Raw genomic sequence first — 57671 nt, 5'->3', positions numbered from 1 at the left:
TCTGGTCAAGGTTGACCGCCACCAGGGAGAAATTCACCGGGGCACTTTGCTGAAGGTTACGCAGGATCTCCAGCATGGTGTAGCTGTCTTTACCGCCTGACAGGCAAACCATGATGCGGTCGCCTTCTTCAATCATGTTGAAGTCTGCAATGGCTTCGCCGACGTTACGGCGCAGTCGCTTTTGCAATTTATTCAGGTTGTATTGTTCTTTTTTGTTAATTTCTTGATTCTGTTGCATTGAGTACTACCTTCGGAGCCAGCAGGGGCAATATTTGTCTGCCGCGTATGGTACGGATTCCGGCGACGAATACCAGCATGTTTTACAGCGGCGGTGAATCCGGCGTTTGGACTGATAAGCGTAGTCCTCTTTTGTGACCAGCGAAAGCAGCGCAAAGATTCTGGTTTAAAAGAAAATTTCTGCTGTCAGGCATGGTAATTATGACGTTATCAACCATGCTTAAGACGATGACAATTCAAACACTTCAGGATCGCTGAAGGAACAACATACCCATAATCGAGAACTTACAATGCGCCGTGCACCTATTCCCTTAGCTGCAGCCACGACAATTTTTATCCTGGGCGTTTTTATTATCAATTTACAGGTCTGGTATTCTGCACGCGCTGACAGCCTTGCCGGGGCCAATTATGTCGTCAGGAATGTAAATGTCATTCTTAAAGAGGCGCATCATGCCAGCCAGATGGCGATGCAGCTTGCCGACAATGAGTGTGATGTGGAAGGGCAGTACCGGCTAGGGACTGAGGCAGCGTTACAGCCCCATCTCAGAACGATTATGATTTTGAAAAAGGATGCGGTCTGGTGCTCCTCGCTGCCAGGAAACCGTGTTCTGCTGGTCAACAGCTCCGCGCTACCCGAAACAACGTTGCTACTGGTTCCTTCGGGCAGTACCGTCAACGGCCTGCCTGTTCTCGTCTATCAAACACACCATGCCGGAAGCCGTGTGATGGTGAGCATCAGCGACAGCCATATTCGGGATGCCCTGGACATGCCATTAAATGGTGTGAAATATTCATTACGCGTCGGCAATCGTCTTTTAGGTTTGTCAGGGGATGTGGCGACAGCAGCGCCGTCAAATAACGAGATTTTAGCGGTAAAAGCATCTGATTATCCTTTCTCAATTGAATTTAACTCTCCGCCATTTTTTAGCCTGACGAGATTATTCAGTCGGGCGGGCGGGGTGCTGTTATTCCTGCTGCTTATTTCCGCTTTTTCTGCGTATGTTCTTCAGCGATATCTTTCTAAGGACGTTTCTCCGGCAGAGTCGCTGCGCACCGCCATAGACAGAGATGAAATCATTCCCTATTACCAGCCTGTGGTGAGCGGTAAAGAGGGATCGTTGCGCGGGGTAGAAGTACTGGCCAGATGGAAGCATCCACAGTCAGGGTTTATCTCTCCCGCTTCATTTATTCCTCTTGCGGAGAAATCTGGCTTAATCATTCCCTTAACCCAGAGCTTAATGCGCCAGGTTGCCGCGCATATGAATTCAATCTCAACGTTGCTGCCCGAAGGGTTTCATGTCGGTATTAACTTCAGTGCGCCTCACATCGTCTCCTCCACTTTTTTTGACGAGTGTCTGCATTACAAACGCAGCTTTGTTCGACAGGATCTTAACCTTGTCGTTGAGGTGACCGAGCGTGAACCGCTTCATGTTGATGAACATCTCGTGAAGACCCTGAATGCGCTGCATGAGATAGGGTTTGCCATTGCCCTGGATGATTTTGGAACGGGATATTCAGGTTTGTCCTACCTGCAGGATCTGCACATTGATTACATCAAAATCGACCAAAGCTTTGTGGCGAGGGTGAATGCCAGTGAGGACTCAACCGTGATACTGGATTCGGTACTGGAGCTGGCAAAAAAACTGTCAATCAGTATTGTGGCGGAAGGGGTTGAAACACAAGAGCAACTTGATTATCTCACCCGAAATCACATTAAGTTTTTACAGGGTTTTTACTTCTACAAACCCACGCCGTTTAAGGAACTGGTAAAAGTCCTGTTGTCGAAGCCGAAAGTAAAGGTAATGGTGGAATAAGGTTTGTCACATCGTAAAAATGGGGGGACATCACCCCCCTAAAGGTATGCAGACATTATTCTTTTAACTACGGTGATATTTTGTTATTCCTTGACCATCTGGTCAAATTAATTGTGTGCAACAGTAATTTTAAACGCTGGGCATTACGCGACACGCCTGAAAATTCACTGCCTGTTTTTTAAATTGATCTTCATCAATATTCCCGTTCCCTCTGTTTAAACAATCGGTGCATTCGTTTTTATCTTGTTAAAGGGATGCGCGGGCAATGTCTTTTTAGGGTGAGACGATTCAGGATAATTTTTTAAGAAAAAAATGTTCACTTCCCGATTATAATGAAAGGAGGCTTCACTGATTAATGCTGTTTAAATGTTAATCAGGCAACATCAGGCATTCAGTCTGTTTTACAGAATTAAACTTCCTCATTTTTGGGTATACTGTGTCGTCGAAAACATTTAACAGCTTCTGGTTTGATCAATGACTCTCAATCGCTTTTGCTATCTACTCCTGATTTTCACTGCCATCGGCAGTCTGTTGACCCCGAATCCATTGGTTAGCTGGTTTCTACTGATCAATGTGCTGACGATGGCCATGTATGGCGCGGATAAAATGGCAGCGCGTAAAGGGATGCGCAGGGTCCCGGAAGCCACGTTGCTGATCTTCGGCGTGACGGGCGGCTGGCCAGGCGCCATTGTAGGCCAACAACTCTTTCGCCATAAAACCCAAAAGCAGCCTTTTAAAACCTGTTTTTTTATCAGCGTGGTTATCAGCATCGCGGTGATGGCGGCTGCTTACCATTTCTTCCCTTTTTCTCCTGTTTAAGCGCAGTGCAGGTCGCTAATTAACCCTCCGTCACTGCCAATAGTGGTAGGGTTATTTTTGAGGGGTTGCTGTTTTTTGCACAATCTGAATAATACGTGCAACAACACGGACGACATCATCCCATGAAAATAGCCTCTATTACACTGGCAGTACTGGTGGCCTTTTCTGCACCTTGCTGGTCTGCTTTTCAGGAGCGGGAATATAATACCTGGTATCTGAAGAATGCGGTGCTTTATGACATGACGCAAACCTCAGAGGGTTTCCCCGTCATGGTCAGCATATCCCAACCCGAGCGGCGTTCTGCCAATTTGCTGGTGTCCTATATCACTGAAGGGCAATGCAGCGAGAATAAACCACTGCTCAACGTTAACGGTAAAGTGCTGCCGGCAAAATATTTTTGTGTTCAGGTCGGGCGAAACAAAATTGAGCATTTTTCTGTGATCGATGCACAGAGCGTCAATGAGATGGTGACGCATCTGAAATCTGATTTCACTATCCTCCTGCAAAACGATATCAAAATTTGGGCCGCCAATATTAAAACGCCCAAATACGGGCTGACGCCGCGTTTTTAAAAATCCTGCTAAGCTTGTGGATTGTACCAGGAGCATGCGCATGATGAATAACGATGAACAAACAGGGCTAGTGGGGCTGGCGATTGGGGCCGCGGTTATTGGGCTGGTTTCAGCACAAACACCGATCCATCGCGATAGCATTGTTGATGAACTCGTCAGGCTCGGCAGGCAAAAAGGCGATGGTGTTGAAGATGAGGTTTTCCTTAAAGCTGCCGAACTGGTAAGAAAAGGGGTATAGCCAATGGCTGAAAAACGTCATGCAAAGTGCCATTGCGGTGCGGTGGCATTCACCGTTGAGCTCTCTGATGGCCTGAACACCGCACGGCGCTGCAGCTGTTCCTTCTGTCGAATGCGGGGCGCGGTCGTTGTCTCCGCGCCGCTGTCGGGGATTACGGTTACGAAAGGTCAGGATAAGCTCACCGAGTACCGTTTTAATACGGGAACGGCGCGACACTTCTTCTGCTCGGTGTGCGGGATTTACACGTTTCATCAGCGGCGCTCCAATCCCAATGAATACGGCGTGAATGTCGCCTGTTTAGAAAACGTTTCTCCCTTTGATTTCCCGGAGGTCACGGTGATGGACGGTGTTAACCATCCCATGGATGGGGAAAGCGGGGTGTTTGGCTATCTCTCTTTTCGTGAGAAAGGGACGGGTCAGGCGTAATTGCCGCCTGGCCACTCTTTAAAGAGCCTGGCTATAGTGGAGAGTGGTTAACTGAAACAGGAGACATTATGCTCTGTGTTGAAAAAGACGATCCGCGTGAGGCCCCGGAATCAGGGGATAAAAAGCCACAACCCGTGAAAAAATAACGCAACAGCTGCGTTTATCCGCCACCGGCACTGCTGGTGGCTTTTTATTTGCCAGGCAGTACGGCTAGCTGCCATCCAGGTGATTTAACAGCGCGCCAAGATGCCCGACAATATCAGCAAAATCAAAAATTAATGCCATCCATAGCAGCGCTAAAAGGGCAAGGACGGTAAGGGATACTCGATTAAACAACGCTATTATCCTTAGCGGGTAAAGGCTTTCAGCTTAGTTTAATCACGTTTATCTCAACCTACAGTCAACCACGGCATTCAGGAATGCTTTTTTGCGACGCACGTCAAAAACTGGCGAGCCCGCACCGTGATGCGGGCTCTGGCAATCAGAACTGGTAGACCAGACCTAACGCGACGACATCATCCGTGCCGATGCCGTTGTTTTTGTAGAAGCTGTCATCTTCATCCAGCAGGTTGATTTTGTAATCAACGTAGGTGGACATGTTTTTGTTGAAGTAGTAAGTCGCGCCGATGTCAGCATATTTAACCAGATCCTGGTCACCCTGGCCGTTGCCCAGGTCTTTACCTTTAGACTGTAGGTAGGAAAGGGTCGGACGCAGGCCGAAATCGAACTGGTACTGCGCGGTCACTTCGAAGTTCTGGGTTTTATTCGCCACGGCGTCGGTGTTATCACCATACGGCGTCATATTGCGGGTTTCAGAGTACATTGCCGCCAGATAGATGTTATTGGCGTCATATTTCAGACCCGCAGTCCATGCATCCGCTTTGTCGCCACCGGCGGTCGTGTTCATCACCTGCTCGTTGGTACGGTCAGAAGAGGTGTAGGCTGCGCCCGCGGTTATGCCCATGCCAAAGTCATAGGTGGTGGAGATACCGAAACCGTCGCCGTTCTCGTGACGCGTGTCGCGACCGTTGTTGGTTCCTTCCTGATTGTTGCTGGCGTCTTCATTTTTGCCCTGATACTGCAGCGCAAAGTTCAGGCCCTGTACCAGACCATAGAAGTCGGTATTACGGTAAGTTGCAACACCGTTGGCACGGCCAGTCATGAAGTTGTCGGCTTTGGTGTAGGAATCGCCACCAAACTCCGGCAGCATATCGGTCCAGCCTTCCACGTCATACAGAACACCGTAGTTACGACCGTAATCGAAGGAGCCATAATCACCCACTTTTACGCCGGCAAAGGCCAGACGCGTCCAGGACTGATTATCTGAACCTTCTGTGTTGTTGGCCTGAATGTTGTATTCCCACTGTGCATAACCGGTCATCATGTCGTTGATCTGGGTTTCACCTTTGAAGCCCAGACGCATGTAGGTTTGATCCCCGTCAGCGCCTTTATCGTCGGAGAAGTAGTGCAGACCATCTACTTTTCCGTACAGATCTAATTTATTGCCGTCTTTATTATAAATCTCTGCTGCATGCGTTGCGCCAGCCATTAACAGAGCCGGAATCATCAGGGCCAGTACTTTTCTTTGCATTATGATATTCCTTTGCGGTTGTTTTTATTTAATAACCTGTTGAACTTCCCGAATCAGAAAGTTGTCTCATGCTAAATCACTCCTGAGTAAGAGTAATAAATTATAATTGTTACTAATTAAGTAAAATCTAAACCGAATAAATCAGCAGTAATGATCATTGGTTTGATGAATGTTTTAAGATTAAGTATATTAAATTAAAATTATTAAACTGAACTAAATTACGTTAATCTTAGCGGCGTTATATGCCTTTAAGATTATTTATCCATAATTCCCATGAATGTTATTCAGGAAACTAAATAGATATTCATTGATTATCTGGATGCGCCCGGTGTGAAAATACCGGGCTTTTTTATGGCAAAAAAATGCCCGGACAAGCCGGGCAGAGAAACTAGTCGCTGGTCGATTTTTCGGCTTTACCCGCCATTTGCGCGAGGAAATCATACCGTTTTTGCAGGTCGGCAGCGGCATCTTTCCAGAGCTGTTCAGCCACCTCCGGCTGCTGAGCGTTAAGGCGACGGAAGCGTTGTTCCTGCATTAACGTCTCGGCCAGGGCGTCTGACGGCGGACGCGAATCAAGCGCCAGTGGTAATTTCCCTTCCTCCGCACGGCGTGGGTCGAACCGGTAGAGCGGCCAGAAACCGGTCGCCGTCAGCTGTCGCATCTGATCGTGACTAAGCGCCAGGTCATATCCATGCTCTTCGCAAGGGCTGTAGGCAATGATCAGCGACGGGCCAGGGTACGCTTCCGCTTCCTGAATCGCTTTTACCGTCTGGTTAAGCTGCGCACCCAGCGAGATTTGCGCGACGTAAACGTGACCATACATCATCATGCTCACACCAAGATCTTTTCGTGCTTTGCGTTTACCGTGTTCACCAAATTTCGTGACCGCGCCTAACGGCGTGGCTTTTGATGCCTGGCCGCCGGTATTGGAATAACACTGCGTATCCAGCACCAGGATGTTGACGTTTTCGGTCAGGCTCAGCACGTGATCCAACCCGCCGAAGCCGATGTCGTAGGCCCAGCCGTCGCCGCCAATCAGCCAGATCGATTTTTCAACCAGGGCGTCGGCGTCAGTCAGCAGCTGCTGTGCACCGTCTACGTCCTTCAGGGCATTGCGAAGTGCTGCGACCTGCTCGCGACGAACCTCCGGTGTGGCTTCAGCGTGCAGCGCCGCGTTCAGCTCAGCAGGGATGTTATCGGCAAACTGGTCCAGCAGGCGCATCACGCGGGCACGGTGCTGATCGACGGTTAAGCGGAAGCCCAGACCAAACTCGGCGTTATCCTCAAACAGTGAGTTCGCCCAGGCCGGTCCGCGACCGTTGGCGTCGGTGGTGTACGGCGTGGAGGGCAGGTTACCGCCATAGATAGATGAACAGCCGGTCGCGTTGGCAATCAGCATCCGGTCACCGTACAGTTGGGTGAGCAGCTTGATATACGGCGTTTCCCCACAGCCGGAGCAGGCGCCGGAGTACTCGAACAGCGGGGTAATCAGCTGTGAAGTCCGGATATCAATACGTTCCAGTTTGCTGCGATCGATTTCCGGCAGACTCAGGAAGAAGTCATAATTCACTTTCTCTTCTTCGACGTGTTCCAGACGCGACATCATATTGATGGCTTTGATGTCCGGGTTCTGCCGATCCTTCGCCGGGCAGACCTCAACGCACAGGTTACAGCCGGTGCAATCTTCCGGTGCGACCTGCAGTACGTATTTCTGTCCACGCATATCGCGGGATTTCACGTCCAGCGAGTGGAGGCTGGCCGGGGCGGACTCCATCTCTTCCGGTGAAACCACTTTGGCGCGAATGGCAGAGTGCGGGCAGGCCGCCACGCAGTGGTTGCATTGCGTACACAGCTCTTCTTTCCAGACAGGGATCGCTTCGGCGATGTTGCGTTTTTCCCAGCGGGTGGTGCCCATCGGCCAGGTGCCATCCGGCGGTAGCGCCGAGACGGGCAGGGCGTCGCCCAGCCCGGCCAGCATCGCTGCCGTTACGGTCTTAACAAAATCAGGCGCCGCATCGGACACTACCGGAGGACGGTTCGGGCTTGCGGCATTGACCGGCTGTAGCGGGACCTCAAAAAGTGACTCGCGGGCCAGCGCCAGCGCCTGCCAGTTGCGTTCTACCAGCTCCTGACCTTTACTGCTGTAGCTTTTGGCAATCGCCCCCTGCAGTTCCATTAACGCGCTGTCACCCGGCAGAATGTTGGTCAGATGGAAGAAGGCCATTTGCATAACGGTATTGATACGCGCGGCCAGGCCACATTCGCGGGCAATTTTCGCCGCGTTAACCACGTAGAAGCGGGCTTTTTTCTGATTAAGCACCGCCTGAACCTCCTGCGGCAGGCGCGCCCAGACCTCCTCTGCGCTGTATGGGGTATTCAGGAGAAAAATTCCGCCGGGTTTCAGGCGCTCTGCCATCTGGTATTTATCGATAAACTGCAGCTGGTGGCAGCCAACAAAGTCAGCCTGAGAAATAAGATAGGCAGAACGGATAGGCTGTTCACTCACCCGCAGGTGGGAAACGGTCAGACCACCGGCTTTTTTGGAGTCATAGACAAAGTACCCCTGGGCATACCATGGCGTCGAATTACCGATGATTTTGATGTTGTTTTTGGTCGCGGAGACGCTCCCGTCGCTGCCGAGACCGTAGAACAGCGCCTCAAGTTTGGCCGTCGAGGGCAGGGTGTTTTCCGGTAAGCTCAGGGACAGATTCGTCACATCGTCATAGATGCCGACGGTAAAGCGCGGCCTCGGCTTCGCTTCGCTGAGTTCGTTGAACACCGCCAGCACGCAGTCTGGTCCGAACTCTTTGGAGGACAAACCATAGCGACCCCCGATCACGCGCGGTAGCGTTTCTCGCTCGCCCTGATTAAAGGCTTCTGCCAGGGCCGTCATCACATCCAGATACAGCGGTTCCGCCTGCGCGCCCGGCTCTTTGGTGCGATCGAGCACCGCAATGGCACGCGCACTTTCCGGCAGCGCAGAGAGCAGATGTTTCGCCGAGAACGGGCGATAGAGACGCACTTTCAGCACGCCAACTTTTTCACCGCGCGTCAGCAGTTCATCCACGACTTCCTCGCAGGTACCAATCGCTGAACCCATCAGCACAATAACGCGATCTGCCTGCGGATGGCCGTAGTACTCAAACGGCTTATATTCCCGGCCGGTGGCAGCGGCAAAGTCATTCATCGCCTGTTCAACATGGTCGTACACCGCGTTGTACCACGGGTTAGTGGCCTCACGAGACTGGAAATAAGTATCCGGGTTTGCCGATGTCCCGCGAATAACAGGGTGTTCCGGGTTAAGGGCACGGGCGCGATGGGCGTCGATCTCCGCCTGCGGCAGCAGATTCAGGATAGTATCGTCAGCCAGCGGAACGATTTTGTTGATTTCATGCGAGGTGCGGAACCCATCAAAGAAATGAATAAACGGAACCCGGCTTTTGAGTGTGGCGATATGCGAAATGAGGGCAAAGTCCTGAGCTTCCTGAACGCTGCTGGCGCACAGCATGGCGCAACCGGTCTGGCGCACGGCCATCACGTCAGAGTGATCGCCAAAAATAGAGAGCGCGTGGGTGGCAACGGTACGTGCAGCAACATGCAGAACGAAGGGGGTCAGTTGACCCGCAAGTTTGTACAGCGTCGGGATCATTAACAACAATCCCTGAGAAGAGGTAAAGGACGTGGAAAGTGCGCCGGTCTGCAGTGCGCCATGTACCGTCGCAATCGCACCGGCTTCGGACTGCATTTCAACCACTCTTGGGACATCGCCCCAGACGTTTTTTAACCCGTTACCAGCCCAGGCATCTGCCTGCTCAGCCATGGTGGAGCTTGGCGTAATCGGGTAGATGGCGATAACTTCACTGGTGCGAAACGCGACTGAGGCAACTGCACCATTACCGTCAATAGTTTGCATAGGACAACACCCTTACATTGCGCAAAAAATAGGGGTCTGTATTACGGCAACAAACCCTGAATATTATCTGTGTATTCTAGCAAACAGGGGATTTTTCGATTTTCGCTTTTGTGTCCTCGTTATTCTTGCCATCAATGAGTAGATCAAACTTTTGGCAGAAAAATTGCGAGAATTTGTTTCAGATGCGCATAAATACGCACTTCCGATCTCGACGACACGGGATGGGATGCCTATTATGCATAGGTTTCGCATTATTCATGGGGGAGAGAGCATGCGCTCAGCGTTTTTGGTAGGGTGTGCCGCATTATTGTTGTCGGCATGCAGCAGTGAACCTGTCCAGCAGGCAACGGCCGCCCACGTGGCGCCGGGAATGAAAGCCGCGATGTCCAGCTCCGGTCAGGCTAACTGCGCGATGATTGGCGGTTCGCTGTCGGTGGCCCGCCAGCTCGATGGTTCGGCTATTGGGATGTGCGCCTTGCCAAATGGCAAACGCTGTAGTGAACAGTCGCTTGCCGTTGGTACCTGCGGTAATTACTGATTAGTCTGCACGCTTAAACATCAGCGTTTTATCGGCTGTCGCCAGCGTTAACTGGTCTTCAGTCAGGTCGACCTGCGCCCCTTTGCGCAGCATGTCGCCGATGGCCTGATCCAGTTCGTTAAGCTGTGGTTCAGTACAGAGCTTGCGCGTCATGGCCAGCGTTTTCACCTTCAGCTCGCCTTCGGACAATTTCCCCTGTCCGCTGAAGCGGTTACACATTGCGCCTGAAACGCTGATGTTATTAACCAGGCTGATATCTGACAGTGCGTTAAAACTGATCTCAGGTGGCGTCGTCGTGTTCTTCACGGCCTTACCGTTCACATTTTCCAGCACAAAGCGGTGGCTGGTGAGCTGTTCCGGCTGAACGGAAGCTTTACCCGGATTAACGCAGCCGGTGAGGACAAGACTGATAACACTTAACGCCATGAGCTTTTTCATTTTTCTTCTCAAACTATAAATACCGTGAATCTGTTTCCAGTGTAACGATACGCCAGCGTGGGTTAATGGGGTTTATCTGAAAGTGCGGGGGAGATGTCGGGCAACGCGACGGCTGCCCGGAATAACGTTAGTGCGATTTAAACCCTGCCGCTGTCATCAACATGCGAAAGAGCATACTGACAGCAGCCAGTGCGAGTACGCTGCCGCCCCAGATAATGGCCAGCCACAGTAATCTTTTCCAGACCGGTTGTTGCATCAGTGATAACCCTCCCCATGCTGAACTTTGCCGCGAAATACGTAGTAACTCCAGAAGGTGTAGACCAGGATAACGGGAATGATCAACAGCGCGCCCACCAGCATAAAGCCCTGGCTTTGCGTCGGCGCGGCGGCCTGCCACAGGGTGATTGACGGCGGAATGATGTGTGGCCAGATGCTGATCCCCAGCCCGCTAAAGCCGAGGAATATCAGCCCCAGCGTCAGGACGAACGGACGATTATGGCTGTCGGGATTACTCAGACAGCGCCATTGATACAGGCTCAACATCACTACCAGCGCCGGGACGGGCAGCAGATAAAACAGATTCGGCAGCGTAAACCAGCGCGCGGCGATGGCCGGCTGCGCCAGTGGCGTCCAGAGGCTGATCGCCGCAATAAACGCCAGCAGCACGAGTAACAGCATTTTCGACACCTCACGCATCCGCTGTTGCAGGGGATTTTCGCTTTTCATCACCAGCCAGGTCGCGCCTAACAGCGCATACGCGACGACCAGCCCCGCACCGCAGAACAGATTAAACGCGGTAAACCAGTCAAATGGCCCGCCGGTATAGGCCCGGCCGGTGACGGTAAAGCCGTTAATGACCGCGCCGACCGTTACACCCTGGGTAAACGTCGCCAGAATGGAACCGCCAATAAACGCCTTGTCCCAGAACGGACGGTGCGCTGGCGTGGCTTTAAAACGAAACTCAAACGCTACGCCACGAAAAATAAGACCGATCAGCATTAATGTCAGCGGAATGGTGAGGGCATCAATAATCACGGCGTAGGCTAGCGGAAACGCGCCGAACAGGGCGGCCCCGCCAAGGACCAGCCAGGTTTCATTCCCGTCCCAGACCGGCGCGACGCTGTTGACCATCACATCGCGATCGTCGGCGTTTTGCGTGGCCGGGAATAAAATACCAATCCCCAGATCAAAGCCGTCCATGACGATATACATCAGCGTGGCGAAGACAATGATGACAAACCAGATAATGGAAAGATCGATACCCATTATGGCTGCTCCTTATGTTCAGTTGTGACGGCAGAAAGCGGGCGCGCCGGACGTCCATCGGACTCAGTGGCGAAAGATTCATGCGGCTGCGGGCCTTTGCGGATGAGACGCACCATATAGCTGTAACCCACGCCAAACACCGAGGTGTAAACGATGAAGAAAGCCAGCAAACTCACGCTCATATGCAGATCGCCATGGGCGGAGACCGCGTCCTTCGTGCGCTGAAGGCCGTAGACCACCCACGGCTGGCGGCCCACTTCGGTGGTTACCCATCCCGCCAGAATAGCCATCAACCCGGATGGCCCCATCAGCAGGGCAAACCACAGGAAAGGACGGGAAGAATAAACGCGCTTTTTGTAGCGCAGCCAGAGTGCCGTCACGCCAAGCAGCAGCATCAGCATGCCCAGGCCCGCCATGATGCGGAATGACCAGAAGACAATGGTGGAGTTAGGCCTGTCTTCCCTGGGAAACTCTTTGAGTGCCGGAACCTGTTTATCCAGGCTGTGCGTCAGGATAAGGCTGCCGAGTGCGGGGATCTCCAGCCCAAAGCGGGTGCGCTCCTGTTCCATATCCGGCCAGCCGAACAGCAGCAGCGGGGTAGGTTCACCGGGTGGGTTTTCCCAGTGGCCTTCAATGGCGGCAATTTTCGCCGGCTGGTGCTTTAAGGTGTTCAGCCCGTGCATATCGCCAACCATGGCCTGGATGGGGGCGACAATCAGCGTCATCCACAGCGCCATCGAAAACATCGCGCGAATAGCGGGGGTATTATTCCCGCGCAGCAGATGCCATGCCGCGGATGCGCCAACAAACAGGGCGCTACTCAGAAACGCCGCTATCGACATATGCAGCAGGCGATAAGGGAAGGAGGGGTTAAATACCACGGCGAACCAGTTCACCGGTACCACCTGACCGTTGACGATCTCATAGCCCTGCGGGGTCTGCATCCAGCTGTTTGAGGAGAGGATCCAGAAGGTGGAGATGATGGTCCCCAGCGCCACCATACAGGTGGAGAAAAAGTGCAGCCCCGGCCCGACTTTGTTCCAGCCGAACAGCATCACCCCGAGGAACCCGGCTTCGAGGAAGAAGGCGGTGAGCACTTCATAGGTCAGCAGCGGACCGGTAATGCTGCCCGCAAACTGTGAAAACCCGCTCCAGTTGGTACCAAACTGGTAGGCCATCACCAGCCCGGAGACCACGCCCATGCCAAAGTTAACCGCAAAAATCTTCGACCAGAAATGGTACAGCGAGCGCCAGACCGGATTTTTTGTTTTTAACCACAGGCCTTCGAGCACGGCAAGATAGCTGGCGAGACCGATGGTGATTGCCGGGAAAATAATGTGAAAGGATACGGTAAAGGCAAACTGTATCCGTGCAAGGTGAAAAGCATCTAAACCAAACATGCAAAACTCCGCGATGTATTTATGTCGATGCCATTCTAAGCCGCGTCTGCTCTGGGTTGCAGAGACAGACCCGGCCTATTTTGCTATAACAGTTTCCAGTGTATTGTATACATTCCCTCATGAATTGAATATCAATGAACCACTATTGCCATCAGTAGGGGGAGGCATCCAGAAGAATATTGGCGAGTTTAGACGTATTATGGAAAGAGTATACGTCCCCACGAACATGCAGATATACACCGTCGTCTTTAACATCGATTTTCACTTCAGGATCGTTAGTCACCATGAATGGCGTGGTCTGGTCAATCTGCGATAAAAATTCTGCCTCTTTTGTTTTTGCATCCAGTAAATAGTAGTGATAGGTGTATGATGTCATGGCTCCGGCATTAGCTTGAGTGACATACAATACAGCCCAGTTATTGACTTTCACTTTTGAACGTAGCTCTTGTTCGACAGGGAAGTTCATAAAACAGAAAACCCATCCGGCGTAGGCAAGTGCAAATAATACAGGTATGAGAATATAGCGTTTTTTAAAAACCCGTTCTTGTTGCATAGTCTATTCCGCATTTTATCCAGTGTTGATCAGTCGGATCATCCCCAAAAGGGGGGGAACCATACCAGTGTCCATCTATTGACTGGCCATTCCCTGACTTTGACTGCGCCCAGCCTGCAGCGCGTAACAGAACTGGGGCAGAAATTCCAGCCGCAGTACCCACCGCACCATAATGAAAATTACCAAAATTCTCGTATTGGCGGCCTATTCTTGTTTTATAATCCCATGGGCCATGTAACCTGACCTGTTGATAAAACCACTCATATGTTAGCGCTGATGGTCCCCGGTGAAATCTTGCTAGCATCATATTATTTAAGATGTTAACGCCTGGGGGAGAGAAAGAGGAAATATCATAAGGTGGGTGAGGGGAGACCGCTAAAGTTGGGTACCTCATGCTTGCGGTCTCTCATTCCAGTTATCGGTAAACATGATGTTACCATCACAGTGCTTCCAGGTGATTTTTTCATATCGAAATTCTACACATTCGAGATGATTGTGTTTTTCCTTTGTTGGATCTTTTGTGTCATGCATCATTGGCGAAATGCCGACGATTTTCACACCTTCTAATAACATGTTAAAGTATTCTACTTCTTGCCCGGCATCATTAATCTTGTACCATCTAAACTCAGCCGATTTAAGGGTTTGACCGGTTGCAACAGCCTTATAAAGATAGGGGGACGATGAATCAAAGTCTTTTTGTATGATTATTGATGAATGTTTGCGAGTACCGGTGATTTTTCCTGTAAGTCCATCGGTTGGCAGACTGAGGTTGTGGGAAAAGCCATTAACTTCTATGCTCCCTTCGCGATGCTGAACATCAACAGCTCCCTTAATATCTGCACCACCGTCGTCTTTTATCCATAAATATGCTGGAATTGCCATGTAATACTCCTTTTTGATTAAGTCAATGGTATTTTGGCGTAACTTAATACGCCATAACAGACAAGCTAATTAGGCAAAAAATGTTATTAAAATTTTATATATTTCAATTGGTTATGTTTTTTATTGCAGTTATTGATTTAATCAATATCCGACAGTAATACGAGCAACGCTTTTTTAATCAGTATTTTTATGAATTTTCCGCATAAAACCGCTTGCTTTGTCGTCAGCATCGTGCGTTAATGATCTTCTGGTTTTGAGTCCAAATAAATATCTGACGTAGTTTTATAAAGCAGTTCTCATCACGTTGTGCCTCTCCGCAGCCTCTCTTGGGTCTTTATCTACATTCCGATTAGTTTTGTTTCAAACCACTATCGCCTGATCGGCTCATGAGTAATTTTACGTTTTTACGTTTACAGGAGAATCCTATGACTTCTTATATCCATTTTCGCTGCCCTTGCTGTCATGGCTCGCAGTACCGTACCTCAGCCTTTGATGTGTCTGAGAAAAACCCTTACGGCGCGAAATGCATCTTTTGCAAATCGCCAATGATTACGCTGGACCATCTGGCCGCGGCGCGTCAGGCGCAGAACCACGTTACCGGTTATCGTAAGTAATTCATTTAGCAAACTATAACAGTTACCTAAAACTTCTCTTTTTCTCCTGCTGATATACACTGTCGGTCATAAGGAGAATCTGATGAAAAAATACCAGCGTCTGGCGCAACAAATTATCTCGCAGATCGAACTTGGCGTTTGGCTGCCGGGCGATAAGCTGCCTTCCCTGCGAGAGCAGGTGGCGAGCAGCGGCATGAGTTTTATGACCGTTGGCCACGCGTATCAGATGCTGGAAAGCCAGGGGCGCATTGTCGCCAGACCGCAGTCGGGCTATTACGTTGCCTCGCGCCCGACCGCGCAACAGCCTGCGCCACCCGCTCAGGTCATGCGTGACGAAGCGGTGGATATCAACACCTACATCTTTGAGGTCTTACAGGCCAGCCGTGACCCCTCCGTTGTGCCTTTTGCTTCCGCGTTTCCCGACCCCCGGCTTTTCCCGCTTCAGCAGCTTAACCGCTCGCTGGCGAACGTCAGCAAAACGGCGACGGCGATGAGCGTGATTGAGAATCTGCCGCCGGGTAACGTCGATCTCCGCCACGCCATTGCCCGCCGCTACGCGCAGCAGGGGATGAACATCTCCCCGGAAGAGATCGTGATCACCGCAGGCGCGCTTGAAGCGCTTAATCTCAGCCTGCAGGCGGTCACCGAGCCCGGCGACTGGGTGATTGTAGAAAACCCCTGTTTCTACGGTGCGCTGCAGGCGCTGGAACGCCTTAAACTGAAAGCCCTGGCGATTGCGACGGACGTCCGCGAGGGGATCGATCTCAATGCGCTTGAGCAGGCGCTGAATGATTACCCGGTCAAAGCCTGCTGGATCATGACCAACAGCCAGAATCCGCTCGGCTTCACCCTGAGCGCGGAGAAAAAAGCTCAGCTTGTCGCGCTGCTGACCCGTCATAACGTGCCGCTGATTGAAGATGACGTCTACAGCGAGCTCTATTTTGGGCGTGAAAAGCCGCTTCCGGCGAAAGCCTGGGATCGCCAGGACATGACGCTGCACTGCTCGTCATTTTCGAAATGTCTGGTGGCCGGCTTTCGCATTGGCTGGGTGGCGGCAGGAAAGCACGCGCGGCGCATTCAGCAGCTCCAGCTGATGAGCACGCTGTCCACCAGCTCTCCGATGCAGCTGGCGCTGGTGGATTACCTGGCGACCAAACGTTACGACGCCCATCTGCGCCGCCTGCGGCGCACGCTGGCCGAGCGAAAACAGCAGGCCTGGCAGTCGCTGTTGCGTCATATGCCTGCCGGGGTCAAAATTCACCATAACGACAGCGGCTACTTTTTATGGCTCGAACTTCCGGCCCAGCTGGATGCCGGGCTGTTGAGCGAACAGGCGTTGAGTCATCACATCAGCATTGCTCCGGGAAAGATGTTTTCCACCTCTGACGCGTGGACTCCGTTCTTCCGTTTTAATACCTCCTGGGCCTGGGGGGAACGGGAAGAGCAGGCGGTGATACAGTTAGGGAAATTAATTAGCAGTATGCTGAAATAAATATTCCCGCCTTTTACTCAATAATCATTCCTTATCTTTTTACCGGCGTGGCGACTATTTCGCCGCGCTGCGTCATACAAAATGTGCATACTGCCTCTCACGGCTAACCCCTTGTCTATAATCCAGTTAACGGGGAATGCGCCCCCGGTCACACCTTGATGAAATTTCCTTAAGCCGCACGGTGCGGCGCATTTGCGCGGTCTACGTTTATTAAGGGAGATATTTTTACGGCACGGCTGCCGCTAAATTTCATTGCGACAGGAGTAACTCTTATGAGCAAAAAATTTGCCCGCAGCAGCCTGTGTGCGCTCGGCATGACGATCATGACCGCGCAAGCCGCAGAACCGCCAAAAGCCATTGGCGACGGGGAAGGCCGGCTGGATATTATTGCCTGGCCGGGATACATCGAACGGGGGCAGACGGATAAAAATTATGACTGGGTCACCCAGTTTGAAAAAGAGACCGGCTGTGCGGTAAACGTCAAAACCGCGGCAACCTCGGATGAAATGGTCAGCCTGATGGCGAAAGGGGGATACGATCTGGTCACCGCGTCGGGCGATGCATCGCTCCGCCTGATCATGGGCAAACGCGTTCAGCCGATTAACCCCGATCTTATTCCCAACTGGAAAACCCTCGACGCACGGATAGTAAAAGGGGAATGGTTTAACGTCGGCGGGAAAGTCTACGGCACGCCCTATCAGTGGGGGCCCAACCTGCTGATGTACAACACCAAAACCTTCCCGACGCCACCGGACAGCTGGAGCGTGGTCTTTACCAGACAGGATCTGCCAGACGGTAAAACCAATCAGGGACGCGTTCAGGCCTACGACGGTCCGATTTACATCGCCGATGCGGCGCTGTTTGTCAAAGCCACGCAGCCGCAGTTGGGCATCAAAGACCCGTACCAGCTCACGGAGGAACAATATGCCGCCGTGCTTAAGGTGCTTCGCGACCAGCATGCGCTGATCCACCGCTACTGGCACGACACCACCGTCCAGATGAGCGATTTTAAAAATGAAGGCGTCGTGGCCTCCAGCGCCTGGCCGTATCAGGCGAACGCCCTGAAGGCCGAGAACCAGCCCATCGCCACCGTCTTCCCGAAAGAGGGGGTGACCGGCTGGGCAGATACCACCATGCTGCACGCACAGGCAAAACACCCGATGTGCGCCTATAAATGGATGAACTGGTCGCTCACGCCGAAAGTGCAGGGCGATCTGGCCGCCTGGTTTGGCTCGCTTCCCGTCGTCCCGCAAGGGTGTAAGGCCAGCACGCTGCTGGGCGAAAAGGGCTGTGAAACAAACGGGTATAACGAGTTCGACAAAATCATGTTCTGGAAAACGCCGGTCGCAGAAGGCGGCAAATATGTGCCTTACAGCCGCTGGACGCAGGATTACATCGCCATCATGGGTGGCCGTTAATCGCCCGGGAGCAGAACATGACGTACGCGGTAGAGTTTAACGATGTTTCCCGCCTGTACGGCGACGTGCGGGCGGTGGATGGGGTGACCATTGCAATCCGTGACGGAGAGTTTTTCTCCATGCTGGGGCCTTCGGGCTCCGGCAAAACCACCTGCCTGCGGCTGATCGCCGGTTTTGAGCAGCTGTCAGGCGGCACGATTTCTATCTTTGGCAAAGAGGCGAGCGAGCTGCCGCCCTGGGAGCGGGACGTGAACACCGTGTTCCAGGACTATGCGCTGTTCCCGCATATGTCGATCCTCGATAATGTCGCCTACGGGTTGATGGTAAAAGGCGTCGATAAGAAAAAACGCCATGCGCAGGCTCGTGAAGCGCTGGAAAAAGTGGGGCTGAGCTTTGCCGTTGCCCGCAAACCTTCACAACTTTCCGGTGGCCAGCGTCAGCGTGTCGCCATCGCCCGGGCGCTGGTCAATGAACCGCGCGTGTTACTGCTGGACGAGCCGTTAGGTGCACTCGATCTCAAACTGCGTGAACAGATGCAGTTCGAGCTGAAGAAACTTCAGCAGGAACTCGGCATCACCTTTATTTTCGTCACCCACGATCAGGGCGAAGCGCTGTCCATGTCAGACCGGGTGGCGGTATTCAATAATGGACGCATTGAGCAGGTGGATACCCCACGCGATCTCTACATGCGTCCGCGTACGCCGTTTGTTGCCGGTTTTGTTGGCACGTCCAACGTCTTCGATACGGTCCTTGCGCAGAAGATATGCGGTATGGAAGGCGCTTATTCACTGCGTCCGGAACATATTCGCCTTAACCAGAGCGGTGACGTTCAGGTTCAGGGATGCGTGCAGGCCGTTCAGTACCAGGGGGCCGCCACGCGTCTGGAACTGAAACTGGATAATGGCGCAAAACTGCTGGTGAGCCAGGCCAACGTCAGTGACGTCTCGTCGCTGAACGGCGTTGCGCCGGGGCAGGTCGTGATGGCGTCGTGGTCACGCGAGGCGATGATCCGCCTTCACGAGGAGAGGTGAAATGGAGATGAGCGTTGCGCATCCTGGTCCCTCTCGTAGCCGCATGAGCCGCATAACCGCACTGTTCTGGCGTAAGCCGTCGCTTGGGCTGTTCCTGCTGCTGCTTGCGCCGCTGATGTGGTTTGGCATTGTCTATTTAGGGTCGTTGCTGACCCTGCTGTGGCAAGGGTTTTACACCTTTGATGACTTCACCATGGCCGTCACGCCGGATCTGACTCTGGCGAACATCCTGGCGCTCTTCAACCCGGCAAACTACGACATTATCCTGCGTACGTTAACCATGGCGGTTGCGGTGACCATTGCCAGCGCTATTCTGGCATTTCCGATGGCGTGGTATATGGCGCGATACACTCATGGCAAGTGGAAGGCGTTTTTCTACATTGCGGTGATGCTGCCGATGTGGGCAAGCTACATCGTCAAAGCCTATGCCTGGACGTTGCTGCTGGCGAAAGATGGTGTGGCGCAGTGGTTTCTCAGCCATCTGGGTCTGGAGCCGATCCTGACCTCACTCCTGACGCTTCCGGGCATTGGCGGCAACACGCTTTCCACCTCCGGGTTGGGACGGTTTCTGGTCTTCGTCTATATCTGGCTGCCATTTATGATCCTGCCGGTCCAGGCGGCGCTGGAACGCCTGCCTGCGTCTTTATTGCAGGCCTCGGCCGATCTCGGGGCGCGACCCCGCCAGACCTTTCGCTACGTCGTTCTGCCGCTGGCCATTCCGGGTATTGCGGCGGGTTCGATATTTACCTTTTCCCTGACGCTGGGGGATTTCATTGTTCCCCAACTGGTGGGGCCGCCGGGCTATTTCATCGGCAATATGGTCTATTCCCAGCAGGGCGCCATTGGCAATATGCCGATGGCCGCCGCGTTCACGCTGGTGCCCATCGTGCTGATTTCGCTTTATCTGGCGTTAGTGAAACGCCTGGGAGCATTCGATGCACTCTGAACGCGCACCACTGTTCCTGAAAGTGGCAGCCTGGGGAGGCGTTATCTTCCTGCACTTCCCACTGCTGATCATCGCCACCTACGCCTTTAACACCGAAGACGCCGCCTTCAGCTTTCCGCCGCAGGGGCTGACGCTGAAGTGGTTTAGCGTGGCAGCGGGGCGCGGAGACATTATTGAGTCCGTGACGTTGTCACTTCAGATTGCGGCGTTATCCACCGCGATTGCCCTTGTCCTTGGCACGCTTGCTGCAGCGGCCCTGTGGCGAAGTGCGTTTTTTGGCAAGAATGCGATCTCCCTGTTGCTGCTATTGCCGATTGCGTTACCGGGGATCATCACCGGACTGGCGCTGCTGACCGCGTTCAAAACCGTCAACCTTGAGCCGGGCTTTTTCACTATCGTGGTGGGACACGCCACCTTTTGCGTGGTGGTGGTGTTTAACAACGTGATTGCCCGGTTCCGACGCACCTCCTGGAGCCTGGTGGAAGCGTCGATGGATCTTGGGGCCGACGGCTGGCAAACCTTCCGCTATGTTGTGCTGCCCAATCTGGGTTCAGCGCTGCTGGCCGGGGGAATGCTGGCGTTTGCCCTGTCGTTTGACGAGATAATCGTCACAACCTTTACGGCGGGACACGAGCGCACGTTACCGCTGTGGTTGCTTAACCAGCTCGGGCGTCCCCGCGACGTACCGGTCACCAACGTGGTTGCACTGCTGGTGATGCTGGTTACAACCGTCCCCATTCTGGGAGCCTGGTGGCTAACCCGCGACGGCGAGAATATTGCCGGTAGCGGGAAATAACATTCATTTCAACAGGACAATGCTATGCAAACACATCTGCTGATTAAGGGTGAACTGGTTGCCGGAGAAGGAGAGGTGCAGCCGGTTTATAATCCGGCCACCGGAGAGGTACTGCTGGACATTGCTGAAGCGTCACCGGCGCAGGTCAATGCAGCGGTAGAGGCCGCGGATCGGGCGTTCATCGACTGGGGGCAGACCACGCCAAAAGCGCGTGCGGAGTGCCTGCTGAAACTGGCTGACGCCATCGAGGCGAATGGTGAAGAATTTGCCCGGCTCGAATCTCTCAACTGTGGCAAGCCGCTGCACTGCGTTCTGGGGGATGAGATCCCGGCGGTGGTCGATGTTTTCCGTTTCTTTGCCGGGGCGGCCCGCTGCCTGAATGGCCTCGCCGCCGGAGAGTATCTTGATGGCCACACGTCGATGATCCGCCGCGATCCGGTAGGCGTGGTGGCCTCTATCGCGCCGTGGAACTATCCGCTGATGATGGCGGCCTGGAAGCTCGCGCCCGCGCTCGCCGCCGGTAACTGCGTGGTGATCAAACCCTCTGAAATTACGCCGCTGACGGCACTGAAGCTGGCGGAGCTGGCAAAGGACATCTTCCCGGCGGGAGTCCTGAACGTGCTGTTTGGCCGCGGTAAGACGGTCGGCGATCCGCTGACCGGGCATGAAAAAGTCCGCATGGTCTCGCTGACCGGTTCGATTGCGACCGGGGAACATATCATCGGCCATACGGCTTCCTCCATTAAGCGCACCCACATGGAACTGGGCGGCAAAGCGCCGGTTATTGTGTTTGATGACGCCGACCTGGATGCGGTAGTCGAAGGGGTACGGACGTTTGGTTTCTACAATGCCGGGCAGGACTGTACGGCCGCCTGCCGTATTTATGCCCAGAAAGGGATTTATGCTGCGCTCGTGGAAAAACTGGGCGCCGCGGTAGCCAGCCTCAAAATGGGCGCCCCGGAAGATGGAGATACCGAACTGGGCCCCCTCAGTTCTGCCGCCCATCTTTCACGCGTCTGTCAGGCTGTCGATGAGGCGAAAGCGCTCGGTCATATCCGCGTGGTTACGGGCGGGAGCAAAAAAGAGGGGGCGGGCTACTACTTCCAGCCAACCCTGCTGGCGGGGGCAAAACAGGACGACGCCATCGTCCAGCGCGAGGTGTTTGGCCCGGTGGTGAGCGTCACCGAGTTTGATGACGAGGCGCAGGTGCTGGCCTGGGCGAACGATTCCCAGTACGGCCTGGCGTCATCGGTCTGGACCAAAGACGTGGGCCGCGCGCATCGCCTGAGCGCGCGCCTGCAGTATGGCTGCACCTGGGTGAATACGCATTTTATGCTGGTGAGCGAAATGCCGCATGGCGGCATGAAATTATCCGGCTACGGCAAGGATATGTCGGTCTACGGACTGGAGGATTATACGGTCGTCCGGCACGTCATGATTAAGCACTAAGTCTACGCGCCTGGCCGCTTGCGCGGTCGGGCGTTCACTTTGTCCGCGATGAGTGTTAAGCAAGATACTCAATTGTTATTAGCCGTAATTTTTAAGTGGTTATTCTGTAACGAAAAAACTTGATCTGTGTCAACATATGACGCATATTGCGTGCGGTTATTTTTTCGGCTCTGGTATACAGAATGACGTTGTATCAAAAGATGTTGGTTTTTTACGCAATCATGGCTTCCATCTGCGCATTAATCACCTGGTTCCTCTCTAAAGACCGCAAACGTATCCGACTGCTCAGTGCTTTTCTGGTGGGGTCAACCTGGCCAATGAGCTTTCCCGTTGCACTGCTGGTCTCGCTTTTCTGAAGCACGCTTCCATTTTTAATAGTTGAATATGGCATTCCAGATACGGTAACTGTATAAATACACAGTGCATCGTAAAAGGAGTGCTTATGAACAGTTTTTACTCGCAACAGGCCGGTTGCACCGTGCGCTGGCATGATTTGCCCGGCACTGGCGATCCCGTGGTGTTCATTCACGGGTTGGGCTGTGCCGCTTCCTATGAATATCCCCGTGTCGTGCATGACCTTCAGTTCGGGGCGCGCCGGGCCATTCTCGTCGATCTGCCGGGTAGCGGCTACAGCGATAAACCTGCGCACTACCGCTACCGAACCACCGATCAGGCTCGTGTCGTCGTGGAGCTGATTAACCATCTCAAACTGGACACCTTCTGGCTGTACGGTCACAGCATGGGCGGCAGTATTGCTATCGAAACGGCGGGGATGCTGCCCGCGCGCGTAAAAGGGCTGATGGTGTCGGAACCCAATTTTCATGCGGGTGGGGGCATGTTCAGCCGGTCTATCGCAGCACAAACCGAGCAACAGTTTCTGGAACAGGGCTATGACGCCATGCTGCGCGCCGAAACCACGGCGTGGGCAGGGTGCCTGCAGAGCAATGCCCCTTACGCCGTCTGGCGCGGTGCCGCGAGTCTGGTGGCGGGCGTTGAGCCAGAATGGGAGGTGCAGTTCCTGTCACTCCCGTGCCCGGTAACGCTGATTTTCGGCGAGCGGTCGCTGCCTGATGACGATGTGGATAATCTGAAGCAGAAGGGCGTTGCGGTAAAAATCATCCCTGCGGCGGGCCACTCAATGTCCTGGGAAAACCCCTCCGCGCTGGCGCAGACGCTAGCCGGGTGTATGACGGAGTGATCGACCGGCGGTGACGGATCTGCAGCGGTGAAGAATCCAGGCCGGGTAAGCGCAGCGCCACCCGGCAAGAAAGGCGGCTACAGTGTTAATCCGCCCTCAGCGTAATAACGCCTGCAGAGCCTTGCGCGCCCCCGGCTGAACATCATGCGGGTGCTGGTAATCAATGTTCTCTATTGCGCGGCTATAGAGCGCAACCAGCCAGTCGTAAACGTACGCAGTGGCCGCATGCACAGGCTGTTCCCCCAGGCGCGTCAGGCGGGGACCGGCGCTGCTGACGACCGGCGTGACGAAGATAGCCTGACCCTTGCGGATGCGGCTGGCCGGACGTGTCGCCACGGGCGTCTGGTCATAACCCAGCCAGCCAATGAAATTGCCCATCACGGCATGCAGTTGCGCCGCGCTACTCTTATCCGCTTCGACAATACGCTGTAGCTGCTGAGGCAGATCCAGCCGGTAGCTGGTGACCACCAGCACATCCGCGATTTGCTGCAACACGGCGGGGTCCAGCCCCAGACGGGCGGCGGTGGCTTCATTGCGGCTCCACTGACGCAGATGGTTTATCCAGACCCGGTGCGCAAGACGCGCTTTGTCTTTTGTCTGGTACTGCGCGGTATTCTCCTGGGCGCTGTCGGCAAACAGGTCAATGGTGTCCGTGAACAGCCCGTTAACCTGCTCCTCACGCGGTTGCTGAACGGCCAGCAGCGTTTCAAAGGCTTTGAGCGGCGGCAGCAGACCATCCAGCAGCTCACCGTGGCGGGCGGCGCTGCTTTGCAGCGTGCGTACCATGTTTTCCGCCTGAGCACGTCGGGTGCCCGGCTCTTCAACCAGCGGTACCAGATAACTTTGCATCAGCGATGAAAGCGCCTGGCGCAACCCATTTTTCAGGGTGCTGAGACGCTTGTGTCGCAGCGCAGGCAGCGTGGCCTGAGACAGCCACTCGATGACGCGCTGCATGCTGTGGCTGTCCAGCGCCTGCAGCGTACCCCAGCGCAAACCCGGCTTGCCGAGCAGGTGTTGAACGGCTTCATCAAGATTCTGCCGGGTAGTGAAGCGGGCGTCATGTGGCGTAATTGCCCAGACCAGGCCCGGCAGAGCAGAGTCTTCAGCGGGCTGCGTCTCCTTGACCCAGTTCATTAACACTTTTGCTTTTTTGGCTGTCTGCTCGTGCTGCGCCGTGGCGTTGCAAATGACCAGCACATCCGGCTCGAGCTGTTGACGGTAATGCTCCAGCAACCACTGGGATTTCGCCTGACGCAGCGGGTCAGCACCGGTATCTTCAACAAGCGGGATATCAATGATATCGACGTTATCCAGGGCCGCGTTCTCAACCGGCAACACCAGCTCGCGGGTCAGGAAGGCAAGTACGTCGACGGGGATGCTGATCGCGTTAAGCATTTCACCGTCATTCAGCGGATGAAGCAGGGTCTCCTGGGCGTCCTGCAGGGCTGGCGTACCGTCGTGCGTCAGGAACCCTTCACCCGGCAGCCCAAAGCTATCCACCAGCAGGCTCAGCGGGGCGGCGAGGGCGCTGGCATGGCTGGTCTGATGCAGCACATGGGCCAGGTTTAACCACTGCTGGGTCAGCTCCTGCTGCTCGCCCCACAGCAACGACCAGACGCTGGCGCGCGTGCTGAGATCCAGCGACGGTACCAGTTGGGCAAACTCATGCCACAGGGCGTCATCAATTTGCTGTTTAGCGGCGGGCACCGTGCTCTGCCAGAAGCGGGCAATCGCCCCCACTTCCTGCGCCGTGATGCCGGGCACGCCCTGCGGCTGGCGCAGGCCGCGCCATTTCTTCAGGCGTGTCTCAATAACCGCCTTATCCACCGCGCGTATCTGCGGATGCAGCGTCGTGCGGGTAATGAAAAGCTGTACCAGCTCGGCCTCGGTCACCAGACTCAGACGCAGCGGGAATGCCTCATCCACCACGTCAGGTGTTTCGCGGGTGAAGCGAACGGCCATGTTGGTCAGGGCATGTCCCGGGTTGATATGCGAAAAATAGTCAAAGCTGCGCTGGCCCGGCGTCACGTTCAGGCGGCCATTCCCGCTGCCGCACAGGGACAACAGCAGGTGTGCTTTCGCGCTCTGGGAATGACCGTAAAGCCCGATGCTGCTCTGGCGGGTCATGGCGCGTTCAATGGCCTGCTCACGCGCCTGCACCGCGTTGATGCGGGCAAGCAGGGCGTCGGCATCGTTATCCAGTACAGGGGCGTTCAGGCGCGTCTCATTAATCCACCCGATTAAGGCCTGAGTGGTGGTGGTCGTCGCTGTCATTTCAGGTATACGCTCCCGCTGTCGATCCAGTAATGGCTGCCGCTGTGTCGGCGATCGGCCAGAGTATTCAGTTTGAAGGTTAATGCGTCAGGTGCCACCGGCGTGCCGTCCTGCAGCCAGGCATCGCTTAGCTCAAAGGCCTCCGGGCCCTCCTGCTTGCTGCCGCCGCAGAGTTTGAGCCGCACGTTCAGCACGCCGTCGCCGGCAATCGCTTTTGCCAGTTCAGGTGAGTTAATGCTGAGCGTGTAGAGCGGCGTGGCGGGCCAGCGCGCGTTCGCCAGCTGACGGAAGCCGAGGGTGACGTTACCGCGCAGCGGGAAGTGCAGGCGCGCGTCGAGCTTCGCACCGGGTTTATCGAGGTCGATGTCCTGGTACCAGACGTTTTCCTCGCGCAGGGTATTCACGGTGTTATCCAGCACGCCGAGATAACGCACGGTGGAATACGCCCCAATGTCCGCAGCTTTAAAGTTGAAGCGCGGCAGGCGCAGATCAAGGGCCAGGCTGCAGAGCATGGCCCCCACGGCAGCCGTCGATTTCGGGTTGCCAATCCGCCCCTGCTGGCTGAACGGATACCATTCGTGCACCTGGTATTTATCCAGCCAGACGATGCGGTTAACCGGCACCGGCTGCAGATGGCGAATCAGCGCCTGAACGCCGGGCAGGCAGCCTGGACGCCCGGTGATGAGCAGAATATCGCAGCTGTAATGTGAAATCGCCTCACACACCGCGTGCAGCGGTGAGGCCAGCGTAAACTGTCCGCCCAGCATCGCGTCCTGCATTTCGCGGAAATTGACGTGCAGCGGCACGGCGAACAGATCAAAAGCGTCGGAACCGGCCGGCAGGGCATGATCGATGGCCTGCTGCAGATAATTCATCACGTTGCGGGTCGGTTTCTGCGGCAGAAGATCGCCAAAGGTGGCATGCAGTCCGGCCAGCGGATCGTCAACGTCGCTGGATTCCCACGCGGCAAGAATGGCATGGCCAATCGGCATAAAGAGCTGAAGGGCCGTTTGCTGGCGAAGTACGGCCTGGGTATCAATGCGCCCGGAGTCGCCGAACAGTGACGCCATCAACAAAGAAGCATCCGCAATGCCCGATTTCTGCAGCTGCGTTTGCAGGGCGGGCAGTACGTAGCGCTGAATCACGTCCAGTAACGTATCGTCGCCCGCCACCTTAAACCCTTCGCGGAACAGGAGCTGCGGAGTGATTTTGACGTTATTGCCGGAGCCGTCATCCAGCTGGTAATGGGTGATTGCCATATCCGTGGTGCCCCCGCCAATGTCGATGGAGGCGACACGCAACGCCCGGCCCGGCTGCGAACCGGGCTCAGGCTCACGGTCCGGACGAGCAAGGGAGGCGAAGAAGGCTTCCGTCTGACCGCCAAAGCGCGAGATCGCTTCGTTATACAGCCAGACCAGTTGACCGCAGCTGGCTTCGTCCCACTCCATCTGGATTTCCGGGACCGGCACCACGCTTTTTTCCTGCTGTTTGCGGGTGACAAAATCCTCATCCTGCGGGTGCCATCCCATCGCTTTCCAGACAATGGCGATGGCTTCGAACATGCGGCGACGGAAAATTTCGCGCTCCTGCTTTGGCATGGCCGAGGGCAGCGTCAGGATCAGGGTACGCAGCTGGCGCGGCGACGCCGGGAAGCCCAGACGCAGGCGCGTGGCGACGCTGTTGATCTGCCCCAGCGCCTGCGCCAGCAGTTCGCACAGCATGTGCGTCATCAGCGTGCTGCGGCTGTACTGCGGCGAGAAGACCGGCAGTCGCTCATCATGCGGCAGCGTGAAGAGCGGCTCGCCGTCATCGTTCATCAGGTTCATCAGCGGGAACGCGGTGGCAAGCGGTTCACGCTGGGTTTTGCTGTTCATCTGACTAAAGCGCCAGTCCTGTACTACCGGTGTTTCATCCCACAGGTAGCGACGCGGGCTGGAGATGCCGCTGTTACCTTCGGTTCCGAGACGCTGCATCGCCAGCTTGCGGGCCTCATCACCGACGCGGACAATCGACGGCCAGACAAAGGCATCTTCGCGACCGCTTTCAACCGAGAAGTGCTGCTTGCCAAAACGTGCCTCCGAAAACTCAAGACGGCTGGTAAACAGCGGCTCATTGAGGAACTGCGGCTCGCTTAATGAGCGCACCTGCAGTTCGGCGGTCTGGCGTAGACCATCGTTCGCATCGCCGTGGTCTTCAATAATCACGCCGCAGGTGTGGGTATTCCCCACGTCGAGGATCAGGTCGACCGGAATGGCCGGGGTGCTGAGCGTATGGGTAACAAATTTGACTTCCGGCACGGTGAGCTGTTCACCGAGCATGGTCAACAGGTTAAGCCAGTGCGCCTGATATTCAAAACTGCGCATCGCCTGCTGCAGGTCGCGCTCGGAACGGTTTTCTACGCCATCGGCATACTGGGTAAACGCCTCGCGCAGCCAGCCGTCAATCCAGGTTTGATCGAGGAAATTTTCAACTTCTGCATCGCGCCATGCCAGGGCAAAGCGGGTCCCGTTCAGGATATCGTTCTCAACCGGGGAGAGGGCGGACGTGGCATGTCCGGCAATCTGGCTGTCAAGCGCCAGGGTCACACGGTGGGTATTGCCTGCCGTGTCGGGGGTGACAAGCTTGCGCACCTGTACGCGGGCCCAGTTATCCGGCCCTTCCACAAAAGTCCGCGGCGGGTTGAAGCGCAGGAAAGGCACGGGGAGCCAGACGCCGTCGAGAACCGCCAGTGACTGATGCAGCGGGATGGTGGTTTCCGGTTTGACCACTTCAGGCTGCCCACCGTCAATGCCCGGCAGGGTATAGCGCCCGTTAACCATGTCGAAATCGAGTCGTAAAAGCGGGCCATTCGCGGTTTTACGTACGAAGCGCCCGTGACTGGCGGTGTCCTGCGGCGTCAGGCCGAAATCCAGGAACTGCACGCCGCTGTTAGCAATAAGCGTGACGCTTTGTTTATAGTCGCAAAGATTTACCAGCATAGGATCAGGCACCTGCTTTCTTGAACGTCAGTGGAACGATGGTGTTTGCATCATAACGCGCGCGACATTCTGCGATATCGCTGGTGCCTGCTTTACAGGCAACTTCCGGCATCGGGTAGCGGGAACCGTCGGTGCAGCGGGCAGTACCGCGACTCTTGATCATCAGTTCGCCATTGCTGTGCAGCCCGGAGAAGACTTCCGCGCGGCAGACAATATTGTCGCCATGAACAATACGGGCAAAACCTTTATTGTTCTGGATTTGATAGCGCATTGACGGCGGCTTGCCGGTCACCGGATCTTTTACGTCGAGGATGGCGCGCCAGGTGCCGTTCAGGAAACGCGTGGATCCCGCTTTTACCTGATTCGCTTCCATTACCATGGCATCTTTCGGGATGGCGGCAATCACCACCGGAGCGGGCTGTGGCGCAGGCTCTTTCTCTTTGCTGGCCACCACCTCTGCCTGATGCAGCGGTAACGTCATCGCCAGCGGCTCAACCGCTTTAATCGGCTTTGGCGCAATCTCCACGGGCTGAGGGGCGGGGGCCGGTGCGGGCTCGGCGGAAGGCGCCTGTTTTGGCCACAGCAGCGGCGCGGCGATGGCGGCAACGATCACGGCAGCAACCGGCAGCGTCCACAGCGGGATACGACGCTTTTTCGCGACAACCGCCGGGGCCGGTTCCTCTACGGGTTGCGCAACAACCGGGGCTGGCTCAGGTTCGTACAGCTCTTCCGGCGTAATGCGCACCACTGTAGAAGGGGCGATCAGCGGCTCGTCAGCGTGCTCGAAGGTCACCACCGGTTCGGGTTCCGGTTCGGGCTCAGGATCGTCAATCACAATGGGGTCAGGCTCAGGGATCAGGGATTCACGCAGGCAGTCGAGGACATCATCGCGCGCATTTTCGTTGAGGTTTACAAATCCCCAGAAGCTGATCACCGGCTTTCCGTCCACCAGGAAAAGGAAATTTTCACCCGGGAACTGAAACGCCTTTGACAGCAGAGAGCCAAAAAGCTGTTGCGCAGTTTTGGGCGACTGGAGGCATTTCTTGCTTAACGACTCGACGCTGGCGAGCGTGTTTTCCAGATAGCGCAGGGCGCGATAACGGTCATCTTCACCCGCCGCTTTCCAGCTGGTTACGCTCCCGTCAACAGGAGAATACCAGTCCACGCGGTCACCGCTGTCGTTGACCTGAGGAATAGCCAGACAGTCGACGATAGCCTGCTGTTTGCGCAACCGGAGCGCTTCCCGGATTTGTAACGCTGATTCGAAAACGGCTTGTCCGCCGCCGCCAACGGCCTGAAAATCATCCAGATTACCGCTGCGTAAAAGAGTTTTTGCCACGATTTGATCCCATATACTTCTTCACACCGTTACTTTAACGAAACGAGGAAGCAAACAAACGGAGGAAGAGACGCTAAAAGCGCCGATTTCTTGCGGCATAGAAAGTGACGGTTGTGCTTGACGAATAATGGCACTTAAGACAAATCGCTTTTTCTGACGCTGGCTGCAAAACCAGCGAAAAACGTAACTTTAGAATAACCTGATAGTGTTTCGTTATTTGCCAGGTCATAACGGCTGTGCTGTTATTACTGTTCTATATAATAAAATTGTCAGGGTTATAACCATGTCTACAGGGAAAACACTGCTCGCCCTTGCGCTGAGCGCACTTTTACCAGCCGGTGCCGCATGGGCGGCAAACAACGACACCCTTATTTACTGTTCTGAAGCGTCCCCCGAGTCCTTCAACCCGCAAATTGCCAGCTCTGGACCGTCTTTTGTGGCCAGCTCTCAGGTGCTCTATAACCGCCTGATCAATTTCGACCCGGTGAAAAATACCCCGGTGCCGTCGCTTGCCGAGTCCTGGACGATTTCACCTGATGGCAAGACCTATACCTTTACCCTGCGCAAAGGGGTGAAGTTCAACAGCAATAAATACTTCAAACCGACGCGTGACTTTAACGCCGATGACGTTATTTTCTCGGTCATGCGTCAGAAAGACCCTAAACACCCGTACCACAATGTGTCGCAGGGCAATTACGAATACTTTAACGATGTGGGTCTCGATAAACTGATCCAGGACGTGAAAAAGGTCGATGATTACCACGTTCAGTTCACCCTCAGTGAACCTAACGCCGCATTCCTGGCCGACTGGGGGATGGATTTCGCCTCCATTCTCTCCGCTGAATACGCCGACGCGATGCTGAAAAAAGGCACCCCGGAGAACGTGGACACCTGGCCGATTGGTACCGGGCCTTACGTTCTCCAGCAGTACAAAGTGGATTCGCTGATCCGCTACGTCGCAAACCCGAACTACTGGGAAGGCGAAGTGCCGACGAAGCATCTCATCTTCTCCATTACGCCAAACGTGGAAACCCGTCTGGCGAAGCTGCAGACCAACGAGTGCCAGATCATTCCTGCGCCGTCCCCGGTGCAGTTTGATGTTATCAAGAACAACAAAGACCTGACGCTGCACGCGGTCGATGCGCTGAACGTCGGCTATCTGGCGTTTAACACCGAGAAAAAACCGTTTGATAACGTGCTGGTGCGTCAGGCGTTGAACTACGCGACTGACAAGAAGGCCATCGTTAATGCGGTCTTTATGGGGTCGGGCGCGGTGGCAAAATCGCCGATCCCGCCAAACATGCTGGGCTTTAACAAAGAGTTGAAGGACTACAGCTACGATCCTGAAAAAGCGAAAGCGCTGCTGAAGCAGGCCGGGCTGGAGAAGGGCGCGGAGGTCACGCTGTGGTCAATGCCGGTTCAGCGTCCGTATAACCCTAACTCCCGTCGTATCGCGGAGATGATCCAGAGCGACTGGGCAAAAGTCGGCGTGAAGGCCAAAATTGTCTCTTACGAATGGGGCGAATACCTCTCCGGCATGCGTAAAGGCGAACATGACTCTGCGCTGTTTGGCTGGATGTCCGATAACGGCGATCCGGACAACTTTGCCGATGTGCTGCTGGGCTGCAACAGCATTAAAACCGGCTCAAACGCCGCGCGCTGGTGTGACAAGGGGTATGATGCCCTGGTACAAAAAGCGAAGCTGACCAGCAACCCGGCGGAGCGTGCGAAACTCTACGGCCAGGCGCAGGAAATCTTCTACCAGCAGGCGCCGTGGATCGCGCTGGCGAACGGCAAAACGTTCTATGCGACCCGGAGCAACGTAACCGGGTACAGCGTGAGCCTGATGGGCAGCGATTTCTCAAAAGCGAAGCTGAATTAAGTATGTCATCGCCGGGTGGCGGCTACGCCTTACCCGGCCTACATTTGGCACCCGTAGGCCCGGTAAGCGTAGCGCCACCGGGCACATAACAAGGAGTGACAATGTCACATTTAAACGACGTGATCGCCCGTGTCGATGGCGCGATTAACGAAGGCGTCATCACCCATATGAATGAACTGCTGATTGAACTGAGCGATGACGCTGAGCTGAGCCGTGAAGACCGCTACACCCAGCAACAACGCCTGCGTACCGCCATTTCGCACCACGGCAAGGAGCACAGAGAAGAGATGGAGGCGCGCCACGAACAGCTGACCAAAGGTGGCACGATCCTCTAGCGATTAAAACTGACGTCGCGCCACCAGCCAGGCGCCGACGACCAGCATCACCGCGCCGCACACCGGGCCGATCAGGGCGCGTAGCGGAATGCCATTGCTTCTCAGCACGTCCATTACCAGCCCGCCGATAAGCTGGCTTGCCACCAGCACGGCAATCGTCGTCGCCGCGCCAACATTCTGATACCCACTGATGCTGGCAAACACAAAAAAGGAGCCCAGCAGCCCGGGAATGAGCGTCCACCAGCGTACCGTTGCGGCCAGCTCGCTAAATCCGGCGACGCCCTGTTTCAGCAGCAGAATGCTGACAAACAGCACAATGCCGACCAGGGAATTCAGCAACATCGCGATAAGTATGGTGGAGGAGGACTGGGTGATACGCACCATCAGGGTGTTTTGCACCACCAGGCCTATTCCCGCCGCCACCAGAAATGCCAGCGTTAGCGACTGATTCATGGGATAGCGTCCGGATCGCTGCGTTCATCCAGCTGCAGCTGCATAAAGGTTAAGTCCAGCCAGCGGCCAAACTTGGTCCCCACCTGTGGCATTTGCCCCGTCGTGACAAAACCGAGCGTTTCATGAAGATGGATCGAAGCCTGATTCTGCGCTTCAATCCCGGCAACCATCACGTGTTTACCGATGGCGCGGGCCTCGTCAATCAACGCTTTCATCAGCATGCGGCCAATGCCTTTGCCCTGATGATCCGGGTGGACGTAAACCGAGTGCTCAACCGTGTGACGAAAACCGTCAAAAGCGCGCCAGTCGCCAAAGGAGGCGTAACCGGTGATCGCGCCGTCTTCCTCACTGACCAGTACCGGGTAACCCGCGAGCGTGCGCGCCTCAAACCAGGCGATGCGGTTCTCGGTATCGACAGTTTTATCGTTCCAGATCGCGGCGGTGTGCAGCACCGCGTGGTTGTAGATCTCTCCTATCGCAGCGCAGTCTTCTTTGCAGGCATGACGAACGATCATGATTAAACCTCTGTGTTGTTCACTATAGTGTTACGTTATGGCTACGATATTACACAACTGTATCGCCCGATCGCTACGGCATAAGCCATATTTTTTTGTTATCAAAAGCCCATTGAAATGCCGTTCATACACTATAGTATGACGTCATGAACACCATAACAGACACAATGAATCAACGGATTAGCGCAAGAATTCGCCTCGAACGTGAGTCTCGCGGCTGGTCCCTGAGCGAGCTTGCTGACCGGGCAGGCGTCTCCCGCGCCATGATCCATAAGATAGAGCGTGGGGACAGCAGCCCGACAGCCACCTTGCTTGCCCGCCTGTCTGGCGCGTTTGGCATTAGCATGTCCACGCTGATTGCCCGGGCCGAAATGCAGGAAGGAAAGCTGCTGCGCCTGGCAAACCAGCCCGTCTGGCGCGACCCGCAGACGCACTACCTCCGCCGCCATGTTTCTCCCCGCACCGATCTGCCCATCGATCTTGTTCAGGTTGAACTGCCTGCGGGCAGCGATGTTCCGATGCCGGCATCTTCTTACGCGCTGGCACGTCAGCTTATCTGGCTGCAGTCCGGCGAGCTGGTGTTTCAGGAGGGCGATACGCGCCATGAGATGCGCGCCGGAGACTGTCTCGAACTGGGGCCGCCCAATGACTGCCGGTTCATCAATGAAACGAATGAACCCTGTATCTATCTGGTTGTACGGCTGAACCAGTCTGGCTCGTAATGCTAAGGCGAGAACGCCGTTCCTGCGCCAGGCTGTAATGACATTTGTACCAGAAGGAGATCCTGATGAATCAACCTGTTTCGCAAAATCGCCGCTGGGTCCTGGCTTCGCGCCCTCATGGTGCGCCAGTCGCGGAAAATTTTCGTCTGGAAACGCAACCCGTTCCTGAACCTGAGGCGGGGCAGCTTTTGCTTCGCACCGTCTGGCTGTCGCTGGATCCATACATGCGCGGGCGCATGAGCGATGCGCCATCCTATTCACCGCCGGTTGAGATTGGTGCGGTGATGGTGGGGGGAACGGTCAGCCGTGTTGAACACTCCCGACATCCCGATTTCAAACCGGGTGAGTGGGTGCAGGGCTATAGCGGCTGGCAGGAGTATGAACTTTCAGACGGCAGCGGTCTGGTGAAGCTTGGTGAAAATCCATCACATCCTTCCTGGGCGCTGGGTGTTCTGGGTATGCCGGGCTTTACTGCCTATATGGGGCTGCTGGATATCGGGCAACCCAAAGCCGGTGAAACGCTGGTGGTTGCGGCGGCAACAGGCCCGGTGGGGGCGACCGTGGGGCAGATTGGCAAAATCAAAGGTTGCCGGGTGGTTGGCGTCGCCGGTGGTGCTGAAAAATGTCGCCATGCCGTCGAGGTCCTCGGGTTTGACCAGTGTCTGGATCACCACGCGGCGGATTTCGCTGAACAACTGAAACACGCCTGCCCGAACGGCATTGATGTCTATTATGAGAACGTCGGCGGCAAAGTCTTTGACGCGGTCCTGCCGCTGCTGAATACCGCCGCACGCGTGCCGGTGTGTGGTCTGGTCAGCGGCTATAATGCGACGGGCCTGCCAGAGGGGCCGGATCGCTTGCCGCTTCTGATGGCGACCCTTCTCAAGAAACGCATTCGTATGCAGGGCTTTATCATCGGCCAGGACTACGGGCACCGCATTCAGGAGTTCCAGCAGGAGATGGGGCGCTGGGTACAGGAAGGTAAAATTCACTATCGTGAACAGGTCACGGACGGGCTGGAGAACGCGCCGGAGGCGCTGATTGGCCTTCTTGAAGGGCGGAACTTCGGTAAAGTCGTGATTAGCGTCGCGGACGACAATAAATAAAGAGTACTATGGCGGGGTTTCCCGCCATATTTATTTGTGAAGATACGATATATTGTCTTTAATTACTGGACATGGCATTTCGCGCCATCATCCCGGATGAGCCCGAAATCGATAAAAAATGACGTTTGCTTTTTTTGCAGTTTTTACGTACTCCCACCACCAGGCATGACGATACAGGATATATCGGACCAGCGTCGTTTTATTAAAACTGGCGTTTAAAAATAGCATTAAGTTTTAGCTACAGGAATTGAACATGCTTGATTTGGATCACTTAGAAAAAGCCCAAAGGGTCAGCCTTACTATGCAAGTTGAACTCAGTTTGAAAGGGGCGTTAATTACTGGCTCACTCAAACCTGGGGCACGACTGATAACGAAAGAGATCGCCGATAAATTAGGTACCAGTATTACTCCGGTTCGCGAGGCGCTTTTGCGGCTGGTCTCTTCTGGCGCGTTACACGCCACTCCCGCGCAGGCATTTCTGGTGCCAGAGGTGACGCTGGAGCGTTATAACGAGATTAACGCCATCAGAAAACAACTTGAGCCGATGGCCGTTGCCGCCGCCTGTCAGAATATGTCTGACACTAAGCTTGAGACGTTGCGCAAAATGTCAGACGCCTTCCATGAGGCCATGCGCAACGGGCACGTTCAGCAGGCACTGCATGCGAATCGCGTCTTGCGGTTTACGCTGTATCAGTATGCGGAAATGCCAACGCTTAACGCGCTAATTGAACAGTTATGGGTGCGTATCGGGCCCTGCATGAACTATCTGCATCAGGAACTCAACGACATCAAAGCCTCGACATATCACTATGACGAACTCCTTACCGCCCTTGAGCGAAGAGATGTTGAAGCCAGTCAGAAGGCAATTGATAAGTTGATTGATGAAGCCAATACTCTTTTACAGCGACAATATTTTAACTGAGAGATTATTTAACAGAGCGACTATATACCGCACCTGATTATTTATCTGATGAATAACTCCTGATGGTTTATTGCCATCAGGAGCGTTATTTTAGAGATAAAATAAACTTTTCTTATTACTTACTCGAAGCGATAAGAGACCGAGAGTCCTACACCGTAGTTACGTCCAGGTGCAGGCTCGTAATAACGACCGTTGGACTCGTTGACAATGACTGAGCCGACGTACTCTTTATCGAAGAGATTATCGACGCGACCAAAGACGTCCATGCCCCAGTTGCCATAGTTAAATTTATACCCGGTATTCAGTCCGACCACCGTATACGATGGCGCTTTCGCTGTGTTCTCATCGTCGGCCATGATATCGCTCATGTAACGCACATCTGAACCCGCGTACCAGCCTTCCTCCGGCTGCCAGCCAAACGAGGCGTAACCCATATTACGGGCGATGCCCGGCATCCGGTTACCGTTACAGTTCGTATCGCCGCATACGTTGGTGCGATAAGTGGCGTCCAGATAGGTCCACGCCATCTTCAGCTTCCAGTTTTCAGCGAACTGCTGATCGAGGGACACTTCGACACCCTGACGACGGGTTTTGCCGGCATTTTTATAGCTGGTACGGCCGCCAGAACTGGCATCCACCACGATCTCGTCATCCGTATCGGTACGGAACAGGGCGGCGGTCAGCAGGCCATTGCCGATGCGGGTTTTGCTGCCCACTTCATAGGTGTTGTTGGTGGACGGTTTCAGACCAATATTCAGCCCACCCTGGTTATCTGAACGGTAGGAAAGCTCGTTGATGGTTGGCGTTTCAAAGCCACGCCCGGCGGCGGCGTACAGGTTCCACGCGTCCGTCACGGCATACTTCACGGAACCGGCAGGGAGCCATTTGTGGTAGCTCGCGTCGCCGCTGTCATCGCCATTGCCCGGCGTCACGTAGTGGTCATTGGAATCAAACCAGACCGAGCTGTAGCGTACCCCGGCATCCACTGACAGTTTCTGCGTCAGCTGCCAGCTCGTTTGCAGATACGGATCGACGTTCCACATCAGATTGCGTTCATTGCGACGCTTATCACCTTTTACGCCGTAATCCGGTACGCCGTTATCCATGACGAAGTTCTCGTATCCGCGACGATCTTCGCTCATGTTTTCGTAGTTAAGACCGGTGGTGAAGGTCACCGGCACCAGCAGCTCGCCACGGTGCGTCCAGCGGGTATCAATCCCCTGATAGTGGCGCTGCATATCGATCACCCCACCGGAGTGGGAGGGTTTCAACTGCGGCTGATACGGAATCGACTGGTACTGCGTCATTTCACGCTCACCGGCGTACATAATCACACTGAGGTCGTCCTGGGTGCTGAGCTGACGATCGTAACGCAGGCCGGCCTGGGTCTGTTTGATGGTTTTACGCGTGTTGTACTGATCGCCGCGCGGGGACTGGCGCGGGTTGTCCCGCCACTCCTGATAGTTCAGTCCGCCCGGATCGTTGGCCTTCATGTCCACGCTGTTAAAGACCAACGTCAGCTTGCTGACGTCATCAATACGTACACCCAGTTTGGCGTTGGCAAGGTTCTTACGCGCGCCGCTGTGGTCGCGATAACCTTTAGTGGTGAAACGGGTGGTGGACACGGTGTAATCCACATCGCCCGCGTGGGTGCCATCACCCATTGCGCCAGTGGCTTTCATGCCGTAGCGCCAGGTCCCGTAACTGCCGTAGTAGCTGCTGGCTTCAATGGTCGGCGGCTGCTGTCCGGTCTGGGTATTGATGTTAATCACGCCGCCAGAGGCGTTGCCGTACAGGGCAGAGAAGGGGCCGCGCAGCACTTCAACACTCTCCACGCTTGAGAGATCGATGTTCGAGGTCTGACCCTGTCCGTCCGGCATGGTGGCCGGAATACCGTCTACGTACATACGGATGCCGCGCACGCCGAACGTTGAACGGGCACCAAACCCACGCATCGACAGCTGAAGATCCTGAGCATAGTTCTGCCGGTTCTGAATTTGCAGGCCCGGGACGCTGCCGAGAGATTCAGACAGGTTGATACGGGGAGCGGCATGGCGCATGTCGTCGCCATTGACGACGCTCACCGCGGCTGGAGTATCGAGTTCCGATACGGTTTGCGGCGTGGCGCTGACGATCATGGTCTGTTCTTCCGCGCTCATGGCGGTAAGGGGCGCAAAAATAACAGGAACCAGCAGTAGCGGAAGAGAAGCCTTATGGGCAGAAATGATTTTCATGAATAAAACCGGTTGTGGTGTATAAACGAACCAAATGGAACATGTCCATATATGTTAAAGGTTTTGTAAAAGTTTTGAAAACTATAACCGCACATTGCGTTAATGGAAGGCGAAGCGGGAAAGAAAATCTCCACATTTGATTCATTAATGATTACTATTCTCATTATCAAAAGGCGATGCCATGACGTTGCCTGCCGGAAGTGATGTCAGCAGAACCCCTCATTTCAGAAAAGGAATTGTTATGTCTTTACGTCATCTGTGCTCACCGCGCCTGAGCCTGTCACTGCTTTCAGCCACGTTACTGCTTGCCGGAACGTTCCAGGTTCATGCCGCCGAAGAGGTGCTGCGTAAAGCCGTGGGCAAAGGGGCGTATGAAATGGCGGTGAGCCAGCAGGAAAATGCCCTGTGGGTCGCGACGTCGCAAAGCCGTAAAACCGACAAGGGCGGCGTTGTCTATCGCCTCGATCCGGTTACGCTGGACGTGACGCAGGCGATTCACAGCGATCTCAAACCTTTTGGTGCCACTCTTGATAAGGCGACCCAGACGCTGTGGTTGGGCAACACTATCAACGGTGCGGTAACGGCCATCGATGCGAAAACGGGCGATGTAAAAGGGCGGCTGGTGCTGGATGGACGTCAGCGTAGTGACACCGTTAAGCCACTGCAGCCGCGCCAGCTGGTGGCCGATGACAGCACGAACACCGTGTACATCACGGGCGTGGGGAAAGAGAGCGTCGTCTGGGTGGTGGATGGTGCCACGCTGAAGCTGAAAGCGACCATTGCCAATACCGGGACCTATAGCACCGGCCTGGCGCTGGACGCGCAGGCGAAACGTCTCTATACCACCAATGCGGACGGCGAGCTGGTGACGATTGATACGGCCAGCAATAAAATTATCAGCCGTAAAAAGGTGCAGGATGACGGCAAAGAGCACTTCTACCTGAATCTGAGCCTCGACACTGCCGGTCAGCGCGCGTTCCTGACCGATTCAAAACAGCCGGAAGTGCTGGTGGTGAGCCTGAAAGAGGGCAGCGTGATCGGCAAAATCGCCGCGCCGGAATCGCTGGCCGTCCTGTTTAACCCGGCCCGCAATGAAGTTTATGTGACGCACCGTGAAGCCGGTAAGGTGAGCGTGATTGACGCCAAATCGTATAAGGTCACCAAAACCATCGACACGCCGGTCTACCCGAACAGCCTGGCGCTCTCAGCGGATGGCAAAGCCCTGTACGTGACGGTGAAACAGAAATCCACCCGTCAGCAGGAAGCCACCCAGCCTGACGATGTGATTCGTATCGCGTTGTAATAAAAAAAGGGAAGGCTAAATGCCTTCCCTTTTTGTTGACTGCGTATTAACGCGAGGTCTCTTCAACCAGCGGCGCGTCGTGTTTTTCATCATCAGGATGAACCGGCGCGGTGCTGTGGATCTCGTGAACGCGTTTACGCACGCCAAACCAGCCGGCAATCAGCAGCACGGCCAGCAGCGGAATGGTCGCGATGGTGTAGGTGCCGTTCGGGTAGTCGAACGCCATCAGCACCAGCACGCTGAACAGGAAGAGCAGGGTGAGCCAGGAGGTCACCGGTGCGCCAGGCAGCTTAAAGCTCACGTCAGCGGCTTTCCCTTCTTTGATCGCTTTACGCAGACGCATTTGACAGACCACGATAAAGCCCCAGGAGGCGATGATCCCGAGTGCGGCCACGTTCAGCACGATTTCGAAGACCTGAGACGGGACCAGGTAGTTCAGGAACACTCCGAAGACGTAGACCACCAGCGTGGCCAGAATACCGGCGTACGGCACGTGCTGCTTGCTCATCTTCGACATGAACTTCGGCGCAGAACCGCCCATCGACATGGAGCGCAGGATACGGCCGGTAGAGTACAGACCGGAGTTCAGGCTCGAGAGCGCCGCCGTCAGCACCACGATGTTCATGATACTGCCAACGTAAGGCACGCCCAGCTTAGAGAAGAAGGTCACGAACGGACTCTGACCCGCCTGATAGGCGTTCCATGGCAGCAGCAGAACCAGCAGGACCACGGAACCGACGTAAAACAGACCGATACGCCAGATCACGCTGTTGATGGCTTTTGGCACCATCGTCTGCGGATCTTTACATTCACCTGCTGCGGTACCCACCAGCTCGATGGAGGCAAAGGCGAACACCACGCCCTGAACCAGCACCAGCGCAGGCAGCAGACCGTGCGGGAAGAAACCGCCGTTATCGGTTATCAGGTGGAAGCCGGTGGCGTTGCCATCCAGCGGTTTACCGCTGCCAAGGAAGACGGTACCCACGACCAGGAACACTACGATGGCCAGCACTTTGACCAGCGCAAACCAGAACTCCATCTCCGCGAACCATTTCACGCCGATCATGTTCATGGTGCCGACAATGGCCAGCGCGCCAAGCGCAAAGACCCACTGCGGCACATCGCCGAACGCGCCCCAGTAGTGCATATACAGCGCAACCGCGGTGATGTCGACGATACCGGTCATCGCCCAGTTGACGAAGTACATCCAGCCCGCCACGTAGGCCGCTTTTTCACCGAGGAATTCACGGGCGTAGGAGACGAAGCTGCCGCTGGAAGGGCGATGCAGTACCAGTTCGCCCAGCGCGCGAAGAATGAAGAAAGAGAAGATCCCGCACACCAGATAGACCAGGGCGAGAGCCGGGCCAGCCATCTGCAGACGTGCACCCGCACCTAAAAACAGACCCGTTCCGATAGCGCCGCCGATGGCGATCATTTGAACCTGACGGTTGCCCATCGCTTTGTGGTAGCCCTCTTCGTGGGAGTTCAACCAGCGACGTTTAGCAGCATGATGATCGGCTGCGCTTTTATTGCTTGTTTTCATTGAGTTACCTGTTTGCCTGTCTGAACCATTATCGTGATAGTCCTGCCTGGCAGAATGCAATACAAACGATTGCTTCTGCGCAAACACATGTCGCCTTCCCAGTCATTCTGCGTATGGATAAGGCGAAACATGGCGAGGCATCCTACCTGCAATTCATAAGCGACGCAAAATATAACCGTGCCGAAAGTGATGCACGTCGAAGGAAATCGTGTGGTCAGAGCAGACGGGGATCACAACACGCTGAATCGTGGTGAGTTTTTAGTCAAAACAATTGCGGGGTTGATTATTTAATCATCAGATTCCCTTAATTATTACCAGATGGTATAAATTTTTGTTGCTGCAGGGCATTGAGCAGCAACCTGAACGCGGTAGTGTGCTGTCGACGGCTCGGATAATAAAGGTGATATCCTTCAAAAATGGGGCACCACGAATCAAGGACCCTGACCAGCCGTCCGTGATGAAGAGCGTCCAGAACCGAGGACTCGGGCACGTAGGCTAATCCGAGACCATTCTCCGCCGCATCGATGCGCTGCGACAGATTATTCAGCGTTAGCTGTCCTTCAACCCGCACGCGAATCTCACGCCCGTCGCGTCCAAACTCCCATTGATACAATCCCCCTCGCGTGGGCAGGCGCATATTGATGCAGCGGTGGTCAGCGAGCTGCTCCGGCACCTGCGGCACCCCAAAGCGTGCAAGATAATCAGCGGAACCGACGACGGCCATGCGCATGTCCGGAGCGATCCGCACCGCAATCATATCTTTTGCCACCTGTTCACCCAGGCGTACTCCCGCGTCGAAGCGGCCGTCCACGATATCCGTCAGGCCGTTATCGATCGTCACCTCGACGTTAATCTCAGGATATTGCGCCATAAACGTTTTCAGTATCGGCCAGAGCACGGCGTCCATCGCGTGCTCGCCGGCGACAATGCTGACCGAGCCAGCGGGTTTGTCACGGGCGCTACGAAGCGCCGTGAGTTCCTGCTCGATCTCCCGCAAATGCGGGCTTAAGCGCATAAAAAGCTGCTCACCCGCCTGGGTGGGCACCACACTGCGGGTTGTACGGGTTAAAAGGCGTACGTCTAACCGCGCTTCAAGCTTGCGCATGGCATGGCTCAGCGCCGATTGCGATACGCCCAGCTGCGCCGCTGCGCGTGTAAAGCTGCGCTCGCGGGCAACCACCATAAAAGAGAGCAGGTCGTTGAAATTGTCTTTTAGCATTGCGGTTGCCTCTATTTATGAATTTCAATCATATTTCCTATCTGATTATGCACGCTAATAGTTCGGATTGCTTTGCGCTACTGTTAACGCAACAGTTAACGAGGAGTACAACATGAAAATTATCCGCAGCGGTTCATTACCTTCAGCAAAGGGGCCAGAAGACTGGTTCACCGGCACCGTCCGCATTGACGCGCCCTTTCAGGCGACCGAACCTGCCCGCGTCGGCGGGGCAACCGTGACCTTTGAGCCGGGCGCACGCACGGCGTGGCATACGCACCCCCTGGGACAAACGCTGATTGTGACGCAGGGGCGCGGCTGGCTACAGGAGTGGGGCAAAGCGGCGGAAGTGCTGAATCAGGGCGATATCGCCTGGATCCCACCCGGCGTGAAGCACTGGCACGGGGCAAGCGCGCAAACGGCGATGACGCATATCGCCATCGCCGAATCGGAAAACGGCAGCCCGGTAGCGTGGATGGAAAAAGTCACCGACGAGCAGTACCCGAACGGCTAACCGCCAGACACGGCAATCGCCTGCTTAAGGCGCGTCGTGCACTTCGCCTCCCAGGGAAAATTGCCCTGCTGAAATAGCGTTTCGTTAAAAGGATGAAAACGTTATTATTTGGTCAGTTTTTGTTAACGGGCTGAGGCTTGAGTGAAAATTAACGTCATCGGAACCAGCGGAAGTGGAAAAAGCACGTTGGCGAAGCAGATTGCGGCCGAGCTGGACATTCCCTGTATCGAGATGGATCGACTCTACTGGCGCCCTGACTGGCAGGGAAGCCCGGACGACGTGTTTCAGGAAACGCTGGAGCAGGCGCTGCAGGCGTCGCCAGACTGGGTGCTTGACGGTAACTATAACCGCACGCGCCCGGTCAAATGGCGCCATGTCGATGTTGTGGTGTGGGTCGATTATGGGTTTACCCGCACCCTGTATCAGGCCGTCACCAGGGCCATCAAACGGGCCTGGCATAAACGGGAACTTTGGCCAGGCACGGGGAATAAGGAGAGTTTTCGCCGCGCGTTCCTGAGCAGAGAATCCATTATCATCTGGACGATAAAAACCTGGCGCAATAACCGCAGGCGTTATGAAGCCGATCTGCAAAACCCGCGCTACGCGCACATTCGCTTTGTCCGTATTACCCGCCGCAGTCATGTGGATGCGCTGATTGCCTCTCTGAAGACATATTCTTAGCGTGGTTTTATATATCTGTTTTCCGGCAAACTAAATGTAAATTAATTGTTTCTCAGTGGTGAAATACGCCTTTAATAATGTCGACATGTTAAGTCAAACGAGAACGCAACATGTCATGGCGAATCAGCATTCTGGATAAAAGCCCCATCGCTGAACACGAAACGGCTGCCGATGCACTGGCGCGTACCCTGGCGCTGGCGCAGCAGGCAGAAAATCTGGGCTATCACCGCTTCTGGATTGCCGAACACCACAACACCCCCCAACTTGCCAGCCCCTCACCGGAGCTGCTGATTGCCTGGATCCTCGGGCAAACCTCGCGCATTCGCGTCGGTTCCGGCGGCGTGATGCTTCAGCACTACAGCCCGTATAAAGTCGCCGAGAACTTCAACGTTCTGGCCGCGTTGGCGCCAGGCCGCGTGGATCTCGGCGTCGGAAAAGCGCCGGGCGGTCTGCCGCTCTCGACCCGCGCGTTGCAGCAGGGGCTGAATCAGCAGGAAAAGGGCAGTTTTGCCGAACAGCTGGCCCAGCTCAACCGCTGGATCCGTCCTGAACATCAGTCAACGGCGGAAGCCGTTCTGGCCACGCCGCTGCCGCCGTCGCCTGCGCAGGGTTTTCTGCTCGGCGCGAGTCGCGAAAGCGCGCTGCTGGCCGCCAGCCTCGACTGGCACTTTGTTTTTGCCGCACACCTGAATGGCGATCCGGATCTGCTGCGTGAGGTGATCGCCACCTGGCGTGAAAACAGCGTCCGCGATGTGATTGTGGCGGTGCAGGCGATTGTCGCACCGACGCAGGCCGAAGCAGACGCGCTGGCGCAGAAGGTGGAAGTGTGGGGCGTTGAGCTGGCCAACGGCCAGCGCGTCACGGTGGCCAGCGAAGAGCAGGCTTACGCCTTTGCGCGTCAGGCAGGGAGTGAGCCGGTACGCATTGCGCGTCGGGCGCAATCTCTGCTGGCGGGCACGGCGGAATCCGTGCTTGAACACCTTAACGCCCTCCATGAAACGTGGGGCATTGACGAATTTATTATTGATACCCCGGTAGCAGAGGGCGCCACGCGCGTGGCGTCGCTGCGTTTGCTGGCCGAGGCCCGTCTTAACAGGGAGGTTACCGTATGAGCTTTGGCGAACAACTGATTGCCTGGCGTCGCGAGCTGCACCAGAACCCGGAACTGTCCGGTCAGGAAGTCGAGACCACCGCACGCCTGCGCCAGTGGCTGACAACGGCGGGCATTACGCCGCTGCCTTACGATCTGCCGACCGGGCTGGTGGCGGAAATTGGTTCCGGCAACAAGCTGATTGCGCTGCGCGCAGATATCGATGCCCTGCCGATTGAAGAGCGTAGCGGCGTACCGTTTAGCTCGCAGCAGGCAGGGGTGATGCACGCCTGCGGACACGACATCCACACCAGCGTGATCCTCGGTGCGGCGTTAAAGCTGAAAGAGCGGGAAGCTTCGCTTAACGGCCGGGTGCGGATCCTGTTTCAGCCTGCCGAAGAGAACTTTGGCGGCGCGAAGAGCATGGTGCGGGCCGGTGCCCTGCGGGATGTCAGCGCGATTTTCGGTATGCATAACGAGCCCGGCCTGCCGGTCGGGGAGTTCGCCACCCGCGGCGGGCCGTTCTATGCCAACGTCGACCGCTTTGTGATTCGCATTACCGGCAAAGGCGCGCATGCCGCACGTCCGCATGAAGGTAACGATGCCATTGTGCTGGCGAGCCAGCTGGTGACGGCGCTGCAAAGCGTCGCCAGCCGCAACGTTAACACGCTGGATTCCGTGGTGCTGAGCGTGACGCGCATTGCGGGCGGCAACACCTGGAACGTGCTGCCGGAAAGCGTCGAGCTGGAAGGCACGCTGCGCACCCATCGCACGGAAGTGCAGCAGAACGTGAAAGCCCGCGTGGGCGAGATTGCCGCCGGGTTTGCCAGCGCCTTCAGCGCGCAGATTGATATTACCTGGTATGCCGGACCCACCGCGCTGGTCAATGACGAACGCTGGGCGGCATTTGCCACCTCGGTTGCCCGGGAGGCGGGCTATGAAACCCGGCACGCCGAGTTACACATGGGCGGGGAAGATTTCGCGGTCTATCTGCAGTCCATACCCGGTGCGTTTGTCAGCATTGGCAGCAACAGTGCGTATGGTTTACATCACCCGGCGTTTAACCCGGACGAAGCATTAATCGAGCCCGCTGCCCGCTATTTTGCACAGCTTGCGGAAAAAGCCCTGCAACACGTTTAATTCTGAAGAGGTGAATATGTCTGCACATCGTCAACTGCGGCTCGGGACCATTTTGCATGGTGCATCCGGGAATATGTCCGCCTGGCGCCACCCTGAGGCCATCGCCGATGCCAGTATCAATTTCGATTTCGTCAAAGCGACGGCATTAAAGGCGGAAGAGGGCAAACTCGATTTCTTATTCGTTGCCGACGGTCTTTATATTAACGAAAAATCGATCCCGCATTTTTTAAACCGCTTTGAACCATTAACGGTGTTATCTGCGCTGGCAAGCATCACCTCGCGCCTGGGGCTGGTGGGAACCTTATCCACCTCCTACAGCGAGCCCTTTACCACGGCCCGCCAGTTCGCCAGCCTCGACCATCTGAGCAATGGCCGCGCGGGCTGGAACGTGGTGACCTCGCCGCTGGAAGGTTCGGCGAAGAACTTCTCCCGTGAAAAACACCCTGAACATGCGCTACGCTACCGGATTGCCGACGAGTATCTCGACGTGGTGAAAGGGCTGTGGGACTCCTGGGAAGGAGATGCCTTTGTGCGCAACAAAGAGAGCGGTCAGTTCTTTGACCCGGCAAAACTGCACACCCTGGATCACCGTGGTGATTTCTTCCAGGTCGCCGGACCGCTGAATATTGGCCGTACCCCGCAGGGACGTCCGATTGTCTTTCAGGCCGGCGCGTCGGACGACGGGAAAAAACTGGCGGCGAAACATGCCGACGCTATTTTCACCCACCATGAAACCCTCGACGAGGCAAAAGCCTTTTACCGCGACGTGAAACAGCAGCTGGAAACTCACGGCCGCCGCCCGTCGGATTTGCATATATTCCAGGGCGTCAGCGTGATTGTGGGAAAAGATGCAGAGGACGTGGAAAACCAGTATCAAACCACGGCGGCGCTGGTGTCGATTAATGATGCCCTTAATTACCTCGGGCGTTATTTCGAACATCATGATTTCAGCCAGTATCCGCTAGACGAACCGTTCCCGGATATCGGCGACTTAGGCAAAAACAGCTTCCGCAGCACTACCGATGAGATCAAGCGGAACGCCCGCGAGCGCAACTTAACCCTGCGTCAGGTGGCGCTGGAAGCCGCTTCGCCGCGTCCACGCTTTTCCGGTACGCCGGAAGAGGTGGCAGACGGTCTGCAGGCCTGGTTTGAAGGCTATGCCGCCGACGGCTTCATCATTCAGGGCGGCACGCCGGACACCTTCCCGCGCTTTGTGGACCAGGTCGTGCCGGTTCTGCAGGCTCGCGGCCTGTTCCGCACCGACTACCCGGGCACCACGCTGCGCGAAAGCCTGGGTCTGGACCAACCGAAAAATCACTTCACACAACAATAAAAGAGAACACCGCTATGCAGAAAACATCGCTTATTCTGGCGCTCGCGCTGGCCTTTACCCCTGCCGTCTGGGCAGAGAATGTGAACATTAACGGCACCGGCGTGAGCATCGAGGCCAATAAAACGCCGATCAACACCGCCAAAAACGGCGATGCCATCGCCCGGTTGCCGAAAGACTATCGCTTTGCCGTACCGGGAAAATTTACCGTGGCGGTGGCGGGGCTTAACCAGCCGCCGCTGACGGTGTTTTCCGATGACAACAAAACGCTGTTGGGCAGCGAGGTCGACGTTGCTCGTCTGGTGGCGGACAGTCTCGGGCTGGAGCTGAACGTGGTGCCCACCTCGTGGGAAGACTGGCCGCTGGGGGTCGCCTCCGGCAAATACGATGCGGCCATCAGCAATATCACCGTCACCAAAGAACGCAAACAGAAATTTGATTTTGCCACCTACCGGAAAGACTCCCTCGGTTTCTACGTGAAGTCTACCAGTCCCATTACCTCGCTGCAGAAGGCGGAAGACATCGCCGGGCTGCGGATTATCGTGGGCTCCGGCACCAACCAGGAGTCCATCCTGCTGGCATGGAACGCGGAAAACCTGAAGAAAGGGCTGAAACCCTTTACCCCGATCTACACCAAAGATGATGCGGCTCAAACCCTGGCGCTGCAGTCCGGGCGTGCGGATGCCTACTTTGGTCCGAACGTGATTGGCGCATGGAAAGCGGCGCTGAACGGCAAAACCAAACTGGTGGGTAGCGTCGACGGCGGCTGGCCGAAGGCGGCGCATATCGCGGTGACGCTGAAAAAAGGCAGCGGGCTGGTTGAGCCGGTACAAATCGCGCTGAACGGCGTGATCAAAAACGGCGATTACGACAAAGTGCTGAACCGCTGGGGGGAAGGGGTTGAGCGCATTCCTCAGTCAGAAGTGAACCCGGCTGGCCTGGGTGATTAAGGAGGCGCTATGCGCGAACAATTTCGTGATGTCTCGCCCGAAGATGCCGAACTCCAGCCCATCATCGAGGGGCTGTTCGGGGAATATGCCGCCCGTTACGGGGACTACTTCTCTAAAGATGCGGAAGTGGAGCTGACGGAATGGTATTTAGCGCCGCAGGGACTGTTTATCGTCCTGGAACGTGACGGGGAAATTATCGCCACCGGCGCTTACAAGCCCTATGACGAACGGACCGCAGAGATTAAGCGTATCTGGACCAATAAATCCCTGCGTCAGCAGGGACTTGCCGGGCGAGTGGTGCAGGAGCTGGAGCGCAGGGCGGTGCTGGCGGGGTATAGCCAGATCTACCTGACCACCGGTTTTCGCCAGCCGGAAGCGGTCCGGCTCTATCTCAGCCAGGGCTATCAGCCGCAGTTCGATCTGAACCGGGATCCGGAAGAGTATAGCCAGCCGCCGTTTGATGGTCGGTTGCGTTTCACCAAAACGCTGGTACGCGAAGCGTTCAGTAAAACCGCATGAGGAACGACGATGAGCAACGTTGAAACCATAAAGGTGGTCCCGGCGCGTTATCCGCTGCGGACCGTCGGCGCCGCGGTGGCGCTGTTTGTCCTGGCGGTCGTAATTCAGTCCGTGGCTTTTAACCCGCGCTGGGAGTGGGGCGTGTTCGCCCGCTGGTTCTTCGACCCGGTGATCCTCGACGGTGTCGGTCAGACTCTGCTGCTGACGCTGATCGGCACCGCGCTGAGCGTCGTGTTTGGCGGCATGCTGGCCCTGGCGCGACTCTCTTCGTCCTGGCTGCTGAGCAGCCTGGCGTGGGCCTACATCTGGCTCTTCCGGTCGCTGCCGCTGATCGTAGTGCTGATCATCCTGTATAACTTTTCCTATCTCTACGACACGCTCTCGCTCGGCGTGCCGTTCACCGGCATCACCTGGGGCAGCTTTGAAACCATCAACGTGCTGGGGCAGTTCTCCACCGCGGTGGTGGGGCTGACGCTGGTACAGAGCGCCTATACCGCCGAAATTATTCGCGGCGGCTTCCTCGGCGTTGACCACGGGCAGTATGAGGCGGCTGCCGCGCTCGGCCTGCCGGCCTGGCGTCGTACGGTGCGCATCATTTTACCCCAGGCGCTGCGCACCATTCTGCCGTCGGGATTCAATGAGATCATCAGCCTCGCCAAGGGCACGGCGATGGTGTACGTCCTGGCGATGCCGGAGCTGTTTTATACCATTCAGATGATCTACAACCGCACCCAGGAGGTGATCCCGCTGTTGATGGTCGGGGCCGCCTGGTACCTGGTGATTACCACCGTCTTGTCCGCTATCCAGTACGGTGTCGAACGCGCACTTGCCCGTAGCGAACGCCGTTCTGCCGTTAACCAGAACCGAGCCACCCGGCGCAGCCGTTCTGTCACCGCCACGCCAGCACAGGAGCCCGTCCATGCCAGCCTCTCCTGAAGGACATATTTCGATTACCGGCGTCAGTAAATATTTCGGTCGCCATAAAGCCCTCGACAACGTCACGCTTGAGATCCCGCCAGGGTCCGTGACGGTGATCCTCGGGCCATCCGGGTCGGGCAAGTCGACGCTGCTGCGCACCATTAACCACCTGGAGCGCGTCGACGAAGGTTTTATCCAGATTGACGGCGACTACATTGGCTATCGCCGTCAGGGTGACAAACTCTTTGAACTGAAAGAGAAGGAGATCCTTAAGCAGCGGGTCAACGTGGGCTATGTGTTTCAGAACTTCAATCTCTTTCCGCACCTCACGGTGCTGGAAAACCTGATAGAAGCGCCGGTCGCGCATAAAAAGCTCAGCAAGAAAGAGGCGGTGGAAAGGGCCTACAGCCTGCTGGATGTGGTGGGGCTGCGGGATAAAGCGGACGCCTGGTCACGCCATCTTTCCGGCGGCCAGCAGCAGCGCATTGCCATTGCCCGCGCGCTGGCGCTGCGACCTCGGGTGATGCTGTTTGATGAACCCACCTCGGCCCTCGATCCGGAGCTGGTGGGTGAAGTGCTGGATGTGATCAAGAAGCTGGCCCGGTCCGGCACCACGCTGGTGGTGGTCACCCACGAGATCGGCTTTGCCCGGGAGGTGGCGGATCAGGTGGTGTTTATGGTCGACGGAAAAATTGTCGAGCAGGGCAGCAGCGACGAGGTTTTGAATCGTCCGTCGCACCCGCGAACGCGCCAGTTTCTCTCTAAAGTGCTGTAAGGAGCGACAATGAAATATGGACTTCTGGCGGGGCTGATCTTTTCAGCCGCCAGCCACGCCAGCATTGATTTAAAAGCCAACGAGCAGCCGCTGCCGGTGACGGTGGATCGGCAGGCTGTGGCGAAGATCCCCGCCAGTTACAAATTTGTTGAGCCGGGAACGCTGACGGTTGCCATCTCGATGCTGAACTCCCCGCCGCTGGCGCTGCTGGCCAGCGATAACCGCACGCGGATTGGCAGCGACCCGGATATCGCCCGCCTGCTGGCGGGCAGTCTGGGGCTGAAGCTGAAGCTGGTGCCGACGGCGTGGGAAGACTGGCCGCTGGGGATCGCCTCCGGGCGCTACGACGTGGCGCTTGTGAACATTGCGGTGACCGAACAACGTAAAGAGAAGTTTGATTTCGCCACCTACCGCGTCGACTCGCTGGCGTTTTCGGTGAAGTCGACCAGTGATATCCAGTCAATTAAACGTGCGGAAGACCTGGCGGGTAAAAAAGTGATTGTCGGCTCGGGCACTAATCAGGAACGTATTCTGCTGGGCTGGAACGAGGAGAACAAAAAGGCCGGACGCGAGCCTGCGCTGCCGGTTTATCTCCACGACGATGCCTCAGGCAATCTTTACATCCAGTCCGGCAGGGCGGATGTGTTCTTCGGGCCGCAGTCGGTCTCGGCGTATAAAGCGGCGCTGACCGGCAAAACCCGCGTGGTCGGTTTGGGGCCGAAGAAAGCTTATGTCGCCACCACGACCAAAAAAGGCAATCAACTGGTTTATGCCCTGCAGGCCGCGCTCAACGGTGCGATTGAGAGAGGAGAGTACCAGAAAGTGCTGGCGCGCTGGGGGGAGCAGGGCGAAGCGGTGGCGCAATCGGAGGTCAACCCGCCTGGGATAACCTACTAATGGTGCTCTACACTTAGGATTTTCACTCCTGAGGGGGCAACATGATTAAACTTTATGGCGTACCCGGCTGGGGCTCGGCAATCAGTGAAGTGATGCTGACCCTGGCAGATATTCCCTATCACTTTATCAACGTGGACGGGTTTGACCAGCCTGGTCCGCAGCGTGAGTTACTGCAAAAACTGAACCCGCTGTGTCAGGTGCCGACGCTGGAGCTCGAAAATGGCGCGATCATGACCGAAACGGCGGCAATAGCCCTGATGGTGCTCGACCGCTGTCCCGATCTGGCTCCGCCCGTGGGGCAGGCTGAACGTCAGCAGTTTCAGCGTCTGCTCATCTGGTTTGTGGCGAACGTCTATCCCACCTTCACGTATGCAGATTATCCCGAACGCTGGGTGCCGGACGCACCGGAACAGCTGCAGAAAAACTGCATTGAGTACCGGAAATCTCTCTATTTGTGGTTCGAAAACCAGCTCAGCGCGGCCCCGTTTGCGCTGGGTGAACGGCTGACGCTGCTGGATGTGTATATTACCGTGGCGCGTACCTGGGGACCTCGTCACGCCTGGTTTGCGGAAAATACGCCGAAGCTGACGGCCATTGCGGATACCGTATGTCAGTTGCCGGAACTGCACAAGGTGTTAAAGGCAAACAATATTATCTGATAACGTGGAACCCTCATTCACAATCGGAAGCCTGCACATGCCACACGTAGATATCAAATGTTTTCCCCGTGATTTAAACGACGAACAAAAAAACGCCCTGGCGGCGGATATTGCCGAGGTGATTATTCGCCATTTCAACAGTAAAGACAGTTCAGTGTCGGTGGCGTTGAACCAGGTGAATCCCGAGGACTGGAAAGCACAGGTCTGGGATACCGAAATAGGACCCAAGCTGGACGAACTGATCAAAAAGCCCGGCTATTCAATGTAAGATCGTCTGCCGGGGAGCGGCTTCGTCCTTCCCGGCTTTTCGCTTTTCGCAAAAATCGTAAAAATGCGTTTTGTCTTATCCGCTACACTTCACGTTTCTGACTGACATTTCATAAATCCTTAGGAAAGATCTTCAACAGAATCAGTTAAGGACAGACACGTTAAAGGATAATTTTCTGATGACAAAATTACCCCGGTTTTCACTCGCCTTTCTTCATCCCCGGTACTGGCTAAGCTGGACAGGCATTGCCGCACTGTGGCTCATCATGCTGCTGCCTTATCCGCTGTTGTTCCGGATCGGTCATGGCCTTGGCCGACTGGCGATGCGTTTACTCCCTCGCCGCGTCGCGATTGCCCGCCGTAACCTTGAACTCTGCTTTCCTGAGATGAGCGCGGACGAGCGCGAAACCTTGCTGCAGCGTAATTTCGAATCGGTAGGTATGGGCGTCATCGAAACCGGGATGGCCTGGTTCTGGCCTGCGTGGCGGGTGCGGAAATGCTTTACCGTGACCGGGTATGAGCATATGGAAAAGGCGCGTGAGAAAGGGAATGGGGTGGTGCTCGTTGGTATGCACTTTCTTACCCTTGAGCTGGGCGCGCGGATCTTTGGCATGCTTAACCCGGGCATTGGGGTCTACCGTCCCAACAATAATGCGCTGCTGGACTGGCTGCAGACCCGCGGGCGTCTGCGTTCCAATAAAACCATGCTCGATCGCCATGATTTAAAAGGCATGATCCGCTCGCTGAAGCAGAATGAAATCTTGTGGTACGCCCCGGACCATGACTATGGCAAAACCAATAGCGTCTTTGTGCCGTTTTTTGCGGTGCCGGATGCCGCCACGACGGCGGGCAGCTATATGCTGGTCAAAAGCGCACGGCCTGCCGTCGTCCCCTTCGTGCCGCGTCGCAGGGCGGACGGCTCAGGTTACGAACTGATTATTCTTGAGGATATCAGCGAGGCGCTGCAGGGCGGCGATAAAGAAGCCGTGGCGACGCAGATGAACAGGGCGATTGAGCACGCGGTACGGATGGCGCCAGAGCAGTATATGTGGCTGCACCGTCGCTTCAAAACGCGTCCTGAAGGGGTACCGGACCGCTATGCCCGCCAGAAACAGACGGCGACACGGCATGATATTCTCTCCGACGGCGATTTTTCTGACCGCTCAGGCGTACAGCACTGAAACCTCAGCGACGCCCTCACCCTGCGGTGAGGGCGTGACCGGCGCTACAGCGCGGAGCGGCGGTAAGGCGCATAGTCCGCCTGCCACCAGGTCTTCTCGATACGCGCCATCAGCTCCTCATCATCTATTGCCGGGGCAACGCCCTGTGCAATTGCGGCGCGGGCGACGGCAACGGCAATCTGACGTGAGACCGTTTCAATCTGATCTACCGCTGGCAGCAGTCCTCCTCTTTCTGTCGTCACCAGCGGAGACTGCGCGGCCAGGCTGCGGCTTGCCGCCATCAACATTTCTTCCGTCACCCGGCGAGCATCACAGGCCAGCACACCCAGTCCCAGGCCCGGGAAGATATAGGCGTTATTACACTGGGCGATCTCGTAGTGCGCATTCTCCCAGAATACCGGGGCGAACGGGCTACCGGTGGCGACCAGCGCGGCACCCTGGGTCCAGGCGATAAGATCCTGCGGCTGTGCCTCTGCCCGTGACGTCGGGTTAGAGAGCGGCATGATAATGGGGCGCGGACAGTGGCGATGCATCTCTTTGACAATCTCTTCGCTGAACAGCCCAGGCTGGCCGGAAACGCCAATCATCACTGTCGGATGCGCGTTCTTCACCACGTCCAGCAGCGAGATATTTTTCGCCTCTACCGGCCAGTGACAAACGGTTTCGCGGGCGGTAAGCAGGTTTTTCTGGAAATCGAGCAGGTTGGTCATGTCGTCGGTCAGCAGACCGAAGCGATCGACCATAAAGATCCGGCTGCGGGCTTCGGATTCGGTCAGACCGTCATCCACCATCAGCGCAACAATTTTTTCGGCGATCCCGCACCCCGCAGAACCGCTGCCGAGGAACACCACCCGCTGATCGCGTATGCGCGTGCCCGCGGCATGCGCCGCCGCAATCAGCGTACCGGCGGTGACGGCTGCAGTGCCCTGAATATCATCATTGAAGCAGCACAGCTGGTCGCGATAGCGCTGCAGCAGTCTGGTGGCGTTTTTCTGGGCAAAGTCTTCAAATTGCAGCAGCACATCCGGCCAGCGCGCCTTGACGGTACTGATAAACATATCCATAAATTCCGCGTACTGATCGTCGGTGATGCGCGGATGGCGCCAGCCCATGTACATCGGATCCTCCAGGTGCTGCCGATTGTTGGTGCCGACATCCAGCATAATCGGGAGGGTGGAGGCCGGATGGATCCCTCCGCAGGCGGTATACAGCGACAGCTTACCAATCGGAATACCCATGCCGCCAATACCCTGATCGCCGAGCCCTAAAATACGCTCCCCGTCCGTGACGACAATCACCCGAATGTCGTTGCGCGAGAAACTTTGCAGCATCTCATCGATACGGTGGCGGTTTGGCCATGAAATAAATAAACCGCGCGCACGACGATAAATGGTAGAGAAATGCTCGCAGGCTTCCCCTACGGTCGGGGTATAGATTATCGGTAACGTCTCTTTCAGATGCGAACGCAGAAGGTTGTAAAAGAGGGTTTCATTGGTGTCCTGAATATTGCGCAGATAAACATGGCGGGAAATATCGCTTTTAAAATGGCAGAACTGCATCCACGCACGTTCGGTTTGTTCTTCAATGGTTTCCACGTTGTGTGGCAATAAACCATGCAGATTAAAATGATCGCGCTCTTCTTTAATAAAGGCGAGACCTTTATTTAATAACGGATTTTCCAGCAGTACGGCTCCATTATAGGGCGTGTACAGAACTTCTTTGCGGGACATGGTTAACTCCTGAATTTATTAATAAAACAGATTGAGAAAACAAGCGGGCAGGCATGAAGTTTGAGGTTTTCATGTCGGTATTTTATCTGTTTTGTTGCAGCGCTAATCTAACGGTTCGCCTGCAGGGCAGGAGTGATAAGGGTCACAATCTCTCTGGTTTTATTAATTTCAAAAAGATTACCCGGATGGCTTTCATTAACTTTAGTTACATAATAATGAATTAAGTTATTTAAAATAAAAGAGCTGTGTTGTTCACATTTCCCTGCGTTTCTCCATGTTAATTTCGCGCTGAGCCTGTTTTAAGAAAAGGCCAGGTAAGTCATTATTTTTATATTAAAGAACATTTATTGCTATCAGGAATAGATTCCAGTTTATTCCTTTCTCTGTTTATCCGAACACAATTTTCAGGTGATTATATGAAAGATAATCCTGTACCGACTTCTGAACTGTCGTCCTCGCGTTTCGCCTTTGGCCTCAACAATACCGAGGTGGGCGCGGTTCCGCTGATGCTGTTTGTCGGGATCGCCGCCATTGTGGCGACGTCCGCCTGGGCAGGGCTGCTGCCGAAAAATATGATCGGTGGTCTCGCGGTCATCATGACGCTCGGTTTCGCGTTTGCCAAAGTAGGGCGTCAGATCCCCTTGCTGAAAGACATCGGCGGTCCGGCGATCCTCTGCCTGATGGTCCCCTCTGTGCTGGTCTATTTTGGCGTCTTCGGGAAACAGACCCTTGATACGGTGCATCTGCTGATGAAGGAGGCGAATCTGCTCTATTTCGTCATCGCCTGCCTGGTGGTCGGCAGTATTCTGGGGATGAACCGGGTACTGCTCATTCAGGGGATGATGCGCATGTTTGTTCCGCTGGTGGCGGGGACATTCATGGCCGTGCTGACCGGGCTCATTGTGGGCTCACTGTTTGGTTATACGCCTTACCACACCTTCTTCTTTATCATTGTGCCTATCATTGGCGGCGGGATTGGCGAGGGAATTTTACCCCTCTCCCTGGCCTATTCGGCCATACTGGGACAAACGCCGGATGTTTTTGTTGCGCAACTGGCACCCGCTGCGGTCGTGGGGAATATTTTCGCCATTGTGTGTGCAGGCTCGCTGGCGCGTCTCGGGACCAAACGTCCGGCGCTTTCAGGAAATGGCATGCTCACGCGCAGTAAAGAAGACACCAGCCTGTTTGCCGGGGCGCAAAGTGCTCAACAGACGGATTTTCATCTGATGGGGGGCGGATTACTGATGGTGTGCGCATTTTTCATCGTCGGCGGATTGTTTGAAAAACTGGTCCACATTCCCGGCCCGGTGCTGATGATTTTGATTGCGGTGCTGTGCAAATACTTCAACGTGATCCCGGCCTCCATGGAGCAGGGGGCGCACAGCTGCTATAAATTTGTCTCCGCTGCGCTGGTCTGGCCGCTGATGATTGGCCTCGGGATGTTATACGTACCGCTTGAGAGCGTGGTCTCAGTCTTCTCGGTGGGGTACGTGGTGGTGTGCGGTTCGGTGGTGATTGCGATGGCGCTGAGCGGCTACTTTATTGCGTCGCGTCTGAATATGTACCCTGTGGAAGCGGCCATTGTCACCTGCTGCCACAGCGGTCTGGGCGGGACAGGGGACGTGGCCATTTTGTCCGCCTCTAACCGGATGTCCCTTATGCCGTTTGCACAGATTGCGACCCGCATCGGCGGCGCGTCGACGGTGATCATCGCCACGCTGCTGATGGGGTGGATAATGTAACGTGCTGCGGGTAAGCCGGGTGACGTTGCCGGGCTTACCCCTTTGGTGTCGGCACAATCTGCACCTGGTGGGGTTTCACCTCATGACCCTGCGTATTCACATAGCCAATATGCAACGGATCGCCTGTCTCTTTATCCACCAGCGTTAAATGCGGTGCGGTGTGTAACACCTGTCTGTGTCCCCATTCCATCAGCGCCAGAAGTACCGGGGCAAGGGTGCGGCTTTTTTCGGTGAGCTGGTACTCATAGCGTTCCCGTGCCCCTTCTTCCCGGTAAGGTATTCGGGAGAGCAGCCCCAGCTCCGTCATCAGTTTCAAACGCGTCGCTAAGGTTTGTTTCGTGATCCCGGTATGGCTACGCATGGTTTCGAAGCGCGTCACGCCGTAAAACGCCTCCCTCAGGATCAGCAAAATCCATTGATCGCCCACGATTTTTGCCCCTTCAGCCAGACCGCACAGTTCGGGCGAGAGGTAAGGCAACGATTTTTCTTTTGACACCTGCGGGTTTCCTTTCTAATCTGAGTATGATTTTTAGACCTTGGTTATTAGGGAGAATACAATGCCTTTTGTGAATGTACAAACGATTAAAGGGATCATGAACGACGAGCAGAAGAGCGAGCTGCTGCGCCGGATGACGGACTTGATGGTGGAAATCGAGGGGAGAGGGGATCCTGAGTTCCGTCGCTCGGTCTGGATCCGTATTGATGAGCATGACCCTGAGCAGTGGAGCCTCGGAGGATTACAGCCAACCGCTGAAATGATTGCGAAGACATTCGCGACAACACAGCCGTCCTGATGCAAAGCCGGGAGGTGTAATCGCCTCCCGG

Annotated in this window: 55 protein-coding genes and 1 pseudogene (1 of these 56 running past the window's edge); 36 read left to right on the top strand and 20 right to left on the bottom strand. The window is 55.5% G+C overall.

The genetic code is table 11. From position 1 onward, the window contains the following. On the bottom strand, positions 1-238 hold the start of the coding sequence (gene ttcA, locus LDK53_RS04715) for a tRNA 2-thiocytidine(32) synthetase TtcA (protein WP_025759493.1). 698 nt of this gene lie to the left of the window's left edge; the window shows 238 of its 936 coding nt (coding positions 1-238); the start codon lies at positions 236-238; its stop codon lies off the left edge, out of view. 289 nt (positions 239-527) lie between these two features. On the opposite strand from ttcA, the gene LDK53_RS04710 reads away from it, so the two are divergent. The 6 genes from LDK53_RS04710 (at position 528) to LDK53_RS04685 (ending at position 4252) form a co-directional block, all read left to right on the top strand. After that, complete coding sequence (locus LDK53_RS04710; RefSeq protein WP_225284719.1) at positions 528-2051, top strand: cyclic diguanylate phosphodiesterase; 1524 nt, start codon at positions 528-530, stop codon at positions 2049-2051. Positions 2052-2525: 474 nt separating this feature from the next. Next, positions 2526-2870 (top strand): DUF1294 domain-containing protein, encoded by a 345-nt coding sequence (locus LDK53_RS04705; protein WP_225284717.1) that lies wholly within the window; start codon positions 2526-2528, stop codon positions 2868-2870. Positions 2871-2992: 122 nt separating this feature from the next. Continuing rightward, the gene (locus LDK53_RS04700) at positions 2993-3442 is read left to right on the top strand and encodes a hypothetical protein (protein ID WP_025759102.1); all 450 of its coding nucleotides are present in this window, start codon (positions 2993-2995) and stop codon (positions 3440-3442) included. Between the two features lie 40 nt (positions 3443-3482). Further along, positions 3483-3680, top strand: a complete 198-nt coding sequence (locus LDK53_RS04695; RefSeq protein ID WP_025759104.1) for a hypothetical protein — start codon at positions 3483-3485, stop codon at positions 3678-3680. A gap of 3 nt (positions 3681-3683) precedes the next feature. After that, positions 3684-4106, top strand: a complete 423-nt coding sequence (locus tag LDK53_RS04690; RefSeq protein WP_045285061.1) for a GFA family protein — start codon at positions 3684-3686, stop codon at positions 4104-4106. 68 nt (positions 4107-4174) lie between these two features. Then, positions 4175-4252: a hypothetical protein gene (locus tag LDK53_RS04685; protein WP_223239581.1), complete on the top strand. Its 78-nt coding sequence runs from the start codon at positions 4175-4177 to the stop codon at positions 4250-4252. A 335-nt stretch (positions 4253-4587) separates the two neighbouring features. Here the strand turns inward: LDK53_RS04685 and ompC are convergent, their stop codons facing one another. Together ompC and nifJ are read right to left on the bottom strand one after the other, a co-directional pair. Further along, entirely contained in the window at positions 4588-5697 is a 1110-nt protein-coding gene (gene ompC, locus LDK53_RS04680) for a porin OmpC (protein ID WP_025759106.1), read from the bottom strand. Positions 5698-6085: 388 nt separating this feature from the next. Then, the gene (gene nifJ, locus LDK53_RS04675; protein WP_225284716.1) at positions 6086-9610 is read right to left on the bottom strand and encodes a pyruvate:ferredoxin (flavodoxin) oxidoreductase; all 3525 of its coding nucleotides are present in this window, start codon (positions 9608-9610) and stop codon (positions 6086-6088) included. 271 nt (positions 9611-9881) lie between these two features. On the opposite strand from nifJ, the gene LDK53_RS04670 reads away from it, so the two are divergent. Further along, entirely contained in the window at positions 9882-10148 is a 267-nt protein-coding gene (locus LDK53_RS04670; RefSeq protein WP_025759109.1) for a DUF333 domain-containing protein, read from the top strand. Here the strand turns inward: LDK53_RS04670 and hslJ are convergent, their stop codons facing one another. From hslJ to LDK53_RS04635, 7 genes are all read right to left on the bottom strand, one after another. Beyond that, positions 10149-10586 (bottom strand): heat shock protein HslJ, encoded by a 438-nt coding sequence (gene hslJ, locus LDK53_RS04665; protein WP_045285059.1) that lies wholly within the window; start codon positions 10584-10586, stop codon positions 10149-10151. A gap of 127 nt (positions 10587-10713) precedes the next feature. Next, positions 10714-10842, bottom strand: coding sequence for a DUF2474 domain-containing protein (locus tag LDK53_RS04660; protein WP_008501283.1), 129 nt, complete (start codon positions 10840-10842; stop codon positions 10714-10716). Further along, a complete protein-coding gene (cydB, locus tag LDK53_RS04655; protein WP_047958717.1) occupies positions 10842-11852 on the bottom strand; it encodes a cytochrome d ubiquinol oxidase subunit II in 1011 nt (336 codons plus the stop codon). Before cydB ends, LDK53_RS04660 begins: the two co-directional genes overlap by 1 nt. After that, entirely contained in the window at positions 11852-13252 is a 1401-nt protein-coding gene (locus tag LDK53_RS04650; protein WP_225284714.1) for a cytochrome ubiquinol oxidase subunit I, read from the bottom strand. The genes cydB and LDK53_RS04650 overlap by 1 nt, the downstream gene beginning before the upstream one ends. 151 nt (positions 13253-13403) lie before the next feature. Beyond that, complete coding sequence (locus LDK53_RS04645) at positions 13404-13805, bottom strand: hypothetical protein (protein WP_225284712.1); 402 nt, start codon at positions 13803-13805, stop codon at positions 13404-13406. Continuing rightward, entirely contained in the window at positions 13783-14109 is a 327-nt protein-coding gene (locus LDK53_RS04640) for a polymorphic toxin type 44 domain-containing protein (protein WP_225284746.1), read from the bottom strand. Before LDK53_RS04640 ends, LDK53_RS04645 begins: the two co-directional genes overlap by 23 nt. A gap of 86 nt (positions 14110-14195) precedes the next feature. Then, on the bottom strand, positions 14196-14687 hold the full coding sequence (locus LDK53_RS04635) for an Hcp family type VI secretion system effector (protein WP_225284710.1): 492 nt from the start codon (positions 14685-14687) through the stop codon (positions 14196-14198). 425 nt (positions 14688-15112) lie between these two features. Here LDK53_RS04635 and LDK53_RS04630 point away from each other — a divergent pair, with 425 nt between their 5' ends. The 9 genes from LDK53_RS04630 (at position 15113) to LDK53_RS04590 (ending at position 23631) form a co-directional block, all read left to right on the top strand. Continuing rightward, the gene (locus LDK53_RS04630; RefSeq protein WP_032672600.1) at positions 15113-15301 is read left to right on the top strand and encodes a hypothetical protein; all 189 of its coding nucleotides are present in this window, start codon (positions 15113-15115) and stop codon (positions 15299-15301) included. Positions 15302-15383: 82 nt separating this feature from the next. Further along, positions 15384-16793 (top strand): PLP-dependent aminotransferase family protein, encoded by a 1410-nt coding sequence (locus LDK53_RS04625; RefSeq protein WP_025759115.1) that lies wholly within the window; start codon positions 15384-15386, stop codon positions 16791-16793. Positions 16794-17065: 272 nt separating this feature from the next. Further along, positions 17066-18211: a putative ABC transporter substrate-binding protein YdcS gene (gene ydcS, locus LDK53_RS04620; protein ID WP_045285054.1), complete on the top strand. Its 1146-nt coding sequence runs from the start codon at positions 17066-17068 to the stop codon at positions 18209-18211. Between the two features lie 17 nt (positions 18212-18228). Further along, the gene (locus tag LDK53_RS04615) at positions 18229-19242 is read left to right on the top strand and encodes an ABC transporter ATP-binding protein (protein ID WP_095440572.1); all 1014 of its coding nucleotides are present in this window, start codon (positions 18229-18231) and stop codon (positions 19240-19242) included. Position 19243: 1 nt separating this feature from the next. Continuing rightward, entirely contained in the window at positions 19244-20188 is a 945-nt protein-coding gene (locus LDK53_RS04610) for an ABC transporter permease (RefSeq protein WP_225284708.1), read from the top strand. Next, a complete protein-coding gene (locus tag LDK53_RS04605) occupies positions 20178-20984 on the top strand; it encodes an ABC transporter permease (RefSeq protein WP_225284706.1) in 807 nt (268 codons plus the stop codon). Before LDK53_RS04610 ends, LDK53_RS04605 begins: the two co-directional genes overlap by 11 nt. Before the next feature lie 24 nt (positions 20985-21008). Continuing rightward, positions 21009-22433 carry an aminobutyraldehyde dehydrogenase gene (gene patD, locus LDK53_RS04600; RefSeq protein WP_047958713.1) on the top strand — a complete coding sequence of 475 codons (1425 nt, stop codon included), beginning with the start codon at positions 21009-21011 and terminating at the stop codon, positions 22431-22433. Between the two features lie 182 nt (positions 22434-22615). Further along, positions 22616-22789 carry a GhoT/OrtT family toxin gene (locus LDK53_RS04595; RefSeq protein ID WP_013096478.1) on the top strand — a complete coding sequence of 58 codons (174 nt, stop codon included), beginning with the start codon at positions 22616-22618 and terminating at the stop codon, positions 22787-22789. An 86-nt stretch (positions 22790-22875) separates the two neighbouring features. Then, the gene (locus LDK53_RS04590) at positions 22876-23631 is read left to right on the top strand and encodes an alpha/beta fold hydrolase (RefSeq protein ID WP_225284704.1); all 756 of its coding nucleotides are present in this window, start codon (positions 22876-22878) and stop codon (positions 23629-23631) included. Positions 23632-23727: 96 nt separating this feature from the next. Here the strand turns inward: LDK53_RS04590 and LDK53_RS04585 are convergent, their stop codons facing one another. The 3 genes from LDK53_RS04585 to LDK53_RS04575 are packed head-to-tail and all read right to left on the bottom strand — an operon-like array spanning position 23728 to position 30222. Further along, positions 23728-25905: a virulence factor SrfC family protein gene (locus LDK53_RS04585; protein ID WP_225284702.1), complete on the bottom strand. Its 2178-nt coding sequence runs from the start codon at positions 25903-25905 to the stop codon at positions 23728-23730. Beyond that, on the bottom strand, positions 25902-28883 hold the full coding sequence (locus LDK53_RS04580; RefSeq protein WP_225284701.1) for a virulence factor SrfB: 2982 nt from the start codon (positions 28881-28883) through the stop codon (positions 25902-25904). The genes LDK53_RS04585 and LDK53_RS04580 overlap by 4 nt, the downstream gene beginning before the upstream one ends. 4 nt (positions 28884-28887) lie before the next feature. Beyond that, entirely contained in the window at positions 28888-30222 is a 1335-nt protein-coding gene (locus LDK53_RS04575) for an SrfA family protein (RefSeq protein WP_225284698.1), read from the bottom strand. A gap of 283 nt (positions 30223-30505) precedes the next feature. Between LDK53_RS04575 and LDK53_RS04570 the strand changes: the two genes are divergently transcribed. Together LDK53_RS04570 and LDK53_RS04565 are read left to right on the top strand one after the other, a co-directional pair. Continuing rightward, on the top strand, positions 30506-32104 hold the full coding sequence (locus LDK53_RS04570; RefSeq protein WP_225284696.1) for an ABC transporter substrate-binding protein: 1599 nt from the start codon (positions 30506-30508) through the stop codon (positions 32102-32104). 101 nt (positions 32105-32205) lie between these two features. Next, the gene (locus LDK53_RS04565) at positions 32206-32439 is read left to right on the top strand and encodes a YdcY family protein (protein ID WP_025759130.1); all 234 of its coding nucleotides are present in this window, start codon (positions 32206-32208) and stop codon (positions 32437-32439) included. Between the two features lie 3 nt (positions 32440-32442). On the opposite strand, the gene LDK53_RS04560 is transcribed toward LDK53_RS04565, so the two are convergent. Both LDK53_RS04560 and LDK53_RS04555 read right to left on the bottom strand, forming a co-directional pair. Beyond that, positions 32443-32892: a DMT family transporter gene (locus LDK53_RS04560; RefSeq protein WP_032656841.1), complete on the bottom strand. Its 450-nt coding sequence runs from the start codon at positions 32890-32892 to the stop codon at positions 32443-32445. Further along, a complete protein-coding gene (locus tag LDK53_RS04555; protein ID WP_225284694.1) occupies positions 32889-33407 on the bottom strand; it encodes a GNAT family N-acetyltransferase in 519 nt (172 codons plus the stop codon). Before LDK53_RS04555 ends, LDK53_RS04560 begins: the two co-directional genes overlap by 4 nt. A gap of 146 nt (positions 33408-33553) precedes the next feature. On the opposite strand from LDK53_RS04555, the gene LDK53_RS04550 reads away from it, so the two are divergent. The 3 genes from LDK53_RS04550 (at position 33554) to LDK53_RS04540 (ending at position 36157) form a co-directional block, all read left to right on the top strand. Next, positions 33554-34129, top strand: a complete 576-nt coding sequence (locus LDK53_RS04550) for a helix-turn-helix domain-containing protein (RefSeq protein ID WP_025759136.1) — start codon at positions 33554-33556, stop codon at positions 34127-34129. Between the two features lie 65 nt (positions 34130-34194). Beyond that, positions 34195-35235: an NADP-dependent oxidoreductase gene (locus tag LDK53_RS04545; protein WP_225284693.1), complete on the top strand. Its 1041-nt coding sequence runs from the start codon at positions 34195-34197 to the stop codon at positions 35233-35235. A gap of 253 nt (positions 35236-35488) precedes the next feature. Next, the gene (locus LDK53_RS04540) at positions 35489-36157 is read left to right on the top strand and encodes a GntR family transcriptional regulator (protein WP_104557376.1); all 669 of its coding nucleotides are present in this window, start codon (positions 35489-35491) and stop codon (positions 36155-36157) included. A gap of 119 nt (positions 36158-36276) precedes the next feature. On the opposite strand, the gene pqqU is transcribed toward LDK53_RS04540, so the two are convergent. Then, entirely contained in the window at positions 36277-38391 is a 2115-nt protein-coding gene (pqqU, locus tag LDK53_RS04535) for a TonB-dependent receptor PqqU (RefSeq protein ID WP_225284692.1), read from the bottom strand. 241 nt (positions 38392-38632) lie between these two features. On the opposite strand from pqqU, the gene LDK53_RS04530 reads away from it, so the two are divergent. After that, positions 38633-39694, top strand: coding sequence for a YncE family protein (locus tag LDK53_RS04530; protein WP_225284691.1), 1062 nt, complete (start codon positions 38633-38635; stop codon positions 39692-39694). Between the two features lie 46 nt (positions 39695-39740). Here the strand turns inward: LDK53_RS04530 and ansP are convergent, their stop codons facing one another. Beyond that, a complete protein-coding gene (gene ansP / locus LDK53_RS04525) occupies positions 39741-41237 on the bottom strand; it encodes an L-asparagine permease (protein ID WP_008501774.1) in 1497 nt (498 codons plus the stop codon). A gap of 304 nt (positions 41238-41541) precedes the next feature. Then, positions 41542-42456, bottom strand: coding sequence for a LysR family transcriptional regulator (locus LDK53_RS04520; protein WP_095449034.1), 915 nt, complete (start codon positions 42454-42456; stop codon positions 41542-41544). Between the two features lie 112 nt (positions 42457-42568). Between LDK53_RS04520 and LDK53_RS04515 the strand changes: the two genes are divergently transcribed. The 12 genes and pseudogenes from LDK53_RS04515 to LDK53_RS04460 all read left to right on the top strand — a co-directional run bounded on the left by LDK53_RS04515 (position 42569) and on the right by LDK53_RS04460 (position 53374). Further along, on the top strand, positions 42569-42967 hold the full coding sequence (locus LDK53_RS04515; RefSeq protein ID WP_025759145.1) for a cupin domain-containing protein: 399 nt from the start codon (positions 42569-42571) through the stop codon (positions 42965-42967). Between the two features lie 141 nt (positions 42968-43108). Beyond that, a complete protein-coding gene (locus LDK53_RS04510; protein ID WP_225284690.1) occupies positions 43109-43648 on the top strand; it encodes an AAA family ATPase in 540 nt (179 codons plus the stop codon). Between the two features lie 110 nt (positions 43649-43758). Beyond that, positions 43759-44760, top strand: coding sequence for an LLM class flavin-dependent oxidoreductase (locus tag LDK53_RS04505; RefSeq protein ID WP_225284689.1), 1002 nt, complete (start codon positions 43759-43761; stop codon positions 44758-44760). Next, the gene (locus LDK53_RS04500) at positions 44757-45878 is read left to right on the top strand and encodes an amidohydrolase (protein ID WP_025759146.1); all 1122 of its coding nucleotides are present in this window, start codon (positions 44757-44759) and stop codon (positions 45876-45878) included. Before LDK53_RS04505 ends, LDK53_RS04500 begins: the two co-directional genes overlap by 4 nt. A gap of 16 nt (positions 45879-45894) precedes the next feature. Then, positions 45895-48158: pseudogene (locus LDK53_RS04495) on the top strand (NtaA/DmoA family FMN-dependent monooxygenase). A 9-nt stretch (positions 48159-48167) separates the two neighbouring features. After that, positions 48168-48677 (top strand): GNAT family N-acetyltransferase, encoded by a 510-nt coding sequence (locus LDK53_RS04490; protein ID WP_045285035.1) that lies wholly within the window; start codon positions 48168-48170, stop codon positions 48675-48677. Between the two features lie 9 nt (positions 48678-48686). Next, positions 48687-49613 carry an amino acid ABC transporter permease gene (locus tag LDK53_RS04485; RefSeq protein ID WP_045285034.1) on the top strand — a complete coding sequence of 309 codons (927 nt, stop codon included), beginning with the start codon at positions 48687-48689 and terminating at the stop codon, positions 49611-49613. Then, the gene (locus tag LDK53_RS04480) at positions 49597-50370 is read left to right on the top strand and encodes an amino acid ABC transporter ATP-binding protein (RefSeq protein ID WP_045285033.1); all 774 of its coding nucleotides are present in this window, start codon (positions 49597-49599) and stop codon (positions 50368-50370) included. Before LDK53_RS04485 ends, LDK53_RS04480 begins: the two co-directional genes overlap by 17 nt. 9 nt (positions 50371-50379) lie before the next feature. Then, on the top strand, positions 50380-51267 hold the full coding sequence (locus tag LDK53_RS04475) for an ABC transporter substrate-binding protein (RefSeq protein ID WP_095440589.1): 888 nt from the start codon (positions 50380-50382) through the stop codon (positions 51265-51267). 41 nt (positions 51268-51308) lie between these two features. Beyond that, positions 51309-51926 carry a glutathione S-transferase family protein gene (locus LDK53_RS04470; protein WP_225284688.1) on the top strand — a complete coding sequence of 206 codons (618 nt, stop codon included), beginning with the start codon at positions 51309-51311 and terminating at the stop codon, positions 51924-51926. A 37-nt stretch (positions 51927-51963) separates the two neighbouring features. After that, the gene (pptA, locus tag LDK53_RS04465; RefSeq protein WP_025760198.1) at positions 51964-52194 is read left to right on the top strand and encodes a tautomerase PptA; all 231 of its coding nucleotides are present in this window, start codon (positions 51964-51966) and stop codon (positions 52192-52194) included. Between the two features lie 178 nt (positions 52195-52372). After that, positions 52373-53374 (top strand): Kdo(2)-lipid IV(A) acyltransferase, encoded by a 1002-nt coding sequence (locus tag LDK53_RS04460; protein WP_225284685.1) that lies wholly within the window; start codon positions 52373-52375, stop codon positions 53372-53374. A gap of 44 nt (positions 53375-53418) precedes the next feature. Here LDK53_RS04460 and LDK53_RS04455 read toward each other — a convergent pair whose 3' ends face one another. Further along, complete coding sequence (locus LDK53_RS04455) at positions 53419-55104, bottom strand: NAD-dependent malic enzyme (RefSeq protein ID WP_225284684.1); 1686 nt, start codon at positions 55102-55104, stop codon at positions 53419-53421. A gap of 416 nt (positions 55105-55520) precedes the next feature. On the opposite strand from LDK53_RS04455, the gene LDK53_RS04450 reads away from it, so the two are divergent. Next, entirely contained in the window at positions 55521-56846 is a 1326-nt protein-coding gene (locus LDK53_RS04450) for a 2-hydroxycarboxylate transporter family protein (protein ID WP_047958696.1), read from the top strand. Between the two features lie 34 nt (positions 56847-56880). Here the strand turns inward: LDK53_RS04450 and LDK53_RS04445 are convergent, their stop codons facing one another. After that, positions 56881-57342, bottom strand: coding sequence for a winged helix-turn-helix transcriptional regulator (locus LDK53_RS04445; protein ID WP_025760194.1), 462 nt, complete (start codon positions 57340-57342; stop codon positions 56881-56883). A 61-nt stretch (positions 57343-57403) separates the two neighbouring features. Here LDK53_RS04445 and LDK53_RS04440 point away from each other — a divergent pair, with 61 nt between their 5' ends. Beyond that, entirely contained in the window at positions 57404-57640 is a 237-nt protein-coding gene (locus tag LDK53_RS04440) for a tautomerase family protein (RefSeq protein ID WP_025760193.1), read from the top strand. Positions 57641-57671: the final 31 nt, after the last annotated feature.

The organism is Enterobacter sp. K16B, from assembly GCF_020216105.1.
Taxonomy (GTDB): domain Bacteria; phylum Pseudomonadota; class Gammaproteobacteria; order Enterobacterales; family Enterobacteriaceae; genus Enterobacter; species Enterobacter sichuanensis.
The sequence above is the reverse complement of the archived record's forward strand: the minus strand, read 5'-3'. Positions and strand labels throughout refer to the sequence as shown.

Coding starts and splice junctions, on each gene's coding strand:
- LDK53_RS04710 (WP_225284719.1), top strand. CDS start 528: ATGCGCCGTGCACCTATTCCCTTAGCTGCAGCCACGACAATTTTTATC.
- LDK53_RS04705 (WP_225284717.1), top strand. CDS start 2,526: ATGACTCTCAATCGCTTTTGCTATCTACTCCTGATTTTCACTGCCATC.
- LDK53_RS04700 (WP_025759102.1), top strand. CDS start 2,993: ATGAAAATAGCCTCTATTACACTGGCAGTACTGGTGGCCTTTTCTGCA.
- LDK53_RS04695 (WP_025759104.1), top strand. CDS start 3,483: ATGATGAATAACGATGAACAAACAGGGCTAGTGGGGCTGGCGATTGGG.
- LDK53_RS04690 (WP_045285061.1), top strand. CDS start 3,684: ATGGCTGAAAAACGTCATGCAAAGTGCCATTGCGGTGCGGTGGCATTC.
- LDK53_RS04685 (WP_223239581.1), top strand. CDS start 4,175: ATGCTCTGTGTTGAAAAAGACGATCCGCGTGAGGCCCCGGAATCAGGG.
- ompC (WP_025759106.1), bottom strand. CDS start 5,697: ATGCAAAGAAAAGTACTGGCCCTGATGATTCCGGCTCTGTTAATGGCT.
- nifJ (WP_225284716.1), bottom strand. CDS start 9,610: ATGCAAACTATTGACGGTAATGGTGCAGTTGCCTCAGTCGCGTTTCGC.
- LDK53_RS04670 (WP_025759109.1), top strand. CDS start 9,882: ATGCGCTCAGCGTTTTTGGTAGGGTGTGCCGCATTATTGTTGTCGGCA.
- hslJ (WP_045285059.1), bottom strand. CDS start 10,586: ATGAAAAAGCTCATGGCGTTAAGTGTTATCAGTCTTGTCCTCACCGGC.
- LDK53_RS04660 (WP_008501283.1), bottom strand. CDS start 10,842: ATGCAACAACCGGTCTGGAAAAGATTACTGTGGCTGGCCATTATCTGG.
- cydB (WP_047958717.1), bottom strand. CDS start 11,852: ATGGGTATCGATCTTTCCATTATCTGGTTTGTCATCATTGTCTTCGCC.
- LDK53_RS04650 (WP_225284714.1), bottom strand. CDS start 13,252: ATGTTTGGTTTAGATGCTTTTCACCTTGCACGGATACAGTTTGCCTTT.
- LDK53_RS04645 (WP_225284712.1), bottom strand. CDS start 13,805: ATGCAACAAGAACGGGTTTTTAAAAAACGCTATATTCTCATACCTGTA.
- LDK53_RS04640 (WP_225284746.1), bottom strand. CDS start 14,109: ATGCTAGCAAGATTTCACCGGGGACCATCAGCGCTAACATATGAGTGG.
- LDK53_RS04635 (WP_225284710.1), bottom strand. CDS start 14,687: ATGGCAATTCCAGCATATTTATGGATAAAAGACGACGGTGGTGCAGAT.
- LDK53_RS04630 (WP_032672600.1), top strand. CDS start 15,113: ATGACTTCTTATATCCATTTTCGCTGCCCTTGCTGTCATGGCTCGCAG.
- LDK53_RS04625 (WP_025759115.1), top strand. CDS start 15,384: ATGAAAAAATACCAGCGTCTGGCGCAACAAATTATCTCGCAGATCGAA.
- ydcS (WP_045285054.1), top strand. CDS start 17,066: ATGAGCAAAAAATTTGCCCGCAGCAGCCTGTGTGCGCTCGGCATGACG.
- LDK53_RS04615 (WP_095440572.1), top strand. CDS start 18,229: ATGACGTACGCGGTAGAGTTTAACGATGTTTCCCGCCTGTACGGCGAC.
- LDK53_RS04610 (WP_225284708.1), top strand. CDS start 19,244: ATGGAGATGAGCGTTGCGCATCCTGGTCCCTCTCGTAGCCGCATGAGC.
- LDK53_RS04605 (WP_225284706.1), top strand. CDS start 20,178: ATGCACTCTGAACGCGCACCACTGTTCCTGAAAGTGGCAGCCTGGGGA.
- patD (WP_047958713.1), top strand. CDS start 21,009: ATGCAAACACATCTGCTGATTAAGGGTGAACTGGTTGCCGGAGAAGGA.
- LDK53_RS04595 (WP_013096478.1), top strand. CDS start 22,616: ATGACGTTGTATCAAAAGATGTTGGTTTTTTACGCAATCATGGCTTCC.
- LDK53_RS04590 (WP_225284704.1), top strand. CDS start 22,876: ATGAACAGTTTTTACTCGCAACAGGCCGGTTGCACCGTGCGCTGGCAT.
- LDK53_RS04585 (WP_225284702.1), bottom strand. CDS start 25,905: ATGACAGCGACGACCACCACCACTCAGGCCTTAATCGGGTGGATTAAT.
- LDK53_RS04580 (WP_225284701.1), bottom strand. CDS start 28,883: ATGCTGGTAAATCTTTGCGACTATAAACAAAGCGTCACGCTTATTGCT.
- LDK53_RS04570 (WP_225284696.1), top strand. CDS start 30,506: ATGTCTACAGGGAAAACACTGCTCGCCCTTGCGCTGAGCGCACTTTTA.
- LDK53_RS04565 (WP_025759130.1), top strand. CDS start 32,206: ATGTCACATTTAAACGACGTGATCGCCCGTGTCGATGGCGCGATTAAC.
- LDK53_RS04560 (WP_032656841.1), bottom strand. CDS start 32,892: ATGAATCAGTCGCTAACGCTGGCATTTCTGGTGGCGGCGGGAATAGGC.
- LDK53_RS04555 (WP_225284694.1), bottom strand. CDS start 33,407: ATGATCGTTCGTCATGCCTGCAAAGAAGACTGCGCTGCGATAGGAGAG.
- LDK53_RS04550 (WP_025759136.1), top strand. CDS start 33,554: ATGAACACCATAACAGACACAATGAATCAACGGATTAGCGCAAGAATT.
- LDK53_RS04545 (WP_225284693.1), top strand. CDS start 34,195: ATGAATCAACCTGTTTCGCAAAATCGCCGCTGGGTCCTGGCTTCGCGC.
- LDK53_RS04540 (WP_104557376.1), top strand. CDS start 35,489: ATGCTTGATTTGGATCACTTAGAAAAAGCCCAAAGGGTCAGCCTTACT.
- pqqU (WP_225284692.1), bottom strand. CDS start 38,391: ATGAAAATCATTTCTGCCCATAAGGCTTCTCTTCCGCTACTGCTGGTT.
- LDK53_RS04530 (WP_225284691.1), top strand. CDS start 38,633: ATGTCTTTACGTCATCTGTGCTCACCGCGCCTGAGCCTGTCACTGCTT.
- ansP (WP_008501774.1), bottom strand. CDS start 41,237: ATGAAAACAAGCAATAAAAGCGCAGCCGATCATCATGCTGCTAAACGT.
- LDK53_RS04520 (WP_095449034.1), bottom strand. CDS start 42,456: ATGCTAAAAGACAATTTCAACGACCTGCTCTCTTTTATGGTGGTTGCC.
- LDK53_RS04515 (WP_025759145.1), top strand. CDS start 42,569: ATGAAAATTATCCGCAGCGGTTCATTACCTTCAGCAAAGGGGCCAGAA.
- LDK53_RS04505 (WP_225284689.1), top strand. CDS start 43,759: ATGTCATGGCGAATCAGCATTCTGGATAAAAGCCCCATCGCTGAACAC.
- LDK53_RS04500 (WP_025759146.1), top strand. CDS start 44,757: ATGAGCTTTGGCGAACAACTGATTGCCTGGCGTCGCGAGCTGCACCAG.
- LDK53_RS04490 (WP_045285035.1), top strand. CDS start 48,168: ATGCGCGAACAATTTCGTGATGTCTCGCCCGAAGATGCCGAACTCCAG.
- LDK53_RS04485 (WP_045285034.1), top strand. CDS start 48,687: ATGAGCAACGTTGAAACCATAAAGGTGGTCCCGGCGCGTTATCCGCTG.
- LDK53_RS04480 (WP_045285033.1), top strand. CDS start 49,597: ATGCCAGCCTCTCCTGAAGGACATATTTCGATTACCGGCGTCAGTAAA.
- LDK53_RS04475 (WP_095440589.1), top strand. CDS start 50,380: ATGAAATATGGACTTCTGGCGGGGCTGATCTTTTCAGCCGCCAGCCAC.
- LDK53_RS04470 (WP_225284688.1), top strand. CDS start 51,309: ATGATTAAACTTTATGGCGTACCCGGCTGGGGCTCGGCAATCAGTGAA.
- pptA (WP_025760198.1), top strand. CDS start 51,964: ATGCCACACGTAGATATCAAATGTTTTCCCCGTGATTTAAACGACGAA.
- LDK53_RS04460 (WP_225284685.1), top strand. CDS start 52,373: ATGACAAAATTACCCCGGTTTTCACTCGCCTTTCTTCATCCCCGGTAC.
- LDK53_RS04455 (WP_225284684.1), bottom strand. CDS start 55,104: ATGTCCCGCAAAGAAGTTCTGTACACGCCCTATAATGGAGCCGTACTG.
- LDK53_RS04450 (WP_047958696.1), top strand. CDS start 55,521: ATGAAAGATAATCCTGTACCGACTTCTGAACTGTCGTCCTCGCGTTTC.
- LDK53_RS04440 (WP_025760193.1), top strand. CDS start 57,404: ATGCCTTTTGTGAATGTACAAACGATTAAAGGGATCATGAACGACGAG.